At 66.8% G+C, this 55,393-nt stretch carries 55 protein-coding genes and 2 pseudogenes (1 of these 57 cut by a window edge); 32 read left to right on the forward strand and 25 right to left on the reverse strand.

What is annotated here, in order from left to right; translation table 11 throughout:
- Positions 1-42: 42 nt before the first annotated feature.
- Both DDF62_RS24670 and DDF62_RS24675 read left to right on the forward strand, forming a co-directional pair.
- Positions 43-711 carry a hypothetical protein gene (locus DDF62_RS24670; protein ID WP_133244990.1) on the forward strand — a complete coding sequence of 223 codons (669 nt, stop codon included), beginning with the start codon at positions 43-45 and terminating at the stop codon, positions 709-711.
- Between the two features lie 465 nt (positions 712-1,176).
- On the forward strand, positions 1,177-2,103 hold the full coding sequence (locus DDF62_RS24675; RefSeq protein WP_116491580.1) for a HEPN domain-containing protein: 927 nt from the start codon (positions 1,177-1,179) through the stop codon (positions 2,101-2,103).
- Between the two features lie 244 nt (positions 2,104-2,347).
- Here DDF62_RS24675 and DDF62_RS25905 read toward each other — a convergent pair whose 3' ends face one another.
- A complete protein-coding gene (locus DDF62_RS25905; RefSeq protein WP_208866936.1) occupies positions 2,348-2,692 on the reverse strand; it encodes a DUF1016 N-terminal domain-containing protein in 345 nt (114 codons plus the stop codon).
- Between the two features lie 339 nt (positions 2,693-3,031).
- Between DDF62_RS25905 and DDF62_RS24685 the strand changes: the two genes are divergently transcribed.
- Complete coding sequence (locus DDF62_RS24685; RefSeq protein ID WP_116491581.1) at positions 3,032-3,637, forward strand: response regulator; 606 nt, start codon at positions 3,032-3,034, stop codon at positions 3,635-3,637.
- Positions 3,638-4,108: 471 nt separating this feature from the next.
- Here DDF62_RS24685 and DDF62_RS24690 read toward each other — a convergent pair whose 3' ends face one another.
- A complete protein-coding gene (locus tag DDF62_RS24690) occupies positions 4,109-4,414 on the reverse strand; it encodes a hypothetical protein (protein WP_116491582.1) in 306 nt (101 codons plus the stop codon).
- A 356-nt stretch (positions 4,415-4,770) separates the two neighbouring features.
- Here DDF62_RS24690 and DDF62_RS24695 point away from each other — a divergent pair, with 356 nt between their 5' ends.
- Both DDF62_RS24695 and DDF62_RS24700 read left to right on the forward strand, forming a co-directional pair.
- Positions 4,771-5,013 carry a hypothetical protein gene (locus DDF62_RS24695; protein ID WP_116491583.1) on the forward strand — a complete coding sequence of 81 codons (243 nt, stop codon included), beginning with the start codon at positions 4,771-4,773 and terminating at the stop codon, positions 5,011-5,013.
- Between the two features lie 80 nt (positions 5,014-5,093).
- Positions 5,094-5,567, forward strand: a complete 474-nt coding sequence (locus tag DDF62_RS24700) for a nuclear transport factor 2 family protein (RefSeq protein ID WP_116491584.1) — start codon at positions 5,094-5,096, stop codon at positions 5,565-5,567.
- Between the two features lie 402 nt (positions 5,568-5,969).
- On the opposite strand, the gene DDF62_RS24705 is transcribed toward DDF62_RS24700, so the two are convergent.
- A complete protein-coding gene (locus DDF62_RS24705) occupies positions 5,970-6,221 on the reverse strand; it encodes a hypothetical protein (RefSeq protein ID WP_116491585.1) in 252 nt (83 codons plus the stop codon).
- A gap of 116 nt (positions 6,222-6,337) precedes the next feature.
- On the opposite strand from DDF62_RS24705, the gene DDF62_RS24710 reads away from it, so the two are divergent.
- Both DDF62_RS24710 and DDF62_RS24715 read left to right on the forward strand, forming a co-directional pair.
- Positions 6,338-7,258 (forward strand): 3'-5' exonuclease, encoded by a 921-nt coding sequence (locus tag DDF62_RS24710; protein WP_116491586.1) that lies wholly within the window; start codon positions 6,338-6,340, stop codon positions 7,256-7,258.
- A 58-nt stretch (positions 7,259-7,316) separates the two neighbouring features.
- Complete coding sequence (locus DDF62_RS24715) at positions 7,317-7,751, forward strand: GNAT family N-acetyltransferase (protein ID WP_116491587.1); 435 nt, start codon at positions 7,317-7,319, stop codon at positions 7,749-7,751.
- A 196-nt stretch (positions 7,752-7,947) separates the two neighbouring features.
- Here the strand turns inward: DDF62_RS24715 and DDF62_RS24720 are convergent, their stop codons facing one another.
- Positions 7,948-8,562 carry a helix-turn-helix domain-containing protein gene (locus DDF62_RS24720; protein WP_116491588.1) on the reverse strand — a complete coding sequence of 205 codons (615 nt, stop codon included), beginning with the start codon at positions 8,560-8,562 and terminating at the stop codon, positions 7,948-7,950.
- Positions 8,563-8,759: 197 nt separating this feature from the next.
- Here DDF62_RS24720 and DDF62_RS24725 point away from each other — a divergent pair, with 197 nt between their 5' ends.
- Complete coding sequence (locus DDF62_RS24725; RefSeq protein ID WP_116491589.1) at positions 8,760-9,215, forward strand: Rid family hydrolase; 456 nt, start codon at positions 8,760-8,762, stop codon at positions 9,213-9,215.
- Here DDF62_RS24725 and DDF62_RS24730 read toward each other — a convergent pair.
- Together DDF62_RS24730 and DDF62_RS24735 are read right to left on the reverse strand one after the other, a co-directional pair.
- Positions 9,190-10,194 carry a LysR family transcriptional regulator gene (locus tag DDF62_RS24730; RefSeq protein ID WP_243410579.1) on the reverse strand — a complete coding sequence of 335 codons (1,005 nt, stop codon included), beginning with the start codon at positions 10,192-10,194 and terminating at the stop codon, positions 9,190-9,192. The two genes, DDF62_RS24725 and DDF62_RS24730, sit on opposite strands and share 26 nt — an antisense overlap.
- Before the next feature lie 354 nt (positions 10,195-10,548).
- Positions 10,549-11,040, reverse strand: a complete 492-nt coding sequence (locus tag DDF62_RS24735; RefSeq protein ID WP_116491591.1) for a MarR family winged helix-turn-helix transcriptional regulator — start codon at positions 11,038-11,040, stop codon at positions 10,549-10,551.
- Positions 11,041-11,204: 164 nt separating this feature from the next.
- On the opposite strand from DDF62_RS24735, the gene DDF62_RS24740 reads away from it, so the two are divergent.
- The 3 genes from DDF62_RS24740 to DDF62_RS24750 are packed head-to-tail and all read left to right on the forward strand — an operon-like array spanning position 11,205 to position 14,996.
- Positions 11,205-12,611 carry a methyl-accepting chemotaxis protein gene (locus DDF62_RS24740; RefSeq protein WP_425267073.1) on the forward strand — a complete coding sequence of 469 codons (1,407 nt, stop codon included), beginning with the start codon at positions 11,205-11,207 and terminating at the stop codon, positions 12,609-12,611.
- A gap of 31 nt (positions 12,612-12,642) precedes the next feature.
- Entirely contained in the window at positions 12,643-13,443 is an 801-nt protein-coding gene (locus DDF62_RS24745) for an alpha/beta fold hydrolase (RefSeq protein WP_116491593.1), read from the forward strand.
- An 8-nt stretch (positions 13,444-13,451) separates the two neighbouring features.
- A complete protein-coding gene (locus DDF62_RS24750; protein WP_116491594.1) occupies positions 13,452-14,996 on the forward strand; it encodes an ATP-binding protein in 1,545 nt (514 codons plus the stop codon).
- Between the two features lie 151 nt (positions 14,997-15,147).
- On the opposite strand, the gene groL is transcribed toward DDF62_RS24750, so the two are convergent.
- Together groL and groES are read right to left on the reverse strand one after the other, a co-directional pair.
- Complete coding sequence (gene groL / locus DDF62_RS24755) at positions 15,148-16,767, reverse strand: chaperonin GroEL (RefSeq protein WP_116491595.1); 1,620 nt, start codon at positions 16,765-16,767, stop codon at positions 15,148-15,150.
- A 52-nt stretch (positions 16,768-16,819) separates the two neighbouring features.
- A complete protein-coding gene (groES, locus tag DDF62_RS24760; RefSeq protein WP_101718699.1) occupies positions 16,820-17,134 on the reverse strand; it encodes a co-chaperone GroES in 315 nt (104 codons plus the stop codon).
- 326 nt (positions 17,135-17,460) lie between these two features.
- Between groES and DDF62_RS24765 the strand changes: the two genes are divergently transcribed.
- From DDF62_RS24765 to DDF62_RS24780, 4 genes are all read left to right on the forward strand, one after another.
- Positions 17,461-17,727, forward strand: coding sequence for an usg protein (locus DDF62_RS24765; RefSeq protein WP_101718698.1), 267 nt, complete (start codon positions 17,461-17,463; stop codon positions 17,725-17,727).
- Between the two features lie 221 nt (positions 17,728-17,948).
- A complete protein-coding gene (locus DDF62_RS24770; protein ID WP_101718697.1) occupies positions 17,949-18,431 on the forward strand; it encodes an Hsp20 family protein in 483 nt (160 codons plus the stop codon).
- A gap of 10 nt (positions 18,432-18,441) precedes the next feature.
- Positions 18,442-18,705, forward strand: coding sequence for a hypothetical protein (locus DDF62_RS24775; RefSeq protein ID WP_101718696.1), 264 nt, complete (start codon positions 18,442-18,444; stop codon positions 18,703-18,705).
- Positions 18,706-18,776: 71 nt separating this feature from the next.
- Positions 18,777-19,028, forward strand: coding sequence for a hypothetical protein (locus tag DDF62_RS24780; protein WP_116491641.1), 252 nt, complete (start codon positions 18,777-18,779; stop codon positions 19,026-19,028).
- On the opposite strand, the gene DDF62_RS24785 is transcribed toward DDF62_RS24780, so the two are convergent.
- The 7 genes from DDF62_RS24785 to DDF62_RS24825 form a co-directional block, all read right to left on the reverse strand.
- Positions 19,029-19,391 carry a CZB domain-containing protein gene (locus DDF62_RS24785; RefSeq protein ID WP_101718695.1) on the reverse strand — a complete coding sequence of 121 codons (363 nt, stop codon included), beginning with the start codon at positions 19,389-19,391 and terminating at the stop codon, positions 19,029-19,031.
- A 295-nt stretch (positions 19,392-19,686) separates the two neighbouring features.
- Positions 19,687-20,859: a GAF domain-containing sensor histidine kinase gene (locus tag DDF62_RS24790; protein ID WP_207780751.1), complete on the reverse strand. Its 1,173-nt coding sequence runs from the start codon at positions 20,857-20,859 to the stop codon at positions 19,687-19,689.
- A 941-nt stretch (positions 20,860-21,800) separates the two neighbouring features.
- Entirely contained in the window at positions 21,801-22,730 is a 930-nt protein-coding gene (locus DDF62_RS24805; protein ID WP_207780750.1) for an SDR family NAD(P)-dependent oxidoreductase, read from the reverse strand.
- Between the two features lie 106 nt (positions 22,731-22,836).
- The gene (locus DDF62_RS24810; RefSeq protein WP_116491597.1) at positions 22,837-23,283 is read right to left on the reverse strand and encodes a carboxymuconolactone decarboxylase family protein; all 447 of its coding nucleotides are present in this window, start codon (positions 23,281-23,283) and stop codon (positions 22,837-22,839) included.
- Between the two features lie 125 nt (positions 23,284-23,408).
- Positions 23,409-24,491, reverse strand: coding sequence for a bifunctional DNA-binding transcriptional regulator/O6-methylguanine-DNA methyltransferase Ada (gene ada, locus DDF62_RS24815; protein ID WP_116491598.1), 1,083 nt, complete (start codon positions 24,489-24,491; stop codon positions 23,409-23,411).
- Complete coding sequence (locus DDF62_RS24820; protein WP_207780749.1) at positions 24,491-24,895, reverse strand: YybH family protein; 405 nt, start codon at positions 24,893-24,895, stop codon at positions 24,491-24,493. Before DDF62_RS24820 ends, ada begins: the two co-directional genes overlap by 1 nt.
- 350 nt (positions 24,896-25,245) lie before the next feature.
- On the reverse strand, positions 25,246-25,701 hold the full coding sequence (locus DDF62_RS24825) for a carboxymuconolactone decarboxylase family protein (protein ID WP_116491600.1): 456 nt from the start codon (positions 25,699-25,701) through the stop codon (positions 25,246-25,248).
- Positions 25,702-25,855: 154 nt separating this feature from the next.
- On the opposite strand from DDF62_RS24825, the gene DDF62_RS24830 reads away from it, so the two are divergent.
- From DDF62_RS24830 to DDF62_RS25805, 3 genes and pseudogenes are all read left to right on the forward strand, one after another.
- On the forward strand, positions 25,856-26,722 hold the full coding sequence (locus DDF62_RS24830) for a sigma-70 family RNA polymerase sigma factor (RefSeq protein ID WP_116491601.1): 867 nt from the start codon (positions 25,856-25,858) through the stop codon (positions 26,720-26,722).
- A 121-nt stretch (positions 26,723-26,843) separates the two neighbouring features.
- Positions 26,844-28,204 (forward strand): annotated as a pseudogene (locus tag DDF62_RS24835) (transposase).
- A gap of 339 nt (positions 28,205-28,543) precedes the next feature.
- Entirely contained in the window at positions 28,544-28,699 is a 156-nt protein-coding gene (locus DDF62_RS25805; protein ID WP_165832377.1) for a hypothetical protein, read from the forward strand.
- Positions 28,700-28,712: 13 nt separating this feature from the next.
- On the opposite strand, the gene DDF62_RS24840 is transcribed toward DDF62_RS25805, so the two are convergent.
- Positions 28,713-29,561, reverse strand: coding sequence for an RES family NAD+ phosphorylase (locus DDF62_RS24840; RefSeq protein WP_116491602.1), 849 nt, complete (start codon positions 29,559-29,561; stop codon positions 28,713-28,715).
- A gap of 67 nt (positions 29,562-29,628) precedes the next feature.
- The gene (locus tag DDF62_RS24845) at positions 29,629-30,315 is read right to left on the reverse strand and encodes a hypothetical protein (RefSeq protein ID WP_116491603.1); all 687 of its coding nucleotides are present in this window, start codon (positions 30,313-30,315) and stop codon (positions 29,629-29,631) included.
- Between the two features lie 234 nt (positions 30,316-30,549).
- Here DDF62_RS24845 and DDF62_RS24850 point away from each other — a divergent pair, with 234 nt between their 5' ends.
- Positions 30,550-31,812, forward strand: a complete 1,263-nt coding sequence (locus DDF62_RS24850) for a TIR domain-containing protein (RefSeq protein ID WP_116491604.1) — start codon at positions 30,550-30,552, stop codon at positions 31,810-31,812.
- A 404-nt stretch (positions 31,813-32,216) separates the two neighbouring features.
- On the forward strand, positions 32,217-32,714 hold the full coding sequence (locus DDF62_RS24855) for a ParB N-terminal domain-containing protein (protein WP_243410578.1): 498 nt from the start codon (positions 32,217-32,219) through the stop codon (positions 32,712-32,714).
- Between the two features lie 548 nt (positions 32,715-33,262).
- On the opposite strand, the gene DDF62_RS24860 is transcribed toward DDF62_RS24855, so the two are convergent.
- A complete protein-coding gene (locus DDF62_RS24860) occupies positions 33,263-36,037 on the reverse strand; it encodes a TonB-dependent siderophore receptor (RefSeq protein ID WP_165832378.1) in 2,775 nt (924 codons plus the stop codon).
- A 385-nt stretch (positions 36,038-36,422) separates the two neighbouring features.
- Here DDF62_RS24860 and DDF62_RS24865 point away from each other — a divergent pair, with 385 nt between their 5' ends.
- The 11 genes and pseudogenes from DDF62_RS24865 to DDF62_RS24910 all read left to right on the forward strand — a co-directional run bounded on the left by DDF62_RS24865 (position 36,423) and on the right by DDF62_RS24910 (position 49,475).
- Positions 36,423-37,553: an ROK family transcriptional regulator gene (locus tag DDF62_RS24865; RefSeq protein ID WP_116491606.1), complete on the forward strand. Its 1,131-nt coding sequence runs from the start codon at positions 36,423-36,425 to the stop codon at positions 37,551-37,553.
- Positions 37,554-37,866: 313 nt separating this feature from the next.
- Complete coding sequence (locus DDF62_RS24870; RefSeq protein ID WP_116491607.1) at positions 37,867-38,835, forward strand: ROK family protein; 969 nt, start codon at positions 37,867-37,869, stop codon at positions 38,833-38,835.
- 2 nt (positions 38,836-38,837) lie between these two features.
- Positions 38,838-40,205 (forward strand): sugar porter family MFS transporter, encoded by a 1,368-nt coding sequence (locus DDF62_RS24875; protein WP_116491608.1) that lies wholly within the window; start codon positions 38,838-38,840, stop codon positions 40,203-40,205.
- On the forward strand, positions 40,205-41,725 hold the full coding sequence (locus DDF62_RS24880) for a glycoside hydrolase family 32 protein (RefSeq protein ID WP_116491609.1): 1,521 nt from the start codon (positions 40,205-40,207) through the stop codon (positions 41,723-41,725). The genes DDF62_RS24875 and DDF62_RS24880 overlap by 1 nt, the downstream gene beginning before the upstream one ends.
- Positions 41,726-42,076 (forward strand): GntR family transcriptional regulator, encoded by a 351-nt coding sequence (locus DDF62_RS26830; RefSeq protein WP_116491610.1) that lies wholly within the window; start codon positions 41,726-41,728, stop codon positions 42,074-42,076.
- A 144-nt stretch (positions 42,077-42,220) separates the two neighbouring features.
- Positions 42,221-42,559: an MmcQ/YjbR family DNA-binding protein gene (locus DDF62_RS24890; protein WP_116491611.1), complete on the forward strand. Its 339-nt coding sequence runs from the start codon at positions 42,221-42,223 to the stop codon at positions 42,557-42,559.
- A 346-nt stretch (positions 42,560-42,905) separates the two neighbouring features.
- Positions 42,906-43,448 (forward strand): RNA polymerase sigma factor, encoded by a 543-nt coding sequence (locus tag DDF62_RS24895; RefSeq protein WP_116491612.1) that lies wholly within the window; start codon positions 42,906-42,908, stop codon positions 43,446-43,448.
- 9 nt (positions 43,449-43,457) lie between these two features.
- Positions 43,458-44,423, forward strand: coding sequence for a FecR family protein (locus DDF62_RS24900; RefSeq protein WP_116491613.1), 966 nt, complete (start codon positions 43,458-43,460; stop codon positions 44,421-44,423).
- A 138-nt stretch (positions 44,424-44,561) separates the two neighbouring features.
- A pseudogene (locus DDF62_RS26405) lies at positions 44,562-45,254 on the forward strand (STN domain-containing protein); the annotation flags it as partial.
- 1,051 nt (positions 45,255-46,305) lie between these two features.
- On the forward strand, positions 46,306-47,487 hold the full coding sequence (locus tag DDF62_RS26410) for a TonB-dependent receptor domain-containing protein (RefSeq protein ID WP_244286946.1): 1,182 nt from the start codon (positions 46,306-46,308) through the stop codon (positions 47,485-47,487).
- Positions 47,484-49,475 carry an Atxe2 family lasso peptide isopeptidase gene (locus DDF62_RS24910; protein ID WP_165828885.1) on the forward strand — a complete coding sequence of 664 codons (1,992 nt, stop codon included), beginning with the start codon at positions 47,484-47,486 and terminating at the stop codon, positions 49,473-49,475. The genes DDF62_RS26410 and DDF62_RS24910 overlap by 4 nt, the downstream gene beginning before the upstream one ends.
- Positions 49,476-49,498: 23 nt before the next feature.
- Here the strand turns inward: DDF62_RS24910 and DDF62_RS24915 are convergent, their stop codons facing one another.
- From DDF62_RS24915 to DDF62_RS24940, 7 genes are all read right to left on the reverse strand, one after another.
- Positions 49,499-51,226 (reverse strand): asparagine synthase-related protein, encoded by a 1,728-nt coding sequence (locus tag DDF62_RS24915; protein ID WP_116491615.1) that lies wholly within the window; start codon positions 51,224-51,226, stop codon positions 49,499-49,501.
- The gene (locus DDF62_RS24920; RefSeq protein ID WP_116491616.1) at positions 51,226-51,894 is read right to left on the reverse strand and encodes a lasso peptide biosynthesis B2 protein; all 669 of its coding nucleotides are present in this window, start codon (positions 51,892-51,894) and stop codon (positions 51,226-51,228) included. The genes DDF62_RS24915 and DDF62_RS24920 overlap by 1 nt, the downstream gene beginning before the upstream one ends.
- 48 nt (positions 51,895-51,942) lie before the next feature.
- Entirely contained in the window at positions 51,943-52,077 is a 135-nt protein-coding gene (locus DDF62_RS26530; protein WP_279325494.1) for a hypothetical protein, read from the reverse strand.
- Between the two features lie 80 nt (positions 52,078-52,157).
- Positions 52,158-52,292, reverse strand: coding sequence for a benenodin family lasso peptide (locus DDF62_RS24925; RefSeq protein ID WP_116491617.1), 135 nt, complete (start codon positions 52,290-52,292; stop codon positions 52,158-52,160).
- Between the two features lie 94 nt (positions 52,293-52,386).
- Positions 52,387-53,022 (reverse strand): GntR family transcriptional regulator, encoded by a 636-nt coding sequence (locus DDF62_RS24930; protein WP_116491618.1) that lies wholly within the window; start codon positions 53,020-53,022, stop codon positions 52,387-52,389.
- A 187-nt stretch (positions 53,023-53,209) separates the two neighbouring features.
- Entirely contained in the window at positions 53,210-53,980 is a 771-nt protein-coding gene (locus DDF62_RS24935; protein WP_116491619.1) for a JAB domain-containing protein, read from the reverse strand.
- 77 nt (positions 53,981-54,057) lie between these two features.
- Positions 54,058-54,939: a DUF7146 domain-containing protein gene (locus DDF62_RS24940; RefSeq protein ID WP_116491620.1), complete on the reverse strand. Its 882-nt coding sequence runs from the start codon at positions 54,937-54,939 to the stop codon at positions 54,058-54,060.
- 253 nt (positions 54,940-55,192) lie between these two features.
- On the opposite strand from DDF62_RS24940, the gene DDF62_RS24945 reads away from it, so the two are divergent.
- Positions 55,193-55,393: the 5' portion of a helix-turn-helix transcriptional regulator gene (locus DDF62_RS24945; RefSeq protein WP_243410577.1), read on the forward strand. The gene runs 48 nt beyond the window's last position; 201 of the gene's 249 nt are visible here — the first part of the coding sequence; its start codon is at positions 55,193-55,195; its stop codon lies off the right edge, out of view.

The following is a 55,393-nucleotide window of genomic DNA, read 5'->3' on the forward strand; positions in this document are numbered from 1 at the left end:
TGGGCGCCCAGCCGCTGATGGCGGCGATCCGAACCTGAGAAGATGCCGCGACGACTCCGCCGCGCCAGCACCTTCGAGCAGAGCGGCCGAGTTTTCGCACAGCCTCGACCCGTTGCGGACATTGGTCTGGCGCTCGATAGTCCCGCCATGTTCGCAAAATGGTTCAAATGGATGGGGCTCTTCGAGTCGCACGTGCCAAGTCCCCGGAGCAATCGTTGCGCGATGTGCGGACGCCAGTTGAGTCGGGACGATGATCCGCTTTCCGGCGATTGTGGCGGTGACTGCTGGGGATGCATCGGGAAGATCGAAGCTGACCTTGGTTGGGAGCCTTCCCTCGAATTTGTCAGGAAGGAAATCTTGGACGGCCTGCGCGACGGTCGCGGCGAGCCTCGATCATCAACTCGGCGGTCCGGCCATAAGGCCATTGAGGGCGGTTCAGTCGAACTTGAGCCGAAACTCTCCGCACTGCACGCGATCATGCGGCTGCTTCGGGATGAATGGGACCCGATTGGCATGATGCCGCATCTCCCCGCTGACGAGTACGACAGCTATGCAAATCGGGTGTTTTCGATGCTCAGCGCTGGCGCCTCTGTTGAAGAGGTCGCGAACTATCTCAGCGCCTCTGAAATGACTGGAGCACCCGACCTCGACCGTGATTTCAAAGTGGCGCAGAAGGCTGTGCTGATCATGAACAGTCGTAACCTGCCATAGGTGCAGGCGCGTCCGCTCCCCACCCCTAGCAGACCCATCCACCGGCTGTTCGCGGCAATGGCCGAGCTGGACGCCGATCGCGGCGACGGCTGTTCGATCCGCCCGCTACATGCATTCGGACAACGCGATCAATGTCCCCGATCATGAGGACGCTGCTAGGCCCACCGTCCAGGCGCCGCCCGCCCGATCCTCCCCCAAACCCCCTAGAATTGGGGTATTGCGCGCCCGGCGAAACACAACCTAACGTCGATCATCCTCGACGGTCCGCCGGCGAGGCCAGGGTCGGGCGCTCGCAAGGGCGCGCCCCGGCCGGGCGGTCGTCGCTCTGTACAGGCTCTCGGGCTAAAGGCGGCGGCGCACGTGGTTCACGTGTTCTCAACGCCCGGCTTCCCGTCCCTTCCACGCCGCGCGATCCTGCGCAAACCCCTTGTCCGCCAAGGCTCGCTCGGCGAGACTCCAAGTCCGATGAAGTCGAATCTCGATCACCTGCCTGACCGCCAGCAAGAAGAGCTGGCCGCCATCACCGGCCACCTGCTGCGCGGCTTCGAGACGGCCACGGCCGGCGGCACCTCGACCTGGCGCCGCTACGCCAAGATCCACAAGATCATCCTGTTCGGCAGCTATGCGCGCGGCGACTTCGTCGACGAGCCCGAGAACGGTTACCTGTCGGACTTCGACATCCTGGTGGTGGTCAGCGACGAGAAGCTGACCGACATCGCCGAGTACTGGTACGAGACCGAGCAGAAGATCCTACACGACCCGGCCATCGGCCGCATCGTCAACCTGCTGGTCAACGACCTCGACGACATCAACAAGGGGCTCGACGCCGGGCTCTACTTCTTCCGGGAAGTGATCGAGCAGGGCATCGTGCTCTACGAGGTCCCGGGCCATACCTTCCATCGGCCGAAGCCACTTTCGCCGGTCGCGGCGCTCGAACTGGCCAAGCGGTACAACAAGATGCAGTCAGACTCGATGCGGACGTCGCTTGAAACAGCCGTCTACTGCATGTCTCACGGCCAGACCTTGGATTGGCCCCAGAATGCCGCGTTCAATCTGCATAAAGCCGTCGAGGCAGCATATGTCGGTGCACTCCTCGTCACCGGCTTCTACGCGCCACGCTCGCATAACATCAAATTTCTTCGCAGCTTAGCTGAAGCCAAAGCGCCATCACTCGTGTCAGCCTGGCCGCGCGAGACGCGGGAACAGCGCAAGCCGTTCGAGAAGCTCAAGCGCGCCTATGTCGACGCCCGCTACAACCAGGAAACCTACCAGATCACGTCCAGCGAACTCGAGCACCTGAAACGTACCGCCGAGACCCTGATCGGCCTGGTCCGCGCCGTCTGCGACCAGCGCCTGACACAACTGGCCAAGGCGGCGGAAGAGGAAAGCTGAGCTCTCGGCATTCCCGCGTCAGGGATCGCAACCCGAACGGGCCGAGACCCCGAACCGGAGAGGGGAGGGGGCTCGGGGCGGCTCCGCCGCCTGGAGCCCGGCCGCCGAAGGCGGGACGCCCTGACGGTCCACCATGACCGCAACACCACACCGCTGGCTCCACCCCGGCGCCGATGCAGCGTAGGGGGAGATCGACGTTATGGCCTTCAAGAGGGTGAAGATTTCCTGCCCGACGTCGCGGGCTTCAGGAACAGCGTCTCGGTCGTCGTCGAGGCCAAGGCCCGATGGAAGTTGGTGAGCGCCTTGCCCTGCCGTGGAAGGGATCGCTGTCGATCTGGCTGGCCAGAACGTTACGGCTCCAACCAAGCTCGACCGCCTGTTTGATGTATAACCGGCGCTCGGCCGGCTCTGCAACACTGTCCAGCAGCTTGATGTGATGACCCCAGGGCAATTGTGCAGAAACCTGCTGCACAAATTCCAAGTCGGGATAGGCTTCAGCGAAACTCCTCATATATTTGAGGTTTCGCGGCGAGAAGCCCTTCATCTTCGGGAACTCGGCCAGCAGGTCCGTCGCTAAGCGATCGATCACCTTGCCCTCCTGCCTTCACGCGCCTGGCGCGTGAGCACACTCGTCCGACCGACTAGTAGAGCTGCACGAGCTCGCGATTGACCAAGATCACGGCCGCCAGACGCGCGCGAGAGGGGAGGGGGGCTCGAGGCCGCCCCGCCCTTAGGAGCCGGCCGCAGTTAGACGGGACGCCTCGCGGTCCCAACTTCACAGCTGTAACAATTCGTTCCTCTGCTAGAGCTCGCATAACGGCGATATCGCCGCTAGGGTCGCCGCATCGTCGGCCACGATCCATGGGCGCCGGCGGCTGAGAGACTAGGCCTTGCCCCACGCTCCCGCCTGACGACGCGGGAGGTCTCGATGGCCGTTTTCCTGTTCTATCCCAGACTGCATGACGGCGCCTGCCTGACCTTCGTCACGGCCAGCCTCGCCGACGACGCCGAGGCCCTGCGCCACGCCGCCCTGGTCCTGGCGGACCACGACTCGGCAGAGACCGTGTCGGTGTGGCAGGGCGAGCGCCCCGTCGGCGCCGTGGGCCAGGGCGGTTTCACGTCGCCATCCCGGGGCGCGGTCCTTCTGGTCGAGGACTGCTTCTTCCAAGCCGAGGCCTTCAGCCTGTCCCTGCGCGGGGCCGGCTTTGCGGTCACCTGCGCCGGCGACGAGGCCCAGGCCCTGGCGCATCTGCGCCGCCATGACCCGGATGCGGCCCTGGTGGACCTCGATCTGGGCGAGGGACCGTCCTACGCCGTGGCCGAAGCCCTTGAGGCCCAAGGCGCGCCATTCCTGTTCATCACCGGCTATGACCCCGGGGTCCTGCCGCCGCGCTGGCGCCACGTCGACCATGTCTGCAAGCCGGTGATGGGCGGCCAGGTCGTCGAGGCCGCCGAGAGGCTCCTTGGACCGACCCTGACCCGCAACCCCGCCGCCCCACACCTGCATCGCGCGCCGCCTCCCCATACGGCTTAGGCTTGGGCGCTCGCCCAACCGGACCAGGATCAGGCCACGGCCACATCCGCGCCAGCGCACCTCTCAAGCGTGATCTCAACGCCCGGATCGAGGGACCCACGGCAACCCTAGCCCCGCCGTCCAGTCCGACCGAGCCGCAGGGGAGGGGCCCGCCTGGAGCCCGGCCGCTCGCGCCCCCCCCGTCCCCCTGACGGTGTGGTTGGATCATGAAACGGAAGACCGGATGTCGACGTCAGGCGCATCGCCAGGGCTGCGACGTCACTCCGAACCCGGATTCTCGACTGCGGTCCCTGCCTGTCGACCGCGCCCCGGAAGGCGGAGATCTGCCTGTCGCACCTTCGCCTCCTGCACACCGCCTGCCACGACAGGCTGCACAAGGCGGAGAAGCGCGACCCGGACTGGCGCCGGGCGATGGGCATGCCGCCCAGGGCCGACCAGGCCGCCCGCAGGCTCAGGCGACCAGCAGCCCCCTCATCCTCCCGGCCCCTCTAACCGCCTGACCGCCCGCCAGAACGACCAAGGCCTGGCGCTGACCTGCTCGACCTCGAACCAGGCCTCCTCTCCCTCGAAGTCGGGCACGCGCTCCTTGTCGATGAAGCTGTCGCGGCTGCGCTGGGCGCGGCGCGTGCCGCCCTCGAAGGTGAACATCAGCGTGCGGCCAGGGTCGGCGCCGCCATACTGGCGCACGCGCCGCAGCTTCACGATCTCGCGGCTGACGATCCTCTCCGGCGTAGGCGCGTGCGGGCTCGCGCGCCGGCCGGCGCGTTGGGTGGGCATGACAATCTCCGTGTTCCTGAAATGTTCTCATTCCGGAGCGCCGAAGAGTCAACAGCTCACGACCCCAAGTTGGCCGCACATCGGGGCCGCGATCAGCGATCGCCAAGGCCAGAGCTTGAGCCAAGCCTTCAGGAGAGGGGCTGGGGGCGGCCCCGCCGCCTGGAGCCAGGCCGCCGCAGGCGGGACGCCTCGCGCTCCCAACCTCACGGCTGTAACAATTCGTTCCCCTGCTCGCGCTCGCATCCTGGAGCCACGCAGCCTAGGGTCGCCGCATCGTCGGCCACGATCCACGGGCGTCGGCGGCTGAGAGACCTGGCTTTGCCCCACGCTCCCGCCTGACGCCGCGGGAGGTCTCCATGGCTGTTTTCCTGTTCTATCCCCGTCTGCCGGACGGCGCTTGCCTGACCTTCGTCATGGCCAACTTGGCCAATGACGGCGCCGCCCTGGAGCACGCCGTCCAGGTGCTGAACGATCACGCCTCGGCCATGGCGGTTTCGGTGTGGCAGGGCGAGCGCCACGTGGCGACCTACCGACGCCCCGCCGCCAGGCCGTCGTGGAAAGACCCGTCCGAGACACCGTGGGCGATCCCCTGTTCGTAACGGCGAATTCACGCGACAGACCGCGGCGGATGCGGGATCCAGGTCGGGCTGATGACTATGCCGATCCCAAGGAGCCCTGGATGCTCGCCTTCCTCGCCGCGCTGGCCGCCGCGGCCGTCTCTGTCCCTCCTCAACCGGCGCTGACCCAGGCTATCGCCGCACGCGACGCGGCCCTGTTCGACGTCATGTTCGCCCAATGCGATCCGGAGGCGCTGGCGGCCCTGGTGACCGAGGACATGGAGTTCTACCACGACAAGTGCGGGGCGATGGACCGCAAGGCCTTCGTGGACGACTACGCCAGCAGCTGCGCGGCCAAGCGCGCCCCGGACGCCTGGCGTTCCCGGCGCGAGCTGGTCCCCGAAACGCTGAAAGTCCATACCATTCCCGGCTTCGGCGCGGTCGAGGAGGGCGCTCACCGTTTCTATGAGCGCAAGGGCGAGGGACCCGAGCGCCTGGCCGGCACGGCGCGGTTCTCGATCCTGTGGAAGCTGGGCGCCGACGGCCAATGGCGCATGGCCCGGACTTTCAGCATCGACCACGCGGCCGCGCCCTGATGATTTTCCCCGGCGCCGGACCAGGCTCGCGCGACACAGAGGATTGAGCCGCCCCCGGGTCCAGGCGGCTGTCTGGGCGTTCGTTCAAGGCGTCAGCGCACGTTTCAAGCGTGATCTCAACGCCCGGATCGAGGAGCCCAGTCCGGCGACCAGTCCGACACCCGCCCCGCCGAAAGCCTCCACCGGACCGAACGCGAGGAAGCGATCGCCTGGCTGCGCATCCTCTGGACGATCCCGATCTTAAACGAGGTCCTGGAAGGCTTCTTCCGGTGGCGCCGCGAAGAGCCCAAGGCCCGGGCGATCTATGACGACCGTTCCCGCCGCGTGCACGAGGCGTTCTTGGCGCGTGCACGAGGTGTTCATGGCGCGGACGCCGGTCACCGCCCCGACGCCGGCGCGGGCTCAGTGACAGGTCGGGGTCTCGAAGTGCTCGGCCAGGAAGGTCCTGATCAGCTCGGCGCCTTCCCGCCACAGCGCAGTAGCCGCCTCGATATCGGCGGCGGCGTCCATCTGGCGCGTGATCCGATCGACGGTGCGACCCAGGCGGCGATAGGCCTCCACCTGCGCCAGGGTCAGGCGGCCAGCCTTGAGGTCGTCGCGAACCATCATGATCCGGGCCAGCAACGCGTCGGCCTCGTCCTGCTGATCGTCCACCCGCCTAGCGCCTTATGTTCAGAGCCGCCCCCGGACCCCGATCATCCTCATCCGCCCGTCGTCCACAAGCCCCCCGGCGGTGTGGCAGGATGGCGCGACGAATCTTCCGGACGCCAATGCCCAACGCCCCGCCCACAGCCCTGGATCAGCCCGACCTCGCCGCCCTGGAGGCCATGGCCGCCCAGCTGGAGGCCAGCGGGCGCTATCGCCTGCTGCGCCGGTTCGAGGGCTGCACCCTGCACGCCGGCGCTGATCCGGCCACGCTGAAGCGCGGGATCTTCCTCGACACCGAGACCACGGGCACCGATACCCGCAAGGACGAGATCATCGAACTGGCGATGGTCCCGTTCGATTACGACGCCGAGGGCCGCCTCTGCGCCGTCCACGAGCCGTTCATCGCCCTCCACCAGCCCTCCAAGCCGATCCCGGCCGAGGTGACCAAGATCACCGGCATCACCGACGCCATGGTCGATGGCCAGGCGATCGATCCCGCCCAGGTCGCCGCCTTCATCGCACCAGCCCTCATCGTCATCGCGCACAACGCCGCCTTCGACCGTCCGATCGTCGAGCGCCTGACCGAGGCCTTCAAGCTCAAGGGCTGGGCCTGCTCCATGAGCCAGATCGACTGGAGAGGGGAGGGGGCCGAAGGGACCAAGCTCTCCCACCTGGCCAGCCGGTGTGGTTTCTTCTTCGACGGCCACCGCGCCGAGAACGACTGCCTGGCCGGCCTGGAGATCCTGGCCCGCCCGCTCGCCGACGGCCGCACGGCTCTCGCCCACCTTCTCCAGGCCGCCCGCGCCCCGACCTGGCGCATCACCGCCACCAACTCCCCCTTCGAGCAGAAGGACAAGCTCAAGGCCCGCGGCTATCGCTGGAACGGCGACGACGTCGCCGGCCCCAAGGCCTGGTACACCGACGTCGCCGAATCCGACCGCGAGGCCGAACTTCTCTTCCTCACCCAGGAGATCTACGGCTACGATCCTGGCCTCACCCCACGCCGGATCACCGCCTTCGAGCGGTTCTCGGAGCGAGCCTGATGACGAAAGGCCCTCGCCCGCCTGAAGACCTGACGTCCGCGAGGGGCAAGCAGCCGACATCCAGCCGATCGTGGCCCTGTGGCGCACGTCCATGGCCCAGCGCGCGCAAAGACATCCGATCTTCACACCCAAGGCCGACGGCTACATCGCCTTCGAGCGCTTCCTGGCCGAGCACATGGCGGCAAACAACGCCGCGGTCGTCGTGGCCGAAGCCGGCGGCGAGATCGTCGGCTATGGCATTTGCCAGCTTCGCCGGCGCCCCGCCTATTTCGAGCCCATCGAACACGGCCTGATCTCCGACCTCGACGTCGCCGCCAGCCATCGGCGGCGCGGCGTCGGCGAAATGATCCTAGGCGCCCTCTGCAATTGGCTGGCCGGCCGCGGCCTCACGCGAGTTGAGATCGAAGTGGCCACTGCCAACGAGATAGCGGTCAGCTTCTGGCGCAAATGGGGTTTCGAAACCTACTGCCAGACCATGGGCAGAACCCTCTAACCCGGCCAGACCGATGCACATCCACCGTGTTCAAGTGGCGTAGGTTGGCGCTGCCCGGCCGGCAACGCGGGCCTTAGGATCGGCAGGGAAAGGTTATGGGTGGACGTTTGGGTCGCTCGTAGAGAAATCGCGCGGACATCACGACGTCTCAGGTCTCAGGGCTCCCGCGTATTCCGGGCCTATTGTGTGGTCAGGCTCACTGGTCCAGAGGCTCGACCTCCGTCACCTGTCGGCGCCACCGGCCCGGAGCCTCTCCGGTTAGATGGGTGAAGGCGCGGGTGAAGTGCGCTTGATCGGCGAACCCGCAGGTTAACGCGATCTGGCCCAGGCTTTGGTCCCCTGTGATCATCAACCAGCGTGCACGCTCGATACGCTTGCGCGTCACATACTTGGTGAATGGCGAGCCGAAGCTGATCCGAAAGCAGCGGGAGAAATGGCTCGTGCTCAGCCGCACCTGATCCGCCGCCTCGGCCAAGGTAATCCGGCGTTCAATCCGCTCGTCGATGTAGCGGCCGACACGCCTGACCTGCCAAGGCAGGAGGCCGCCGGGGCGGCAGGCATCGTCAGGCGACAGCAGACGCCGCGCGGCCGCCAGGTAACGGCGGGCTGCCGACATGTCGTCTTCGAGACGCTCCAGGCCTTCGCGCACGAGGAGGTCGATCGTCGCCAGATCTGGGGCCTGCCCCTGAACAGCGCCCGGCCGCGCCCCATCCAGCCAGCGTTCGTCTATGACCGGGCGCGAGAAGGGTCGCTGCGTGGCCTCGAATGCGCCCGGCGTCGATGTGCGAAGAGGTAGAGATTCAGCGATCATGGCGACCTACGCTTTCAGTCAAGGCGAGGCCAGCCGCCTCCCGTCGAAAGAGTGGTTAGGGAGCGTCCGCACTTCTGGCCAACGGCATTTCGGCGCGACCAATTCTGCATAAATGCAGTTTGAGAGATGCGCCGAATTCTTGCCATCACTTGCTGACCGGCCCCGTAGCGGGACGCCGGGAATGCAAGGAGATGGGTATGACGAGCACGGCGTTCATCAAGAAGGAAGCCGCCTATCTGGGTGTGCCGTGGGAGGACGCTTACGGTTACGCCCAAGCGATCAAGGTTGGAAACATCATCCGCGTCTCCGGCCAGCTCAGCCACGATAGCAACGGCAAGCTGGTCGCGCCGGCGGCGCTGAATGAACAGGGCAAGCCGGCCGATTTTTCGACGATGGAAGCGCAGATGCGCACCACCTACGCCAATGCGGCCAGGCTCTTGGCGCAGTTCGGGGCCAGCCTGGACAATGTGGTCGAGGAAACGCTCTTCGTTCTCGACGTAGACGCTGCTTTCGCGGTCGCGGCCAAGGTTCGTGGCGAGGCCTACGACGTCGCGCGCCCCCAGGTCGCCAGCAACCTGATCGGCGTGACGCGGCTGGCCTTCCCCGAGCAGCTGATCGAGATCACCTTTACCGCGGTGCTGCCGGAAATCTGAGCGGACGCCAAGGTCCGTCGGGCGCCGCACGCGGATCGCAGGCGTCGCCCAGACGCCCTTCGACGAGATCGCGCTGCCGGCTGATCGTTTCGACGCAATGGCTCATGAAGGCGTAGATCCGGCCAGATCGGCGGATATCCGGGTGGGTCAGGAGCCAGAGGTCGTCGCTGAGCGCCGGTTCTATTGGTCCCACCCTTTCGATATCCGGCGACAGGTCGCCCAGCATGCAAGGTAGATATCCCACGCCCAGGCCAGCGGCGATCGCCGCCGCCGCGCCGGCGACCGAGTCGGTGCGGTAGGCGATGCTGTCGGCTGGAACGCGGGTCCCGACCAGGTCGGCCGCCTTCAGGCCCGAAAGCCTTCCACCGTACGACACCCATTGACGCTCGGCGATGGGACGGTCGCCGCCGATCGAACCAGCACACGCCGAGTACGGGGCCCAGGCGATCGTGGCGACCTTCCGCCCGAACAGGTTCTCAGGCGGAGCCTCGGTGGCCCGGATCGCAATATCCGCCTCACCACGCGCCAGGTTCATCGCACCATTGCCGACGTTCACCTCAACTCGGATCGCTGGGTTCTGGGCCTGGAACGAGGCGATCATGGGCGTGAGGAAGTAGAGCAGGATCGAGTCGCTCGTGGTGATCCTGAGATCGCCCGCATGACCCTGCGCATGGCCGGAAACCCGCCGCGCGACGCTGACCACGTCCAACTCCATCCGCCCAGCCAAGGCGACGATCTGTTCGCCCTGCGCGGTGGCGACATAGCCCGTTCGGCGCCGATCAAAGAGCGCCACGCCAAGCACCTCTTCGACCCTCGACAGGCGGCGCGCGATGGTCGAGCCGTTGATGCCCAGCATGTGGGCAGCGGCCGCGAGCGCGCCTGTCTCGGCGATCGCGCGGACAATGCGCAGGTCGTCCCAAGAAAGCTTGCTGATTGGGTCTCCCATGCGGGGCGTTTGCTCAGGCTCGGTCGTCGTCAACTCTCCGCATCAAGCGACTTCAGCGCCTGCTGTATGGTCGGGCTTTCCCGAAACTAAATGGTCTATTTGGCCAAGACGCCGGTAGCGCGATTTGCAGGTCTGATACGACACCCCATTAGGCGTGATGCGGGTCCGACTTTGCCGCCGGCCCCGAACTTCTCCATCGCGCTAGCCAAGGCCAAAAACAACTTTCGCGGCGGCGACGCCAAGCGTGGAGCACCGGGCGATGAACACCTGTATGTGCGCCAAGGCTCGATCTCACCCGACCGCCGGCGACCTGAACGTCGTGCTCCTGGCGGTGGGCTAATGTCGGCTGTTGGCGCACTTCACCACCCCGGAGCAATAAACTTGGGCTCAGCGTATCGGCGGCGCCGCCGCAAGCATGTCCGCATTTAGCGCCTGCAGGCTCGACCGCATCGCAGCGATCTGTTCCGCAGATAGCGGCAGGCGGTCGACGACACCGCGCCGCACCTGCAGAACCTGGTCTCGCAGCGCCCAGCCGGCGTCCGTCAGGTCGACCCACACCCTGCGCTCGTCGACCTCGTCACGCACGCGGCGCAGCAGGCCGGCGGTCTCCATCCGCTTGACGAGCGGCGTCACCGCGCCGGTATCCATGCAAAGGCTGCGGCGCAGGTCGCCCATGCTGGTACGCTCAGTCCGCTCCCACAGAGCAATGAGGACCAGATACTGCGGATGGGTCAGGCCCAGGGGTTCAAGCAAGCCGCGATAGATCTTGGTGACGAGACTGCTCGCCACCTGGAGAGCTAGGCATAGCTGCTTGTCGAGATGCAGTTCGTCATAGGCCGCCTGAGCACTTGGCGTTGGCGAGGGGGTGGGGGATGGCATTGCGGACGCTCGCCCTAACTTCGGTCCACAGGACTCGATGGGAGGCAGAGATAGGTCGCCAACGTTAACGCGGAGTTGCATCTGCCGAAAGTGAAAATATCAAAGTCGATATAATCATGTCTTAAGCATCGCCGTTTAAACCGGCTCCATTCGTTGTTTTGGAGATCGGAATGTTCGGCATCGACGGCAGGCAGGCGAGAGCTCTTCGCGAACGAGTCACCGAGCTGGAGGCGATCGTCGCGGCGGTTCGTCGCTCCCAGGCGGTGATCGAGTTCGAGCTGGACGGCACGATCATCGACGCTAACGAGAATTTCCTGGCCACGATGGGATATCGGCTCGAGGACATCCGCGGCCGAAATCACAGCCTGTTCGTTGCTGCGGAGGATGCTGCAAGCGCGGAGTATGCCCGCTTCTGGGAGCGCCTTCGGGCCGGTGAGTTCTTCGCCGACGCTTTTCGCCGGGTCGGCGCGGGCGGAGCGGAGGTGTGGATCCAGGGCACGTACAACCCCGTGTTCGACGCGGAAGGCAAGCCCTACAAGATTATCAAGTTCGCGAACGACATCACCGAAGCGCGGCGGCGACAAGCGGCCGATCTCGCCGAACGCGATCGCGCCGAAGCAGTGCAGAGCCGCGTGGTCTCGACCCTGGCGTCGTGCCTCGCACGACTCGCGAGCGGCGATTTGACCACGCGCATCGAGGCGGACTTCTCAGGCGACTTCGACCGTATCAAGCAGGACTTCAACAGCTCGGTGAACAGTCTCGCTGAAGCCATGGGCGCGATCGCCGACACCACGGACAACCTGCAGGCAGGGTCCGGTGAAATCGCCAGCGCGGCCGAGGACCTGTCGCGCCGCACAGAGCAGCAAGCCGCCAGTCTCGAGGAGACAGCCGCGGCCCTCGATCAGATCACCGCAACGGTGCGGACGAGCGCCGACGGCGCTCGCCAAGCCTCCCTCGCCGCGTCGCACGCCAAGAGCGACGCCAGCGCTTCGGGAGAGGTGATGCGGAACGCCATCCTCGCGATGGAAGCGATCGCCCAGGGCTCTGGCCAGGTCGGCCAGATCGTCGGGGTGATCGACGAGATCGCCTTTCAGACCAACCTCCTTGCGCTGAACGCCGGGGTGGAAGCTGCCCGCGCGGGAGAGGCCGGTCGCGGCTTCGCCGTCGTCGCCCAGGAGGTCCGCGCCCTGGCTCAGCGTTCAGCCGAAGCGGCCAAGGAGATCAAGAGCCTGATTTCCACCAGCAGCCAACAGGTGACGCACGGCGTGGAACTGGTCACGAAAACGGGTCAGGCGCTCAGCGAGATCGTCGACAAGGTGACGGACATCGACGGACTGATCGGCGCAATCTCGCGCTCGGCGCAAGAACAGGCCGCGAGCCTCAACCAGGTCAATGCGGCCGTCAATCAGATGGATCAGGTCACGCAACAGAACGCGGCGATGGTCGAGGAAGCCACGGCCGCCGCCGCCAACATCGAGAGCGAAAGCCGGCACCTTGCCCGCCTGATGTCGCGCTTTGAGACCGGCGCGCGCACCCGGACGACCCAGTGGTCGCGGGACCTTGCCGCGTGACCGCTCGGGCAACCCAGGGCTCGCTTCGTCTATGAACGTTCAGCGTCGCAACAACGTCACCATTGAGGGCGAGGGATCGCGGACGCTGATGTTCGCCCACGGCTATGGCTGTGATCAGTCCATGTGGCGGCTGGTTGCCCCGCACTTTCTCGCCGACAAGGTCGTTCTGTTCGATCACGTCGGAGCAGGAGACTCTGACGTCAGCGCTTACCAACGTCAGAAATACGCTGGTCTGGCCGGCTATGCCGAGGACGTGATCGAGATCTGCGAGGCCCAGGGGCTTCGCGAGGTCGTCTTCGTCGGCCATTCGGTAAGCGCCATGATCGGCGCCCTGGCGGCGATCCGTCGGCCTGACCTCTTCAGTCGCCTGATCATGATCTGCGCCTCGCCGCGCTTTGCTAATGACGAAGGCTATGGCGGCGGGTTCGATCAGGCGGACCTTGAGGATCTGATCGAGCTGCTCGCCAAGAACCAGCTGGACTGGTCGTCTGCGCTCGCCCCGGCCGTGGTCGGCGATGCCGGCTTCCAGGCCGAGTGGCGTGACAAGGTGTGCCGGATCGACCCGGTCATCGCCGAGGACTTCGCCCGCGCGACCTTTCTTTCAGATCATCGCTCGGATTGCCGGAGCGTCTCGACCCCGACCCTACTCATCGAGTGCAGCGACGACGCGCTCGCACCCGCAACCGTCGGCGCCTTCGTTCATGAGGCGATCGCTGGCAGCCAGCGCGTCGTTCTGCAGGCGACGGGGCACAGCCCCCACCTTACGGCGCCCGACGCTGTCCTCGACGCCATGCGCGCCTTTCTCGCGGGCGCTCCGGCCGCAACGGCCTGAAAGACTCTATGCCTCTCCCGCCCGCCGAAGAGTTCTATGATCTCGCGCCTTGCGGCCTGCTGAGCCTGGATGCGGAGCTGACGATCAGGTCGGCCAACGCCTACTTCCTGCAGATGGTGGGCTTGGCGGATGGGGCGCTTGCCGACGGGTTGAAGTTCACCGCCCTCCTGAGCGTGGCGAGCCGGATCTTTGTGCAAGGCCGCTTGCAGGCGCAATTGGCCCTGGCTGGCCGAGTCGAGGAGATCGCGCTGGACCTCGCGCGCTCTGACGGGCGGCGCGTGCCCGTGATGATCAACGCCGCGCAGGCGCGGGACGCCCACGGGCGCCCCGGCGCCATCCACATGGCGATCAGCCAGGCCGTGGCCACCCGCGCCTACGAGGCTGAAGTGCCCAAGGCGCGGCAGGAGGCCTTGAGCGCCCTGCGGGTGAAAGCAGACTTCCTGGCCAATATCAGCCACGAAATCCGCACGCCGCTGAACGGCGTCATTGGCGTCGTCGGCGCGCTCGGTCGCACCGTTCTCTCGCCCCAGCAGAGGGAGATGGTCGCGCTGATCGAGGCCTCCGCCGTAACCCTCGAGCGGCTGGTCGGGGACATACTGGAAATCTCACGGGTCGAGGCGTCAGGGCTCGCGTTGAGCATCGGCGCCTTCAGACCCGACGAGGAGCTTCGCGGTGTCCTGGATCTCGCCGCGCTCAACGCGCGCGCCAAAGGGCTGGCTTTCGAGGTCGTCAGCGGGCCTGGCCTGGACCGGACGTTCCTGGGGGACGGGGTGCGGCTGAGACAAATACTGACCAACCTCACGTCCAACGCGATCAAGTTTACCGAGCAAGGCGTGGTGCGTGTTGAGCTGACGGTGGAAATCGCCGAGGACGCGCCAACCTTGGTGTTATCAGTGCGGGATACCGGGATCGGTTTCGATCCGCATCAGGCCGACGCTCTCTTCGAGCCCTTTCACCAGGTCGATGCCGGCATCAGCCGGCGCGTCGGCGGCGTCGGGCTGGGCTTGTCGATCAGCAAGGCCCTCGTCGAGGCCATGGGCGGATCGATCAGCGCCCGTTCGGCGATCGGGGAGGGAAGCGCCTTCACCGCACGGATCCCTGTCCAAGCGGTCGATGATCCGGCTGCATCAGATCGCCCCGAAACGCCGGCCGACCTGGAGCGCGCCTTGCGCGTGCTGCTCGTGGAAGACAACGAGATCAATCAGCGGGTCGTCCAGATGATCTTGGAGCAGGCGGAGATCGACCTCACCATCGCGGCGAACGGAGCGCTGGGGCTTGACGCTTGGCGCGGTCAGGACTTCGACTTGGTGTTGATGGACATGCAGATGCCGGTCATGGACGGTCTAACAGCTATCCGCGCCATGCGGGCGGAGGAGGCGAGTGGACTTCAAGGCCGCAGAACACCCATCGCCGTCCTGAGCGCCAACGCGATGGAGCACCACCGCGCCGAGGCCCTTGAGGCTGGCGCAGATTCGCATATCGCCAAGCCCATTTCCGCCGCCGCCCTGCTCAATGGCATCCAGAAGACGCTGTCTTCCCAGTTTAGGGACTGAAGGTCCAGTTTATGGAAGTGCGCCAACGGCTGCTATTGGCGCTGGCAGGACCGTCAAGCGGTTGGCCCCTGAGGCTTTGGAGTAGCGGACTTCAACCAAAGAAAGAGGGGCCCGAAGGCCCCTCGAAGTTAGCGTCCGCTAGGCGCGATGATCAGTATTCCATCGCCGGAACCGGAGCCGGCGCGACGTCCTTGGGCGCCTCGGCAATCAAGGCCTCGGTGGTGATCAGCAGCGAGGCGACCGAGGCGGCGTCCTGCAGGGCCGTGCGCACCACCTTGGCCGGGTCGATGACCCCGGCCTTCACCAGGTCCTGGTACTCGCCGGTCGCGGCGTTGAAGCCCCAGCTGTAGTCGGTCTTCTCCAGGAGTTTGCCGACGACGTACGAGGCGTCCTCGCCGGCATTGGCGACGATCTGGCGGGCTGGGGCCTGCAGGGCGCGGCGCACGATATCGAGACCAGCCTTCTGATCGTCATTGGCCGGCTTGACGCCGTCCAGGGCCTTTAGGGCGCGCAGCAGGGCCACGCCCCCGCCGGGCAGGATGCCTTCCTCGACGGCCGCGCGGGTGGCGTGCAGGGCGTCGTCGACGCGGTCCTTCTTTTCCTTGACCTCGACCTCGGTCGCCCCGCCGACGCGCACCACGGCCACGCCGCCGGCGAGCTTGGCCAGGCGTTCCTGCAGCTTCTCGCGGTCGTAGTCGGAGGTGGTGTCCTCGATCTGCCTGCGAATCTGGGCGACGCGAGCATCGATCTCGCCGCGCTGGCCCGCCCCGTCGACGATGGTGGTGTTGTCCTTGTCGATCGTGACCTTCTTGGCCCGGCCGAGCATCTCGACGGTGATGTTCTCCAGCTTGGTTCCCAGCTCCTCGGAGACCACATTGCCGGCGGTCAGCACCGCGATGTCCTCGAGCATGGCCTTGCGGCGATCGCCAAAGCCCGGAGCCTTGACGGCCGCGACTTTCAGGCCGCCGCGCAGCTTGTTGACCACCAGGGTGGCCAGGGCCTCGCCCTCGACGTCCTCGGCGATGATCAGCAGCGGGCGGCCGGACTGCACGACCTTCTCCAGTAGCGGCACAAGCGCGGCCAGGTTCGAGAGCTTCTTCTCGTGGATCAGAATGTACGGGTCGTCGAGCTCGACGCGGAGCTTGTCGTTGTTGGTCACGAAATACGGGCTGATATAGCCGCGGTCGAACTGCATGCCTTCCACCACCTCCAGCTCGGTGGCCAGGCTCTTGGCTTCCTCGACCGTGATCACGCCCTCGTTGCCGACCTTTTCCATAGCCTCGGCCAAGATGCGGCCGATCTCCTCATCGCCATTGGCCGAGATGGTCCCGACCTGGGCGATCTCGGTGTTGGCGCTGATCTTGCGCGCGTGGCTCTTGAGATCGGCCACCACGGCGCCGACCCCCAGGTCGATGCCGCGCTTGAGATCCATCGGGTTCATGCCGGCCGCCACGGCCTTGGAGCCTTCACGGACGATGGCTTGGGCCAGCACAGTGGCGGTCGTGGTGCCGTCGCCGGCCAGATCGTTGGTTTTGGAGGCCACCTCGCGCAGCATTTGCGCGCCCATGTTCTCGAACTTGTCCTTCAGTTCGATTTCCTTGGCGACGCTGACGCCGTCCTTGGTGATGCGCGGGGCGCCGAAACTCTTGTCGATGACGACGTTGCGGCCCTTGGGGCCCAGGGTGACCTTGACCGCATCGGCCAGGATGTCGACGCCACGCAGCATGCGGTCGCGCGCGTCGGATGAGAACTTTACTTCCTTGGCAGCCATGGTTCCTACTCCTCTCGGTTGGGCTGTCAGTGGACGGAAATGGGATGGCGAATTAGGCGGCCTTCTTGAGCGTCGCCTCCGTCTCCAGAACGCCGAGGATATCGCTCTCCTTCATGATCAGCAGGTCCTCGCCATCGATCTTGATCTCCGTGCCGGACCACTTGCCGAACAGGACGCGATCGCCGGCCTTGAGGTCCAGCGCGACCAGCTTGCCGGCGTCATCGCGGGCGCCGGGGCCGACGGCGACCACCTGGCCCTGCTGGGGCTTTTCCTTGGCGGTGTCGGGGATGATGATGCCGCCCGAGGTCTTCTCCTCGGCCTCGATGCGGCGGACGACCACACGGTCGTGCAAGGGGCGGAAATGCATGCATAACCTCCAGATGCAAAACAGAATGTGATGGGTCCACCGGGCTCGCACCTAGCGGACGGACGTCAAGCTAGGCGGCGCCGAAGAGGCTTCAAGAGCCCGCGGTGAAAATTTTTCGACGGGGTTGGATCCGCCCCTGGCGGCCGTTTGCGATGGTCCCTGACGGCTTGACGCTTCCAGCGCCTGGGCCAAAAAATCAGCGCACGCGAATGCGCGTGATCGGCGTTCGCTGACGGGAAAGGATCAAAGAACAGGAGGTTCGATTTGCCCCGCGCCCGTGTCTCTAACGCCAAGCGCCTGGTCGCTATCGCCTGAGGACGCCGCCCATGGACAGGGATTTTCTCAAGCAGCTCGACGGCTACGGCCTGGCGACCGCCCAAATCCACTACTATCGGCTCGACTATCCGGCCGTGCTTCAGCTCTACGTCTGGCAGGAATACGACCTTGCTCCGCGCTTTCCCATGCTGCAGGCCTTTCTCGACCATTGGCGGCGCGAGATCGAAGCCGCGCTGCACTCGGTCCAGGTCGCCCACCATCGATTGATCGGTCCGTCGGAGTGGCGAGCCGTCAATGGCGTGATCTCGCTGCATTAGCCCCCGGCAAGCCATGCGCGGTGGCTCGGCTCCGCCTTGGCTTTGGGCCCGGTGACACCTTGGTTCACGGATCGAAAAATTTCTGATGCGAGCGTCTTGACGCGTTTCGGCCGTGTCCTAATTCATCGCCTGCTTGCCGGGCGCCGACAGGGCCTGGCCCTGGGGCGCATAGCGCGTGGCTCGGCGCCCCTCATGTCCAACTTGCTTTCGAGGAGATGGAAATGAGCACTGTTTTTGATTTCAGCCCTCTCTACAGCTCCATGATCGGTGTGGATCGCATGGTCGATCTCGTCGAGACCGCGCTCCGCACCGAGGCGAGCGCCAGCTATCCTCCGTTCGACATCGAGAAAACCGGCGAGACCGCCTACCGCATTTCGCTGGCGGTCGCGGGCTTCGCGCCGAAGGATCTCGAGGTCGTGGCCCAGCCGAACCTCCTGGTGATCAAGGGCCGAAGGGCGGCGAACGAAGACCAGGGCGCGCGAACCTTCCTTCACCAGGGCCTGGCCCACCGCGCGTTCGAGCGCCGGTTCGAGCTGGCCGACTATGTCGTGGTCAAGGACGCCGTCCATGCCCATGGCGTCTTGTCGATCGATCTGGTCCGCGAGGTGCCCGAGGCCTTGAAGCCCAAGCAGATTGCGATCGGGGTCGGCGCGCGCCAGCAGGCGCTGGAGCTCAAGCCGGCCAAGACGCGCAAGGCCGCGTAAGGAGCTGGCCATGCGCACGCATACCCATGCGAAAGATCGGGCTCGGCCATGGCCCGTTCGGCCGGCGGTCGGCTTCCTCCACCCCTTGGAGGTGCTGAAGGATCAGGATCTCGATCTCGCCGAAAAGCGCGAAATCCTGGCGGCCTGGGCTTCCGATGCGAGCGCGGTCGAGCATCGGCCCAGTCAGAGATGGCTCTTGGGAACGCCCGCGCCTGTGCCGCTCAGCGAGGTCCTGTCCGCGCTGCGCCGCCTGGACCGCGACCTGTTCTCTTGAGTTGGGGCGGGCGGCCGGCCAGCCGATGGTCGGCCGCCACTTCGCTCCGCTCGCTGCTTTGCGTTATGACCATGCCTTGTTTCATCTTTGTCGAGCCGTCGAGCGACGGCTGGATCGTTCGCGGCGACTTCCGCGACAGTCCCCTGCAGTTCACCACCGGCGCCCGGGCCGAGCAGGCCGCGCGTGACTGGGCGCATCGCCTGGCGGACGCCGGCGAGCCTGTGGTCTTGGAGATTCGCCTGCGCGATGGCGCGCGCGCCGGCCGGTTCCTGTTTCCACCTCACGCGGCGGACACGGAAGCGGGCTTGGCACTGCGCGCTTAGCTAGGCCGCAAGCGACTCAGCCGTCGCCCGCATTCGCCTTAGGGCGGCGGCAAGGTCTGAAAGCGCCAAGGCGAAGGGCGACCCATTGCGGAGCGATTTCTGAGCCTCGGACCATTGCCCGCGATTGATTTGGTCGGCAACCAAACCCGCCTGCTGGTGGAAGGCCCGATGGTTTTCCAGCAAGCCTAGGAAGGCATGGTTGCCGGCCCAACGCCGGGCGCCCTCGCCGTGGATCCAGCAGCCGGTGGGGCAGTGACGATCCGATCGCAAGGCGGCCAAATCGATCGGTTGTCGCTCGCTCAGAGCCGCGACGAGCGCTTCGCGGATGTGGTGATGGTTGTGTGCGTGTTCCTGAAAATCCATGACCAAACCTCTCGGCTCAATCCAATGCGGGGGTTTTCGCGCAGGATGGTTGCCGGTTGGTTTTCGCTGGATCGCTGTCCACAGTTTTTGATGGTCTGATGCACGGCCCTTCTCTCGATCGCGCAGTGATTTCCCCCTGGCGAAACGTCGCGCTGTCAGATGGCGGCGGAAGGTCCAGTTCCTGGAGGTGCATCAAGGGCAGCAACTGGCGCGGGGCGGCCACGAGCGCGCAAATATCCTCTAACAAGCAGGCGCACAATTCCTGGGCGAAACGCCTTCCGACAATAGAAGAGGGCTAATCCTCGACCGGCATACGGAGAGTAAATCGGGTCTCGCTCGCATCCGAACTGGCCGTCAAGCTCCCATTATGGGCGCGCGCGATTTCTGAAGCGATGTAAAGGCCAAGCCCGAGACCTTGCTGTGTCGGCTTGGCCGCGGCCCGCTCGAAAGGTTGGAAAAGACGGGTAAGCGTCTTTCTAGGGATCTGCGGACCTTGATTGGCCACGGACAGTTCGAACACGCCGTGCACAGTCTTCGCCTCGACCGAAACGGGCGCGTCCCTGGCACCGTGGGTCAACGCGTTGGCTAGAAGGTTCGAAAGGAGTTGAGCTAGCCGGGCGGGGTCGGCCGGCAGCGGCGTGGGAATATCGATGTCAGCCTCGATGACGCGCTCGGGATGGGCTGTCCGAAGTTCAGACACGACATCGAGAAGTGCGGACCCGATTTCGCTTTCGAGAGAAAGATCGACATTGAAGCCGCCGCCGAGACGTGCGCGTGCAAAATCCATCACGTCGGAAATTAGGCCGGCCATTCGCGCGGTGCTTGTCTCCATCTGTCCGAGGATCCAATCGCTCTTCGGTCCGGTCGGGTCTTTGCGAAGCAGGCGCACGCCACCTTCGATGGCGGCCAACGGGTTGCGCAGGTCGTGGCCGAGCACGGCGATGAACTGTTCCCGGAGTTCAGAGCCGGCTCGTTCATCTGACAGCGCCGCCTGGCTCACCGCGAGCTGGTGCTGATCCGCTAGCTTCTCACCAATCAATTCCGCGAAGATCTCAAAGGTCTCCTGCGCATCGCGATCCGTCAGCGGGGCCGGCTCCGGATCGATTGCGCACAGGGTCCCAAAGAACTCGCCGCGGCAGAAAATGGGGACGGCAATGTAGCTTTGCAGTCCGTACATCGCAGGTGTGGGATGATTGCTATAGATCGGGTCGGCCGCGACGTGGTCGATCACGACTGATTGGTGATGGTCGCGAACTTCGCTGCAAAGCGTCGTTTCGACCTTCAACTCGCCGCCAACCGGCAAGCCAAAGTTGATGTCGTCAGCCACCGCGCAGGCGACCCAACGATCGGCCGTGACCCGAGCGACGACCGCGTACCCCATCCCGGTTAGGCGACATATGTTCTGCAGGATTCTGGGAACGAGACCGATCGAGGCGATCGCCGCAATATCGTCAGCGATTTCCGTCACGCCCAGGTCCACCTCAAAGAATGGCGCGACGATGCTTGGCCTTTACGTGGAAGGCAAGACGCAACGCAGTCTCCTTGAAGATCGGTTCTGCCGCGACGACGGCGACTTCAAGGTCCACTTGCCGGAGCTGGGCCTAAGTCAGCTCCTGGCGCAGAGCGCTATGAATGAACATCGGTCCGCCACTTGAAGCGTGGCCTTAGCTGCTCCATGTTCATGCTTTGATCCGGAGGTGCGCTGTGGCCAACCGAGAGCAGTCTAGCAAGGCAGCCGCGAGCAAGGCGGCCAAGGTATTGCGGGATCCGCACGCGACCGCGGCCGCGAAAAGTGCTGCAGGCTCCACGCTCACCCAACGCGCGACCCAACTTGAGCAAACGAGCCGTTCAGCCGCGAGCGCAGCTTCTAGTGTCCTGCGTGATCCCAAATCGACAGCGGCGGAAAAGAGCGCGGCGGCTTCGGCGCTCACCCAACGAGCGAACCGGAAGTCCTAAGGATGTGGATGGAAACCGCTTCGCAGGCCCTCCGGTCCGGCAAGGTTCTGGAGCTAAGGTATGACGGTTGGAGCCGCTGTGTGGAGGTTCATGCGGTGGGCTACTCGCGCGACGGAAACCCCTTGATGCGAGTCTGGCAGGTCAGCGGCGGCAGCAACAGCAATGAACCGCGCGGTTGGAAGCTCATGCGGTGTGATGAGGCTTTCACCGCGCATGTGAGCGAGAGCGCATCGCAAGCTCCGAGACCTGGTTATCGACGCGGAGACCGAGCGATGAGTCGGATTGTTTCCGAGCTCTAGAGATTTGGTCAGCCGAGTTCCGCTGCGCTGAACGTCCCGTTTCTGGAGCGACGCCAAGTTCCGCTTCTGGCGCATTGGGGATCTGGCTGTGCAACTCTGCTTGGTCACCGCAATGCTTCAGGGACCTAGTTCGGTCCGCGGCATGTCCTGGCGGCTAATCTCGATGTCGTTCGACTAGCTCGACGGCCATACTCCAGAGCCTCTCGGCGTTGCCTTCGTCTATCGAATAGCACGCCACGCCTTGAGGTGCGTCGGCGGGACGCTGTTGTTGCACGATACCCTCATTGCAATCATCGAAGTAGCGACCGCTAATCTGCGCGACGAGTGGCGACGCCGCGAGAAGGACTGACGTTGCTGCGCCTTGCTGTGGGCTCTTCCGAAGGAGCTCCGGCGTTTTGAGGCCGCCGGTGTGTCGCTGCAGATTGGTCGCGATGGCGCCCGGGTTCAGCGCGTTAGCGCAGATGCCGTCGCTGGCCCATCGCGACGCCATGGCGACGGCGGCCAGGACGCAGGCCGTCTTCGACTGACCGTAAGCCAGTAGAGGGTCGTAAGGGATGAAGAGGAAGTGCGGATCATCCCAGAAGACCGGCGCGAAGAGATTGCCGGTAGAACTCACCCAAACCACACGCGCGCCATCAGCGGCGGCGAGGTGCGCTCGCAAGCCCAATGTCAGGGCGAAATGACCGAGGAAATTGGTCGCGAACTGCATCTCGCAGCCTTCAGGCGTTCGCTCCAGGCTCGGCAGCGCCATGATCCCGGCGTTGTTGACCAGAGCGTGGATCGGGCCGCTCCACGCCTCGACGAAGGCGCCAACGGACCGCAGGTCGGCGAGGTCGAGAGCGCTGACCAGAATGCGGTCATTCCCCGTCTCGCTTCTCAGGCGCACCGCGACAGCCTCCGCCGCGTCGGGATTGCGGGCTGCAATGGTGACCGTCGCGCCCGCCCTGGCAAGGCTGCGGACCGTTTCGGCTCCGATGCCGCCCGCCCCGCCAGTGACGATCATGTTCCTGCCAGACAGATCGATGCCGTCGACAACGTCGTCCGCCGTCGAGGCGAAGCTGAAGGGGGTCTTGAAAGTCGACAAGAGGTTATCCCGCGCGGTGATTGAGGATCGTGGAGGGACAGTTCTGGCTGCCATCGCAGCTTGGCTGCGCGCGCTCTCCACCATCAGAGAGCGCCTCCAGGCCAGTCTAGGCCTGGGCCGCGACCGGAAGGCGGAACGGCGCGCCAAGCCGGTTGAAGGCGTTCATTGCGGCGATGGTAATCGTCAGCTCTACCAGTTCCTTGGGCTCGAACATGGCCGAGACGGCCGCATAGGCCTCGTCCGAGGCGTGGGTCTCGCTCACCCGAGTGACCTCTTCGGCCCACGCCAGCGCCGCGCGCTCGCGCTCCGAGAACAGGTGCGGGACTTCCTCCCACACCGGAAGCAGCATGATCTTGTCCACCGACATCGTCTTTCGCAGGTCCCGGCTGTGAAGGTCGATACAGTGGGCGCAGCCGTTGATCTGCGAGACCCTGAGGAAGACCAGGTGGATCAGCTCTTCGGGCAGGCTGGTGTTCTTGGTGACATAATGATGGACCCCGAAGAGGGCCTTCGCACCCTCGGGGGCGACCTCGTACCAAGTCAGACGCGTCATGGGATTTCCTTGTGGCTGGACGTTCGATGGAAATGACGACGAAGCCGCGCCGGATGTGACATGCCGCGCGCGATTTTCTGCGGCCACGTAGGTTGCGCGCCGGGAGCAGAGAGGTCGGACTGCGATCAGTCGGCGACGGACGCGGACTGGGTTTCGGCGCCCTCGCGAAGCAGCAGCGCCCGTTTCCGATCAAGGCCCCAGGTGTAGCCCCAGTACCCGCCGTCGCTCTTGACCACCCGATGGCAAGGGATGGCCACCGCCAGCGGGTTGCTGGCGCAGGCGCTGGCCACGGCGCCGATGGCGCGGGGCCGACCAACGCGTCGGGCGATCTCGTCATAGGAGATCACCGACCCTGGCGGCACGGCCTGAAGCACTCGCCAGACGCGGCGCTGGAAAGCCGTGCCGCGCACGTCTAGCGGCAAGACCTGCGCGGTCGCGGGCTCCTCCACCAGCCCGACGACCTGGGCGACCAAGGCTTCATAGGCCTCATCACCGCCGATCAGGGTGGCGTGGACAAAGCGCTCCTGTAGATCCTGGAGCAAGGACTCTGCGTCGTCGCCCAGCAGGATGGCCGCGACACCAGCGTCGCTGGACGCCACGACGATCGCGCCGAGTGAGGTTTGCCCCACCGCGAACCTCAACGTCTCCCCCGCGCCGCCGGCCTGGTACTGTGTCGGCGTCATGCCCAGGGACTTGCGGGTCACGGCATAGAAGCGGCCGCTTGACCCGTATCCAGTCTCATAGATCGTCTCGGTGATCCGCCGCCCCAGCGCGAGGCTGCTCCGCATTCGCTGCGCGCGTTTTTCCTGGCCGTACGCCCTGGGGGTAAGGCCGGTCCGGGCGCGGAAGAGACGATGCAGATGACCCTCGCTGACGCCCAGCGCGTGCGCCAGGGCCGAGACGGACGGCACGCCTTCGTCGGCTTCAATCAACCGGCACGCTTCAGCGACCAGCTCGACGTTGCGGGTCGCTGGCGTGCCATCATCGGGCCGGCAACGCCGGCAAGGGCGAAAGCCGGCGGCCTCGGCCTCTTCCTGTTGGTCGAAGAACCGTACGTTCTCCCGCTTGGGTCTTCGCGTGCCGCAGGTCGGACGACAATAGATTCCGGTCGTTGTCACGCCGCGCCAGAAGGCGCCGTCCGCCGTCGGATCACGCGCCGCCATGCGCGCCCATCGGGCGTCATCCGCGTTGTCGGCGGCGGCCGTCATCAAGCGACATCCCGGCGGGCGGCGCCGAACGGATTGTCGATCAGATAGCGCCAGCAGCCGTCGTCGCCCCGGCGGGCGATGTCGGTGGCGGTCGCGACCATGTTCACCTCCGTCCCGTCCCGAGCAACCCCGACATACGACCAATCTAGGATAAGCGAGGCGATGTCGTCGGCCACGAAAAGGTGGCGCTGGGTGATCGACATCTGGAGTCCGAGGCTGAAATATTTCGCCAGTTCGGCGCCGATCGCCTCTCGCCCGATATGAGGCTTGCCCGTCGCATCGACGATCATGCCAGCCGGATCGTAGAAGCCGAGCATGGTGTCGACGTCGAGCGAGTTTAGGTGCTTGAGCAGCGCGGGAACAATGCCTTCTGGCGTGGTCGGCAGGGCGAACTTGGCAGTCATGGGCATTCCGTCTCGAAAGCGCCCGCCATCCGCGAGCGCCCCCTCAGTGCCAAGTTTCAGAACGCCGCGAACTCCGCTTTCTGATCTCAGATTCTGTTAGTGAGTGCTCTGCCTGAGATCGGTCGAACGTCGCCTTCCTGGAAACATGCCAATGTCTGGTGATGGCGCAGCGCCGCCGGCGAGGCGGACCTTTGGATCGGCCGTGGAGGGTGGGACGCGGACGTTCATCGACCTTCACCTTGCAGACGTTCGCGAACTCCGATTTCTGATCTCAGATTTCAAAGAATGGCGAGCCGATAGACGGCACAGCACCCGCACGCCCGCTATGGATGGAGCGGGTGAGTTCTAGCCTAGGGCTTTGCCTTCACCGGCAGCCGGAACGGCGCTCCCAACCGGTTGAATGCGTTCATCGCGGCGATTGTGATCGAAAGGTCGACGAAGTCTTTCGGGTTAAAGGCCGCCGCTGCCGCCGCATAGGCTTCATCGGACGCATGGGTTTCGCTGACGTTGGTGACCTCTTCGGCCCAGGCCAGGGCGGCTCGGTACTGGTCAGAAAAGAGATGAGGCACCTCATGCCAGACCGGGACCAGCACAACCTTGTCGATCGGCATGGTTTTCAGCAGGTCGCGGGTATGCAGGTCGATGCAGTGTGCACATCCATTGATCTGTGACACGCGAAGGAAGACGAGGTGAATCAGCTCTTCAGGCAGGTTGGTGCTGTGCGTCACGTAGTGATGAACGCCAAACAGCGCCTTCGCGCCGTCGGGCGCGACCTCGTGCCAGGTCAGTCGAGTGAGGTTGCTCATTATGTGGCTCCGTCGTTGTGATGCCGATCATCGGCAATCACGGGTCTGACGAGGCGCGCGTCCCGGCTGTGACATGCTGCGAGCAGAAATTTCGCCATGTCACACTGACGGGCGCAATGTCGTCATGACAGCGAACTTGCCAAAGGAGGCCGGCATGTCGCCCGATCAACGGATCGCTGATTTTGAGCCCGAACGGCTACGTCTGAAGCGACTCGCCTACCGTATGCTCGGATCGCTGAGCGAGGCCGATGATGTCGTACAGGACGCATGGATCCGCTGGGCGGGGGTGCAAGAGGGCGTCGACGTCCCCGGCGCCTATCTCACTCGTATCGTGACGCGCCTTTGCCTCGACCGCTTAAAGTCGGCTCGGGCCAGACGTGAAACCTATATCGGCCCGTGGCTCCCCGAGCCGTTGCTGAACTCGGCTGATCCGTATGATGACATCGCCGACGACGTCACGGTCACGCTGATGCTGGCCATGGAGCGGCTTTCGCCGCTCGAGCGGGCTGCATTCCTTCTGCACGATGTCTTCGACGTGCCGCTCACGGAAGTCGCTATGACGCTTGATCGCGACCCTGCCGCCGTTCGCCAGCTTGCTTCGCGAGCGCGTAAGAACGTCAGGAAGGAGCGCGTCCGCTACAGGCTCGATGCCTCCGAGGCCGACAGCATCGCCCGAGCCTTTTTCACCGCCGCCCGCGATGGCGACACCACGGCGCTCGCCAACATGCTGGCGGATGACGTTGAAATCCATGCTGACGGCGGCGGCAAGGTTATGGCGTTCCGCAACATCGTGCGCGGGATCACCAATGTGCTGAAGCTGTTCGCCAACGTCCGGCGCAAGAACCTGCCGCCACAGACGCTAGTGCAAACAGCGGTGATCGACGGGATGCCCGGATATATCAGCCGCTATCCGGACGACTCCCTCGGCACGACCGCGCTTGATGTTGCTGCGGGTCGCATTCGTGCGATCTATGTCGTACGAAATCCCGAGAAACTGCGCCGCCTCGCCGAAGGACACTGACATTAAACGGCGTCATGAGCAGACCTTCCCAACGTCCGCTCAGGGTCGATTGTGTTGAAAAAGGCCGTTGAGGCGGCGCCTGCGGCCTGATTCACTGCTGTTGAAGCAGGAGGTCGCGGTCATGATGGGCGAGCGTCGGATCGAGCAGCCGGCCCTGTTCTACGAGTTCTCGCTCGATGGGCACGTGCCCCAGGATCATCTGCTGCGGGCCATCGATCGGTTCGTCGATCTGGACGGCGTGCGGGGCCATCTCGCGCCCTTTTACAGCGCGATCGGCCGGCCCTCGATCGATCCGGAACTGATGATCCGGATGCTGCTGATCGGCTACTGCATGGGCGTGCGCTCCGAGCGCCGGCTATGCGAGGAGGTCCACCTCAACCTTGCTTATCGCTGGTTCTGCCGTCTGGGCCTGGATGGCGAGGTCCCCGATCACTCCACCTTCTCCAAGAACCGCCACGGTCGTTTCCGCGACAGCGACCTGCTGCGCGAGCTGTTCGAGAGCGTGGTGCGCCGCTGCATGGCCGAGGGCCTGGTCGGCGGCGAGGGCTTCGCCGTCGACGCCAGCATCATCCGCGCCGACGCCAGCCGGCACAGGACCGCCGTCGATGGCGCCGCGGGCTTGCCGGCCGAGGCCGCCGGGCGTGCCGTCGAGGAGTATCTGGCGGTGCTGGACGATGCGGCTTTTGGCGCGGCCACGCCCGTCACCCCCAAGTACATCTCGCTGTCGGATCCGGCCTCACGCTGGACAGCCGCCCAGGCCGGGCCGGCCAGCTTCGCCTATTGCACCAATTACCTCATCGACCTGGATCATGCGGTGATCGTCGATGTCGAGCCCTCGACCGCGGTGCGCCAGGGCGAGCTGGCCGCCTGTCGCACCATGATCGAGCGCGCCAACGATAGGCTAGGCCTCTATCCAGAGCGCCTGGCCGCCGACACCGCCTACGGCACGGCCGAGATGCTCGATTGGCTGGTCCATGATCAGGGCATCGAACCCCACATCCCCGTCTTCGACAAATCCCAGCGCGATGACGGGACCTTCTCGCGCGCCGACTTCAGCTTCGACCACCAAGCCGACGCCTATACCTGTCCGGGCGGCAAACTGCTCCGGTCCAGCCGGCGCGCCTTCAAGGTTCCGCGCAACAACGCTCCGGCCGATGACACCATCCGATATCGCGCCAGCACCCACGACTGCCAGCCGTGCCCGCTCAAAGCGGCCTGCTGCCCCAGCCAGCCCTGTCGAAAAGTGACCCGCTCGATCCACGAGGGCGCGCGCGACATGGCCCGCGATATCGCCAAGACCGACGCCCCTACATCACCTCCCGGCGCGAGCGGAAAAAGGTCGAGATGCTCTTCGCCCACCTCAAGCGCATCGTCGGGCTGGATCGCCTCAGGTTACGAGGCCCCAACGGCGCCAGAGACGAGTTCCTCCTCGCCGCCACCGCCCAAAACCTCCGCAAACTCGCCAAGCTCGCCCAACAGTAGCCTCAGGCCTCACCCGCCTGAGCGACAACGACTTCTCATCACTACCTAACGCCCGCCAGATAAGACGCCTTTTTCAACGGCATCGGTCGTGAGCTGCCTCAGCGGCGAGGCGACGAACGTCGTGTTCCTGGAGGCCTTCCAACGTCAGCTACTGGCGCGATCGCGGCGTGGCGAGGAGCTGCCGCCGATGTCGCAGGGCGCGCTCGGCTAGGGGCGGTCCAGCCGCCTCGGAGCCGGGACTGGGGATCTGCCGCCGCAGGTCCTGCTCACCCACTTGGGCGGCTTCGCGGTCGTGCTGCCGCTGACGCTGGAAAACTGCGGCAGGCTGGGGCGCAGTTCGTGACTCTGGAGGCGGTGATGGCCGATCCCGCCTACGCCGAGTCCGGCGGCGACTTCGCGCTGGAGCGGGAGGCCAAGCGCAAGGGCGTGGATATGACCGCCATGCCGGGCGCGCCGCAGTCGACGGCCGACATCAAGCAGATGTGCCGGCCATGAACTAACCTGTTGATCAGGCGGGCAGGCCCGCCGATGCGTCGTGCGCCCCTTGGAGTTGATCGTCAGACGTCAGCCCATCCCCGACGTAATAGAAGTCGTCGGACGCCTTGAAGTCGGGCTCGATCGCCTTCAGTTCGAAGAGGCCGCACTTGATCAGATCCGCCGCGTTCGGATCGAACAGGGCTATGTTGTAGCCGTCCTTGCCGAAGTTGCTCTTGTAGACGACGCCATCGAAGCCCGCCGACTTGAAGAGTTCGGCCAGGATCTGCGTCGCGGCGTAGTCTGCCTGATCGTCAGAGCGCGTCATCGGCTCAGCGAAAGCCTTGTCGATATGCGTCCACACCGCTTCGGTACGCTCTTCCGACGACGGCTCGCCGTTGCCGATCTCCAGATCGAGGAAGAACGGCGAGGCATCATGGCGGCGCGAACAATCGACTACGCTGAGCGGACGATTGGTCCGGAATTGCCCAACCGAGACTTTCGAGCCGATCCAGGGGCGAACCTCGGCCATGGCCGTGGTCTTGCTCGTCGCCATATAGAGGCAGGGGATGCCGCGCGCATTAGCTCGGCCGTCCGATGCCTTGTCGGGAAGCGGCTTCATCCGCGCGGGAGGATGAGCGCATGGGACTTCGTCATCAATGCAGCTATTGTAGGCACGCCAGTCGTGACCGAGTGCGGCCCGCCAAAAGAGACTGCCCCTCGGAATATCGATTTTGCGAGACTGGCTGGTGACTAGCACCGCCTGCAGGAAGGCCTCGACTTCGGGCGGCCGCACATAGCGAAACTCCCGGGTCACCGAGCGTTCGAAGAGCCAGTAGCTTCTCCACGACGGGAAGGCGTCGTTGGGGATGTCGTTTGTCATCGTGGATCCTGTCAGCGCGGTTCGCCAGCGCCTTCGCTTTTGATGGGCTGAAAAGCACAGCGCCGCGCTAGGCCCGGGCGTCGGAAGCGTTGGATCGCGGGATGGATCTGCGCGCTAACGGCGACCACCAACGGCGCGGTCTGGGCGCTTCCAGCCGGAGCACTGGGAGCAGAGCCGTCTCGATGATGCCGATCTGCTCGGCGATGGTTTTGTCCATCTCGTTTTCGGCCGCGGAGGGATATTCCGACCAGATCGTCTGATCGATCTTGTCGCTGAGGGCTCGATCGCGGCCCTCGGTGTAGCGCACGCTAGCGTCGGCGTAGACCTGAACGGTGTGGAACTGGCGGCTCAGGGTCTCCAGCGCCTTTTCGAGCGCCTCGCTGAATAGCGCGCGCGCCGTAGGCAGGCACTCGTCGAGCGTGACCCTGACCTCGCGCTCGCGATTGAGCCGCTCATGATAGGCCTGGGCGGTGCACAGCCGCCGCGTCTTGGCGGCGTCGAGGGGCGGCTCAAACCGACCGGCTTCGCGCAGCCGTTCTTCGGCGATCTCGAGCTCATAGCCCATCATTGCCGGACTGCGCACGCGGGCCAGGGCGCGTCGCGCGTTGTAGGCGGCGGTGAGGAAGCGCTCGGCCTGCTCGATACGGCGTTCGGAGATCTTCTGGCGACGCCACTTCTCGAAGGTGTTGGCGCCGATGACCGCGGCGAGCATCACCGTCAGCGCTCCGGTGATCGCCCCGATACCCTGCAGCATGGTCCCGGTCGCCTGCCAGTCTATGGTGCTCGCGTAATTTGGATCTGACACGAGATATTGCCCCCCCCCGAAGCGTCGCTATCAAACCTGCCACGAGTTGTGGGCGCTTGGTCAAGTCGAGCCTTGACGCCGTGAAGGCAAAGGGAGGCTCTTAAGTCGTCTGACTGTCTGAGTGACCGCCCTGGTTGTTTTATTCAGGTTTTGTTCTCGCTCGGTACGGGTTAAGCTCGACCTATGGCCAAGATTCAGCACTACAGCGGAGGCCGAAAGGTGTCGGCTTCGTCGTTCTGGAAGAACATCGAAAAGAAGGGTCTCGACTTGGCGATGAGCCATATCGAGGCGCGCGCTCATGGCGCGGCCGGCTCGATCGTCGATCCGGAAACCGGAAAGCACGCCGCGGTTTTTGTCCGCCGTGTCGGCGAAAAGGTAGTCGCCCGCACTGAAGGTTCCCCCGCCTTCGCGCGCGAACTCGAACGCAGGCTCGGGGTGGGCAAAGGAGTGATTACCTCGATGCAAGCGACCCCTTCGCCCGAAACGCCGGTCGTCTATCTGGCTCACGCGTCCGAAGACCATGAACGGCTGGCCAAGCCGTTGGCCGAGCGCCTGATGGCGGCAGGGATCGAGGTCTGGCTCGATGCCTGGGAGATCAAGACCGGCGACAGCCTCAAGCGAAGGATGGAGGAGGGGCTGGAGGCCTGCACCCACTTCCTTGTGCTGCTGACGCCATACTCGGTGGGCAAGCCTTGGGTGGAAACCGAGATCGACGCGGGCTTCATGAAGGCCGTGCAGTCCAAGGCCCGCTTCCTGGGCCTTAGGATCGGCGCCCGGATTTCCGACCTGTCGATCTTCCTGCAGACGACGCGGTGCCCCGAGGTGGACCTGGAGAAGGACGCCGAGATCGAAGCCCTCATTGCAGACCTCTATGGGGTGACCAAGAAGCCGCCGCGAGGGACCGCGCCGTCCTATGTCCGCAAGGCGCCGTCGACACCGAGCACCTGGTCCAAAAGCGCCGCAGCGGTCGCCGAGTTCCTGGTGCGCAACAGCCAGACGGGCAGGCCGTCCGATCCACAGGTCAAGGCTGCAGCGATCGCCGAGGCCACGGGCTTGTCGATCGAGGACATCCGTATCGGGGCCCTCGATCTCGAAGAGGCCGGGCTCATCGAGCGTTCCAAACAGTTGAACGGTGAGCGGTCGTTCTGGCCGCGCCAAGGCCTGTTCGTCGAGTTCGACAACGCCTTCATGGACTTCGACAATCGGGCTGATGCGCTGAGCTTCGCCCGCCGGCTGATCAGCGAAGGCGTTGACGGCGTGCGCCTCGCCGAGGCGATCCCGGAATGGTTTCCCGACTGGACGGTCCGGCAGGCCAACAGCGCGCTGAACTATCTCGAAGAGGCCAAGCTGGTTGACGCTTACCACACGCTGGGTCAGCCGCCCTACACGGCGCGCGAGGTCCACGTCACCGATCGTACCCGGCGCTTTGTTCGGGATCACGACTAGACTGGGATGCTCCGGCCCGCCTTTCGGCGGGCCTCCCGCGCCTTCGGCTTAAGGAGAACGGCCGGCGGTCACGCTCGGTCCCGAGCCTTTCAGCTCTCCTACGGGCGCGTCGCCTTCGGGCAGGCTTTGGCCTGCCGCCGGCCGCTCGACGCGGACGTTCCGACACGCGCTTTGCGCGGTCTCCTTGCCGGCTTCATTCGTCATGGGCGCTCGCCTGCGAGCGCGCAGGCTTAGGGTTGCCGCCCTCGGGGCGCTTCGGATCGGCTTCCGCCCAGCTTCGGCCGGTGTCCTGCAGACGGGTCCCTGCGAAGCCGGCGCCTCCGCTTGCACCCCCGCTCTCGCGGGGGGCGCCCGGGTCGAGCGCGCTTTTTGCGCTCGAACCCCGACAGCCCAAGGAGGCTTCAATGTCCACCTCTGAGACCCCCGCGACCGCCGCCGCTTGCGGCAAGGCCGCAGGCCCAGCCCACATCGTCGTTCAGTACGGCGAGGTCCGCGACACTCCCCTCAACCGCCTCAAGGCCTCGCCCAAGAACGTCCGGCGCGTCGGCCACAGCGCCGAAGTGATCGAGTCCCGCGCCGCCAGGATCACCCACAAGGGCGTTCTGCAGCCCCTGGTCGTCGAGCCCGAGGTCAAGAACGGCCAGGAAACTGGCTACTACCTCGTCAGCGCCGGTAAAGGCCGCCGCCAGGCCTTACGCCTGCCGGCCAAGCGCAAGGCCCTGGCCAAGGGCGCGGCCGTGCGCTGCGTGGTCAGTTTAGCCGCGAGTACGCGCGTCAATTCGGACTGCGGCCTCGAAGGACGCCGCGAGGTGGAGAGCCGGTTAGGCCGAAGATACGTCCAGTTTCTGGAGGCTCCGGAAGGACCGCTATTGGCGCCAACCGGTCTGGTAGACTCCCCGTAGGTGTCGACAGAGAGGTCAAGGCCGCGCTTGCCGTCGGCCTGGTTCAAGAAGGATTTGGGCGTGGCCTCGCGCGCCGGGCGCTCGCGGTCGGAAGGGTAGCTCTCCAGGGGCACCCACGTCGCGGCATCGACGAACCGCGATCCTTCCAACTGCAGCGGCTGTTCCCGCCAGGTCGTATTATAGTTTCGGTCCGAAGAGCGCGACCCTGCGCGTCCGGCGCGATTTCCGCAGGCCAACGGCTGTGGAGACCGGGCAAGCCCGCGTCGTCGAAGGACAGGGTCACCGCGTCTTAGGCATGGACTGACAGGCTCGGCGCGCAAAGCAGCAGGGAGGCCAGCAGGATCGCGCAGCGGCGCATGGTGTTTTCCTCGGGACGTGACGCAAAAGGGCCCGGTCGCCGAGGCGACCGGGCCCAAGTTGTGGGCGACAAGAACGGAGCGACGGGGCGTGCGTCGAGCTCGACGTCCGGCCGGTCCGCAGGAGGGCGGCGAGCGCCCAGTCCCAGGGGATATCGGCCCGGGCGCCGAAGCGACCCGGGCCAACGCCCCCTAGAAACGGTAGGTCAGGCTGGCGCGATAGGTGCGGCCAAACAGCGGGCGGGCAACGCCGCGGTTGCGCGCGCCGTCCGGCGACAGCAGGTCCGAGAAGATCGGATCGCCCTCGGTGAACGACAGCTGGTTGGTCAGGTTGGCCACGTTGACCTGCGCCATCAGGTTGGGCGTCACCGCCCAGGCCGCCCCGGCGTTGATGATGTAGTAGGCCGGGTACTGCGTGACGTTGAAGTCCGTCGATTCCGAGAAGCGCGAGGAGTAGTAGTAGAACTGGCCAAACACCGAGACCGGAACGCCGGTCAGGGGCCTGAAGTCGAAGGATGGGGTGAAGTTGACCATCACCGTCGGCAGGCGACGAGGTCGGCGACCGTCTTCGCCGATCTCGACATATTCGTAGCCCGTCAGGACGTTGGCGGCGTTGCGCACTTCGCGGGTGATCTTGTAGTTGGCGTCGGTGATCTTCGGATCCTGGACGGTGACCGTGCCCTTCAGCTCGAGCCCGTCCACCGGGCGCCAGGCCAGTTCGACTTCAGCGCCTATGTTCTGGACGCCGCGCTGGTAGACCTCGCCCACCTCGGGGCAGGTGTTGATCTGCGGCACCGCGCCGGTGACCGCGCACTGCGGCGACTGGAAGTCGCGGTAGACGTTGACGAAGTCGCGCGGGGTGAAGTCGTTGTAGTAGACCGCCGCTGAGGCGTCGAACTTGGGCTTGTAGTACCGCACGCCCGTTTCCAGCTGCCAGATCCGTTCGATCTGGTTGCGCTTGATGGTCTCGCCGCCGACTTGCTGGGTGGTGTCGACGCGGAACTCGTTCAGGTCCTCAAGGCTCGGCAGGCGGAACGAGCGCGACACCAGGCCATAGACGGCGATGGGGTCGGAGATCGAATAGTTGGCCCCGACCGACCAGCCCACGGCGCTGAAGCGCTTGTTGAGGTAGCGCGGCGCGCCGGGCACCGACAGCTCGTTGTCGGCGGTGGTGTCCTGGTTTGAGCCGACGACCACGCTGGCCGGCGTCGCGTCGAAGATCAGGTTGCGATCGCGGCGGACCAGGTCGGTCTTCTGGGTCTGCCAGCGGACCCCTAGGTCCAGCTTCAGGCGGCTGTCCAGCGTCTCCCAGTGGTCCTGCAGGTAGCCCGCATAGCCGCGCGAGCTGGAGTCGGTCACGAAGCCGAAGAAGCCGGGCAGGATCGCCCCACCGCTCGTCAGGCTCGGACCGACGATCGCGCCGTTGGCGTCCAGACCGCGCAGATCGACCAGACGCGAAGGCTCGCCCATCGTCGAGACCAGGAGGCTGGCCTGGAAGTTGGCGTCATAGCTGTAATCGCTGGCGTAGACGCCGGCGGTGAGCTTGTGCTCGCCCCAGAGGTTGAAGGTCTTCTGCGCCTGCAGGTCCATCGAGGCGCTGTCGGCCTTGATGTTGGCGATGAAGGGCAGCAGGAAGTTCAGATAGGCGTCCGGCGCCACGGCCTGGCCGTTGTCCAGGTAGTAGCCCTGGACGCGCGCCACCTTGGCGTAGTTGGCGATGAAGTCCTCGCGGCTAATGCCGGCGAAGGCGCCGCAAGGATTGCTCGTCGGGACGTTGAAGAAGCCCCGGAGCTTGGCGTTGTTGAGGTTGCAGCTGAGCGCCGCGCCATGGGCCGGCGAGATGACGTCGTTCTGCAGGCGCACGTTCAGGAAGTCCCGGGCGAAGGCGGTGTCATTGCCCGTGAACATGGTGTTGAAGTCGTTGGTCCCGCTCGTGTAGCGAAGCCCGGCCTTGAAGGTCCAGCCATCGCCCATCTCGCGCGAGAACTTCAGGGTGAAGACGTTGAACTTGGGGTGGATGCCGTCGGCCAGGTCGATGTCGCGCGAGCCGTATTCGCCCATCTGGGTGAAGTGGCGGTTGAACGGCGAGGCCACCGTGCCATGGGCGAAATTGATGCCCAGCGGTTCGATGGTGTCCTGGTCGATCTTGGTGGGATTGTCGGCCGTGCCCGGGCCCGACAGGCGCGGCACAGAGATCGGCAGGTTCTGGTAGAAGGCGGTGTGGTCGTTGAGAAACAGGGCGTGCGCCTGGATCTGGGTGGCCCCGTCGTCGCTGGTGTAGACGATGTTGCCGCGGATCTGGCCGCCGTGGTCGCCGGTGTAGCCGTTGTCGCGGATGCCGTCGGCGACGCGATAGAAGCCGCCCAGCGCGAAGGTCAGGTTCTTGTTGATCGGGCCCGAGACGAAGGCTTCGTTGCGCACGAAGCCGTAGTCGGCCACTTCGAGCCGATAGCCGCCCTCGAACGCCTGGCCGCCGGTCTTGGTGACATAGTTCACCGTCGCGCCCAGGCCGTTGGAATAGAGGATGCCGCCCGGACCGCCCTTCACGACCTCGACCCGATCGGTCATCAGGTCGGTGCGGATGAAGACGTCGTTGTTCATGAACTGGACTTCGGGCTCTTCGTAGACCGGAAGTCCGTCGATCAGCTGCGGAGCATAGCGAAAGCCGCCGGTGACCGGCAGGCCGCGGACGGTGACGTTGTTGCTGGCCTCGCCGGCGCTGCTGCCCTCGGTGTAGAGCCCGGGGATGTTGGCCAGCAGGTCGGCCGTGCTGATCGGCGCCAGGCGCTGGATTTCCTCGGTGGTCAGGGTGTTGATCGAGAAGGTGGCGTCCTTCTTGCGCGTGCCGGCCGTCACCCCCGTGACGACGACTTCCTCGACCTGAACCGTGTCCTGGTCAGCGGGCTTGGGCGGTGCGGCCGCCTGGGCCAGCGCGCCCGTCGCGGTGAACAGGACGGCCGCCGACACGGACGTGCAGAATGCTTTTTTCAGAGACACTGGTTTCCTCCCGAGGACGCCTTTTCGGCGCGTTTTTCCAGCCGGCATGACGACGGTATGCGACTAAAGCTACTGAAGTGATTTAGTCTGTCAACTGTCCTTGCGAAAAGCTTCGCAATGTTGCGGCGCGGCGACGATCCGGCCCGGGTGACATCCGGCGCACCCCGCGCGCGGGGTGATCAAGACGCTCGGCGGCCATGTTCTCCCCAAGATCCAGGGGCGCCCGAGCGCGGCATGGGCGTCGAAGAAGCCCGTCAATGGGGGCGAGGCCGGGTCGGCGGAATGACAAGCGCGCTGGCGACTCGGAGGCGGGTGCGTATCATGGCCGTCCAAAAAACCGGGGGCGTCACCTTCCATGGGCCGCGGCAGCAACTCCAACGGCGTTCGTCGCTACAACGAACGACTGGTGCTCTCGACCATCCGCCGGCTCGATGGAGCGTCCAAGGCCGACCTTGCCAAGATCACCGGCCTCTCGCCGCAAGCGGCCCTGCGGATCGTCGAGGACCTGGAGGCCGACGGGCTCTTGATGGTCGCGGGCCGGCGCACCGGCGGCATGGGCCAACCCTCGACGATCTACAAGATCAACGGCGAGAACGGCTACACCATCGGCGTGGAAGTCGGTCGCAACCGCCTCACCTGCGTCCTGCTCAACTTCAACGGCGTGGTGCTGGCCACCCAGACCCGGCCCATGGCCTTTCCCGAGCGTGCGGCGGTCATCGCGGAAATCGCGGAGTTCGCGCGCGTCCAGCTGGCGGCGCTCGGCCCAGAGCAACGCGAGGCCTTTCTCGGCGTCGGCATCGCCATGCCGTGGTTCATCGGCGCCTGGCGCGAGGAGATCGGGGTCACGCCCGACCAGGCCCGCGAATGGGGCGCCGACGTCGAGGAGGCCTTCCGCTCGGGTCTGGATTGCCCGGTGTTCTTCGAGAACGACGGCAACTCCGCGGCCCTGGCCGAACTGCTCTGCGGCGTCGGCCTGGGGGTCGAGAACTATCTCTATTTCCATGTCGGCACTTTCGTCGGCGGGGGGCTGGTGCTGGGCGGCCAGATCCATCAAGGCCGGCACGGCAACGCCGCGGCCCTGGCCTCCATGCCGATCCCCGACGAGGGCGGGCAGGACTTCCTGCTCCACCGCGCCTCGCTCTACAGCCTGGAAGCAGCGCTCGGCCAAGGAAACGACGAGGCGGTTCGCGCCGCCTGGCTGGATGCCTGCGCCCAAGGGATCGCCTTCGTGATCCTGGGCGCCAACAGCCTGCTCGACCTCGATGCGGTCGTGCTGAGCGGCGCGATGGACGAGACCACGCTCCAGGCGCTGGCCCGGCGGGTCGAGGCGCGAATGGCCGCCACCGCGCCGAAGGACTTCTTCAAGCCCAACATGCTGGTGGGGCAGATCCGCGACACCGCGCCGGCGGTGGGGGCGGGCCTCTTGCCGCTCTACGCCAGCTACACGCCAAACCTCGGCTCGCTGCTGAAGGGCGACGCCGCCTAGCCAAGCTTTTCGCTTTCTCCCGTTGACAGACTAAATCACATCAATAGATTTAGTCGCGTACCGCCGTCCTGCGGCCAGCAACGAGCGCGTCGTCAAGGCGCCCGAGAGGAAACGAATGTCTTTGCGATCGCGCCTTGGCGCGTCTCCAACCTGTGCGCTCCCCGCCCTAGCCGCGCCGCTCCCTGGCGTCCTCCCCGACCAGGCATTCCGCGCGCGCCCGATCTCGCGGCGGCCTTAAGCGCCGCCGCCCCGGCCGATCCTGCCGGTCCGGGGCGGCGTCCTTTTCACAGATCCCATCCAAGAGTTTAAACCCATGGCGGAACCCAAATTGCTCGGCGGCGTCGAGGCGGGCGGCACGAAGTTTCTGTGCGGCGTGGCCAACGAGGACGGCGTCGTTCTCGACCAGGTCCGCATCCCGACCACCACGCCTGCCGCCACTCTGAGCGCGGCGAGCGCCTTCTTCGCCAAGGCTCAGGCCCGGCACGGCGCGCTCGCTGCGCTGTCGATCGGAAGCTTCGGACCTCTGTCCCTCAGGGCGACGGCTCCCGATTACGGTTCGATCACCTCGACACCGAAGGTCGGATGGAGCCAGATCGATCTGCTGGGCCATTTCGCCCAGACCCTGGACGTTCCCATGGCGCTGGACACCGACGTCAATTGCGCGGCCGTGGGCGAGCTGCTGTTCGGCAGCGGCCGGGGCCTGGACACGTTCTGCTACGTGACGGTCGGGACGGGCATCGGGGTCGGGCTGCTGGTCGGCGGCGTGCCGCACGGCGGCGCCAATCACCCTGAGGCGGGCCACATCCGGTTGCCGCGCGCACTGGGCGATCAGGCCTTCGATGGCATCTGTCCGTTCCACGGCGACTGCCTGGAGGGCCTGGCCAGCGGTCCGGCGATCCGCGCCCGTTGGGGGATGCCGGCGGAGGAGCTGCCGCCTGAACACCCGGCCTGGGGGGTCATCGCCGAGTACATCGCCGGTCTTTGCGCCAGCCTGACCTACATCGTACGTCCCGACCGGATCATCATCGGCGGAGGCGTCATGCAGCCGATCGACATGCACGCGCGCGTCCGCACCGCTTTGCACAAGCAGCTGGGCGGCTACGACTCCAGCATCGCGGAACTGGACATGGACGCCTACGTCGCTGCGCCCACAGCCGGCGACTCCGCAGGCCTCACCGGCGCTCTGGCCATCGCTCACCGCCTCGTCACCCGCCAATGGCCCATGCATTGGGCGATCGGCGCGCAACAGAATTCTGTCTCCACCCTTTCGAAGGTCTCCTGATCATGACGACCACCGATACGGCGCTAGCGCCGCCCGCCAAGTCCGGGGTCACGCTGGCGATGATCCTATCGGCCCTGGGCGCGGCCCTCGGCGGCCTGCTCTTCGGGTTCGACACCGCCGTGATCTCCGGGACCACCTCGGCCTTGCAGGAACGCTTCTCCCTGAGCGAAGGCTATCTGGGCTTCACGGTCGCCTCGGCGCTGATCGGAACCGTGATCGGCTCGCTGATCGCTGGCTGGCCATCCGACCGCTTCGGGCGTCGCCCCATGCTCCTGGCCGTGGCCGTCTGCTACGTCGTCTCCTCGCTCGGAACAGGCCTGGCGCTGGACTGGCACAGCCTGGTGGCGTTCCGCTTCCTGGGCGGTCTGGCCATCGGCGCGGCCTCTGTCGTCACCCCGATCTACATCGCCGAGGTCGCGCCGACCCATGTTCGGGGGCGACTGGTGGCGCTCAACCAGCTCAACATCGTGCTGGGCATCCTGCTGGCCTTCCTGTCCAACTACGTGATCGCCAGCCTCGCGCCGCCCGACGTCGCCTGGCGCTGGATGTTCGGCATCGTGGCGGTCCCGTCGGTGCTTTTCCTGGTGGTCACCTTCCTGCTGCCCGACAGCCCGCGCTGGCTGGTGGTCAACGGCCGCGACGGTGAGGCCCGGGGCGTCATGACCCGGCTTGGCTTCATCGATCCCGAGGCCGAGGTCGCCCACATGCGCGTCGCCGCGGAGCGCGACGTTGCGGCGGCGAAGCCCAGCCTCTTCCAATCGGCCTATTCAGTGCCGGTGACCTGCGCCATCGCCATCGCCATGTTCAACCAGCTCTCGGGCATCAACGCGCTGCTCTATTACGCGCCGCGGATCTTCGAACTGGGCGGCGCTGGCGCCGACAGCGCCCTGCTGCAGTCGGTAGCCGTGGGCGGCACCAACCTGGTGTTCACCCTGCTGGCCTTCTTCCTGATCGATCGCTATGGGCGCAAGCCGCTGCTGTACTTTGGCTCGATCGCCACCGCCGCGGCGCTGATCCTGGTCGGCCTGCAGCTGGAAAGCGCCCACCCGAATGGCGCTCTTGTCCTGGCGGGCCTGCTGGGCTTTATCGCCGCCTTCGCTATCTCGCAGGGCGCGGTGATCTGGGTGTTCATCTCCGAGGTCTTCCCCAGCGCCGTGCGCGGCAAAGGCCAGGCGCTGGGCAGCACCACCCACTGGGTGATGGCCGCGGCGATCACCTGGGCCTTCCCGGTCTTCGCCGCCCACGTCGGTGGATGGGTGTTCGCCTTCTTCGGCGCGATGATGCTGCTGCAGTTCCTGTGGGTCTGGAAGGTGATGCCCGAGACCAACGGCATCGCGCTCGAGGACATGGATTTCCGGAGGGTCCACTGATGCGTCGCCTGCTAGCCCTGGGCGCGGCCGCCCTGATCGGCGCTGGAGCGTCGCTCCCCATCGCGCCCGCTGCTTTGGCCGAGGAGGCCCGTCCGGCCTACCACTTCGCGCCGGCTCGCAACTGGATGAACGACCCCAACGGGCTCGTCTATTTCGAAGGCGAGTACCACCTGTTCTACCAGTACAATCCCTACGGGGATCGCTGGGGCCACATGAGCTGGGGCCACGCCGTCAGCCGCGACCTGGTGACTTGGGAAGAGCTGCCGGTGGCCTTGCCAGAAACCGATGTCATGGCCTTTTCGGGCAGCGCGGTGATCGACTGGAACAACACCAGCGGCTTTGGCAAGAACGGTCGCCCGCCGATGGTGGCGGCCTACACCGGCTATGACCCCAAGACCAAGAACCAGTCGCAGTTCGTCGCCTACAGCAACGACAAGGGGCGCACCTGGACCGTCCACGGCAAGGTGCTCGACATCGGTTCGACGGAGTTTCGTGATCCCAAGGTCTTCTGGCACGCGGCTTCCAAGCAATGGGTGATGCTGGTCGTCATGGCGGTCGAAAACCGCTTGGCCATCTACACCTCGGGCGACTTGAAGACCTGGGCCCACGCCAGCGACTTTGGCCCGGCCGGCGGCCGGGGCAAGAACTGGGAGTGCCCCGATCTCTTCGAGCTGCCGGTCGAAGGCGGCAAGCCCGGCGAAAAGCGCTGGGTGCTCGGCATCAATCTGGGCGACAGCGGCGTCGGCGGCGGCTCGGGCGGCCAATATTTCGTCGGCGACTTCGACGGCGCCCGTTTCACGCCCGATCCAAGCTGGGGGCGCGAGCCCCAATGGATGGACTATGGCGCGGATTTCTATGCCGCCGTCTCCTGGAACGACCTTCCCAAGGACGATCCGCGCCGCATCTGGATCGGGTGGGCCAACGATTGGCGCTACGCCAACGCCATCCCGACCTATCCGTCGCGGGGCCTGATGTCCCTGCCGCGCGTCGTCAGCCTCAAGAAGACGCCGCAAGGCTATCGCATCGCCCAGGCGCCGGTCAGGGAAGTCGAGGCGCTTCGCTCGGGCCATCGATCGGCCAGTGCGCTTGCCCTCGGCGAGAGTGCGACCTTGCTGCCGATCGAAGGCGGCGCCGTCGAGCTGGACCTGGAGCTGGAGACGGGGAGCGCCGAACAGGTCCAGATCGCCTTCACCGACGACAAGGGTTTCCAGACCTTGATCGGCGTGACGCCCAAGACCAACGAGGTGTTCATCGACCGCACGCGGTCGGGTCCCCATTTCCACGACGCCTTCGCCGATCGCCACACCGCGCCGGTCGACCTTACGTCCGGACGCGTGCGCCTACGGGCGTTCGTCGACCAGTCGATCATCGAGCTCTATGTCAACGATGGACAGACCACCATCACCGACCGGTTCTTCCCGGGTGGCGGCGGGCTCAAATGGTCGGCCAGCGCGCGAGGAGGAACCGCGACGATCCGAAAGCTGGACGGCTGGATGCTAACCAAATCGAAGGCGCCTTAAGTGGAAGGCTCACTCTTAGAAAGCCCGGCTGGTTCGGGCTGGACGCAGACCATTGTTAGGCGAGCGCCGGATGTCGGCCAGCTTCGAGTTGCATCGCTCGAATCGGCTAGCGACTTTTGGGCTCTGCCAAGTGAGCCTGGTCCGCTCTATCGGCAACTATACGCTTTGATCCGCTATCGTCTCGCCACGGGCGAGCTGCGGGTTGGCGACAGGCTACCCGATGAACGCCGTCTGGCGCGCCTCTGTGGGGTCTCCCGGTTGACGGTCCGAAGCGCCTTTGCGTTGCTCTGCGCCGATGGATGCATACAGCGACGGACGCGCCTTGGAACGATCATCCGCGCCGTTGTCTGAAGGTCCGGAGTCTGGAGCGGCGCCAATGTCTGCAGATGGCGCAATCCCGTCCTCATGGCCCACGCCCAACAGCGTAAAACCCTTGGGCAGTCGGAAGGCCCGTGGCATCAGCGGGCCTACCACCCCAGCCATGAACGCCGACCCATGACCCCCGACGACTTCCGCCAACTGGCGCTCAGCCAGCTCAACGCCCGCGTCGCCTCCCGCCTGGGGACGATCGAGTTCCTGGTCGGCGACAAGGTGTTCGCCACCCTGGGCGCGCCCGACCCGGCCTTCGCCGTCCTGCGCCTTTCGCCCGAAGACCAGGCGGCGGCCCTGGCCGCGGCGCCCGGCGTGTTCTCGCCTCAGGCAGGCGGGGCCGGCGCTCGCGGCGTGACCTGCGTGCGCCTGGCCCTGGCCGAGGCCGGACACCTCAAGCCGGTCCTGGCCAAAGCCGCCGGCAAGGCGCGCAACAGCCGCAGCGCGTTCAGCCGCATCGGCTAGCCCGCTTGATGCAGGCGGCGCCCTGCGAGGCGACAATCCGGCAGGCGTCCAGGACCTTGCCTTGCCATCTTGCCGAACCCTGTTCTAGACTCGTGCCACGTCGCTGAAAGCGCGGCGTCGAGGCGTGAGAACCTCGCTTGAACCAACCGCTTCGCGTTCGGCTCCGCCCCGGCGCGACCGGTGTGTTGCGCCGGCGGCGCCGTCCATGACGGCCGCTCCACACTCAAGCTTGAGTCTCGGGAATGCGGCTTCGCCGGTTCCGCCGCCTCTCCTTGGAGGCGGACGTGACCGGGCCAGCAGAGACCAGACTTCAAGCCAGAACCCCTCGGCGCGGGAGCCCGCGCCGATGACCCTCAAGACCGTCGATCCGGTCCTGGGCGAGACCCAGACCGACGCCCGCCGCAAGCTCGACGCGCTGTTCCGGCGCCAAGCTCCGGCCCTGCTGCGGTTCCTGTCGCGGCGGACCAATCCCGAGGAGGCCCAGGACCTTGCCCAGGAGGCCTTCCTGCGCCTGACCCATGCGGCAGGCAAGCAGGCCCTGCAGAAGCCGGAGGCCTATCTTGGCCGCATCGCCCGCAACCTGCTGCGCGACCGGGCCAAGAGCGTCTCGGGTCGCCGCGAGCGCAGCCACGCCGTTCTTGAGCCCGAGGCGCATGCGACGAGCGACGGCGATCCCCACCTGGCCCTCGAAGCGCGCCAGCTGCTCGAGCGCCACGAGGCCGCCGTCCTCAAGCTCAAGCCCAAGACCCGCGAGGTCTATCTGCGCCATCGCGTCGACGGCCAGACCTATCCGCAGATCGCCGCCGCCCTGGGCATCGGCGTCAGCGCTGTGGAAAAGCACATGATGAAGGCCATCGCCGCCGTCGACCGCAGCCTCGGCCGGCCCTAGGATCACGCCATGACCTCGGGGGAAGAAGAGCATCTGCGCCGCGAGGCGGCCGCGTGGTTTGCGCGCATGCGCGGACCTGGCGCGGAGACCGCGCGCCCTGACTTCGACGCCTGGCGCGCCGCGCCCGGCCGCCAGGACGCCTATGACCGTTTGGTCCGGCGCTACGAAGAGTCGGCGATCCTGGGTCATTCCAAGCTCTCGGACCTGCGCCTGCGCACTAGCGCCTCGCGTCGGGGCCCGCCGCCCGCGGCGTGGTGGGCGGCCAGCGCCGCCGGCCTCGTTGTGGCCATCGCCCTGGCCACCGTCTCGCCCTGGCCGATCTTTCCCGACGATCAGCCGCCACAGCAGCGGCTCGCCGCTGGAACCGGCCAGATCCGCAGCCTGTCTCCAGCGCCAGGTCTCACCGTGGTGCTCGACGCTGACACCGTGCTGCTGGCGTCCAGCGAGCGCGGCCGCTCGCGCCTGGTCCTCGAACGCGGACGCGCCCGCATCCACGCCCGGGGTCCGGTGGATGTCCAGGCCGGGGCCATGCGCGTCATGGGCCAGGACGCGGCCTTTGATCTCAGCCTCAGCGAGCGGTCGGTCGAGGTCTCCGCCCTCTCCGGGAGCCTGGAGGCGCGGCGCGACCGGCATCCCCTGATCTCGGGCCGCACCCGCCTTCAGCCGGGACAGGCGCTGATCCTCGCCGACGACCGCCTGGGCCCGCCGACCCGCGCCGCCGGGCGCGAGCGCCAGTGGCCCCAGGGCCTGCGCCTCTACCAGGACACCCCGCTCGCCGAAGTTCTCACCGACGCCAATCGCTACGGCGCCCGCAAGATCCGGCTGGCCGATCCCGCGCTGGGGTCCCTGCAGGTCAGCGGCGCCTTGAAGGTCACCGATCCGGACGGCCTGGCCCGGGCCCTGGCCGCGGCCCTGTCGCTGACGGTGACCCAGCTCCCGGGCGGCGACCTGGCGCTGTCGCGCCGCGGGGCGTGATTTCAGCCGGACCGAGAAGTTTTTTGTGAGGGGTCGCCGCGCGGCCTCGTCAGAGCCACCCGGAACGACCGCGACCGTCGCGGTCCGCCGCCCGGGGGCTTCATGCAACACCACACCACCCTTCTACGCCGCGGCCTGATGGCCACGGTCGCCGGTCTCGTCCTGACCGCCGCCGCGCCGGCCCTGGCCGCGCCGCCCCTCCTGCAGGCCGAGCACCAGACCTATGACCTGCCCGCCCAGCCGCTGGGCGAGGCGCTCGGCGCGGCGGCCCGGATCAGCGGCCGCCAAGTGGTGGTCGCCTCGCCGCTGGTGCGGGGCAAGACCGCCCCGGCGCTGTCGGGCCGCTACACCGCCGACCAGGCCTATGCGGCGCTGCTCTCCGGGTCGGGTCTCAAGCTCGTCCGGGTGGGCGCGACGCTGGTGCTCAAGCCCGCCGACGAGACCGCGCCGGGGGAGGTCCGCGCCGGTGACGAACCCGAAAGCCTCGCCGAGGTCGTGGTCACCGGCACCCGCATCCGCGGCGCGGGGCCCGTGGGGGCCAACGTCATCGCCATCAGCCGGCAGGACATCGAGGCCAGCGGCTACGCCACCACCCAGCAGATCGTCCAATCGATACCGCAGAACTACGGCGGCGGCCCCAACGAGGGCACCCTGTACGGAACCGGCCGCAACGGCGCCAGCGCCAATCTGGGCGCGGGCTCGGGCGTCAATCTGCGTGGCCTGGGCGCCAGCTCGACCCTCGTGCTGCTGAACGGCTCGCGCCCGCCGATGGGCGGCCGCACCGGGGTGTTCGCCGACCTTTCGCTCGTGCCCGCCTCGGCGATCTCGCGGATCGAGGTCCTGGCCGACGGCGCCTCGGCCCTCTACGGCTCCGACGCCGTGGCCGGCGTGGTCAACGTGCTGTTCCGCGACGCCTACCAAGGCCTGGAGACGCAAATGCGCCTGGGCGGGGCGCAGGGCGGAGCCGCCGAACGCCAGTTCGGCGCCCTGGCCGGGCGGGCCTGGCCGGGCGGTCGCCTGGTCGCCGCCTACGAGGTCATGCGCCGCGACGCGCTGGCCGCGGCCGAGCGCCCCTACGCGACCTCGGACCTGCGCCCCTTCGGCGGGCCGGACTATCGCTCGGTCTATGCCGCGCCGGGGACCATCGTCGCCGGCGGCCAGACCTTCGCCATCCCCGCCGGCCAGAACGGGGTCGGACTGCGCGCCGGCCAGCTGTTGCGGGGCTTCGTCAACCGCGAGGACGGCCGGCTGGACACCGACATCCTGCCGCGCCAGACCCGCCAAGCCCTCTACGCCAGCGGCGAGCAGGACCTCGGCGCGGTGACCCTGTTTGGGCAACTGCTCGTCGCCGACCGGCGCTTCGCCTTCCGCAGTCCGACGGTGTCCCAGACCGCCACGACCGTGCCGGTCGCAAATCCGTTCTATGTCGATCCGATCGGCACGGGCCAACCGGTGCGGGTCCAGTACAGCTTCGTTGGCGACCTTGGCCCGCAGATCTATTCGGGCCACGTGCGCGCCTACAACGCCACGATCGGGGCCCGCGGCGAGATCGGCGCCTGGTCGCTCTCGGCGCGAGCCGGGTACGGTCTCCAGGAGGAGGCCAGCCTGACCAAGAACTTCCTCAACACCTATCGGCTGGGCCTGGCCCTGGCCGACCCCAATCCGGCGACGGCCTACAATCTGTTCGGCGATCCGGGCTCGACGCCGCAGGCGACCATCGACAAGGTGCGCGGCTTCGCCTTCAACCACGGTGTCTTCGAAGCCTGGTCGGCCGACCTGAGGGCCGACGGACCGCTGCTGACCCTGCCGGCGGGGGGGGGTCCGGCTGGCGCTCGGCCTGGAGCACCGGGACGAGCGCTATCGGCTGGACAGCCTCAACGACATTGGCGGCGCCGTTGCGTCGGCCAGCACCCTGGCCCTGCCAGGCCCCCGCAAGATCGATGCGGCCTATGCCGAACTGCGCGCGCCCCTGGTCGGGCCAGAGGCGGAGGTCCCGCTGGTGCGGCGGCTGACCCTGTCCCTGGCCGGCCGTATCGAGCGCTACAGCGACTTTGGGACCACTCGTAACCCGAAGGTCGGGCTGGACTGGTCGCCGGTCGGCGACCTGACGCTGAAAGCGGCCTACGGGACCGCGTTCCGCGCGCCAAGCTTCAATGACCAGCGCCAGGGCATCGGCAGCACGCTTTACCAGCCGGCCGCTCTGGTGGACCCGGCCTCGCCCACGGGCAGCACCGTGGTGCTAGCCCTGATCGGGAACCGGCCGGGGATCGGCCCCGAACGCGCTCGCACCCTGACCACGACCGCCGAATGGACGCCGCAGGCCGTCGCCGGCCTGAAGGTCACCGCCAGCTACTTCCGGGTGCGCTATCGCGACCGCATTTCCAGCATCAACGCCGACATCTTCAACGCTCTGATCAACCGGGCGCGCTACGCCGACCTGCTCACCGAGGCTCCTAGCCCCGAGGTGGTCGCGGCCTACTATGCGAGCCCGTACTTTTCCAATCCGGGCGCGATCCCGGCCGCCAACGTCAAGGTGATCGTCGACGCCCGTGTCCAGAACCTGGCCGTCGTCGACGAGGACGGCGTTGATCTCGACATCGCCTACGGCCGTGCGGTCGGCGCGGGACGTCTGAGCCTTGGGCTGTCGGCGGCCTACATCTTCAGCGTCGAGCAAGCGGTGTCGCGCAACGCCGACCCGGCCGAAACCCGCGGAACGGTCGGCAATCCGCTGCGGCTTCGCGCCAGGATGCGGGCCGGCTGGAGCCAGGGGGGCTGGGACGCCAGCGCCTTCGTCAACTTCGCCGACGGCTACCGCAACCAGACGGTCACGCCCTACGAGAAGGTCGACGCCTGGACGACGCTCGATCTCAACATCGGCTACCGCTTCGCGGCCGACCGGGTCGGCCTCTCGGGCCTGCGCGCGGCGCTGTCGATCGCCAATCTGCTCGACCGCGATCCGCCCTATGTCAATCTACGCACCTCGACCTCCGGCATCGGCTTCGACAGCGACAACGCCAGTCCGATCGGTCGTTCGATCGCGCTGCAGGTCACCAAGTCGTGGTGAGCCTGATCGCCTGGGCGGCCGCCGCGACGATCGCGTCGGCGCCTCCCGCGCCGCCGACGCTGAGCGACCTCGTCGAGGTCGTGGACATCTCGAGCCTGGCCGTTTCCCCCGACGGCCGGTGGGCGGCCTATCGCCAGGAGCAGAGCTCGCTGGCGCGCAACGCCAAGCTCCTCAGCTGGTGGGTGGCCGACCTGCAGGGGTCCGGACCGCCCCGGCGCCTGGCCGAAGGCGGGGAGGCGCTGTGGACGGACGCTGGAACCCTGCCGGCCGAACCGCCCCTGTGGTCGCCAGACAGCCGACGCTTCTATGTGCGGGCCCTGGTCGATGGGGCCGTGCAGGCCTGGTCGGTCGATCTGGCCGACGGCGGGCGCAGGCTCACGAGCGAGGACGGAGACATCGCCGATCTGGCCCTGGTCGAAGGCGGCGCGCGCCTCAGCTTCACCGTCGGCGCCAGCCGCGCCGCCGTCCGCCTTGCCGAGCAGCGGCAGAAAGACGAGGGCGTCCTCATCGACGCCAGCATCGACCCTGCCCAGAACCTCTTCGATGCGGCGCCGGTCAATGGCCGTCCGGCCGCCCAGCGCCTCACCGGCCGCTGGTTTCGACGCCAGGGTCTGCTGGCCGCGGCGCCCCGCATCCGCAAGTCGGTCCCGGCGGCGGGCGGGCCGGTTCGGACGGAGGACGACCCCGTTGCGCTTGCCGGCGACGGCGCGACACGCGGCAAGGCCGCCGCCTCTCCCGACGGGTTCGGCATGGCGCGGCTCGCCGACGGCCGCCTGGATGTTACGCGGCCCTCAGGCGAGGTCGTCGCCTGCCGGGTCGCCGACTGCGCGTCGGTCAAGGCTCTGGCCTGGCGGCCCGGCGCTGACGAACTGGTGCTGACGCTGGGCGACTCCGCCCGCCGCCAGCGGCTGGCCGTCTGGCGGCCCGGCCGCGCCCAGCGGCCCGGGCCGTTGCGCGCTTTGGCGTCGAGCCAGGGGCTGATCGGCGGCGGGGCGGCCGACACGCCCTGCGCCTTGACCGCGACGACGGCGGTTTGCGTGGCGGCCGAGCCGACGACGCCGCCTCGGTTGGTCTCGATCAACCTTGCTGGAAAGCCGCGGACCCGGGTCCTCGCCGCCCCGAACCAGACCCTCGACGGCGCCGCCAAACCCGGGGCGCGCCTCTTCGAATGGCGCGCCGCCGACGGGCGGGCGTTCGCCGGCTGGCTGATGCTGCCGGCTGGGCCGCCCCGGCGCAGTCCCTTGTTCGTGACCTACTACCTCTGCGAGGGCTATCTGCGCGGCGGCTTCGGCGACGAGTTCCCCCTCGGAGCCATGGCGCAGGCCGGGGTGGCCACGCTCTGCATCAACAAGGCCTATCAGTCCGAAGCCAGTCACGATCCCGTCGCCGACTATCGCACCGGCCTGTCGGCGGTCCAGGCCGCCGTGGATCGCCTGGCGACCGAGGGGCTTGTCGACCGCGCAAGGATCGGCATGGGCGGTTTCAGCTTCGGGAGCGAGGTGACGACCTGGACGGCGATGAACAGCAATCTGCTGGCGGCCGCCTCGATCGCCTCCACGCAGATGGAGCCGGCCTATTACTGGCTGAACGGCGCGGCCGGGCGGGACAACCACGCCGTGCTCAAACGGAGCTGGGGGCTGGGCCCGCCCGAAGAGACGCCTGAACGCTGGAAGCTGATCTCGCCGGCCCTCAACGCCGCCAGGATCCGCGCGCCCTTGCTGATGCAACTGCCCGAGCAGGAGTATCGGCTGAGCTTCGAACTTTTCGCGCGGCTCTCCAACTCCGCCACGCCGGTCGACCTCTACGTCTTCCCCGAAGAACCGCACATGAAGACCCAACCCCGCCATCGCCTGGCGGTCTATCAGCGCAACCTCGACTGGTTCCGGTTCTGGCTGCAGGGCCATGTCGATCCCGATCCAACAAGGGCGGGGCAGTATGCGCGCTGGTCGCGGATGGCCCAGCGAAGGGCCGCGGCCGGCGCGCCGTGAAGAGGCGGCCAGATGGCGAAGGCTCAGCGACTCCAGCTTCGCGCCCACAGTTCGGCGTCGACCAGCCGCAGAATGCTCATGAAGCGGGCCTGGGTCATTTCCACCGGCTTGCGCAGGGTGGCGGCGACACCGTCGAGGTCGAGCAGGCTCTCGCGGGCGAGGAGACCCTCGGCGAGCATCGGCCCGATGCGATCGCGGTTGGCCTCATAGGCGGCGGCGACGAAGCTGTTGATGCGTCCCTTGGAGCGGCGGTTGAGGACGTCGGCGGGAAGCAACGCGGCAAAGGCGCGCCGGGCGATCGCCCGGTCGCGTCCACCGGCCACCGATAGCCAGGTGGGGATGGCGAGCGCCAGTTCGAGCACCGGCTGGGCCATGTGCGGCGACACCACGGTGGCGGCCACGCTGCGATCATGGCCATCCATGTGCGCATGAACGCCCAGAACCGCCTGAACGTGACGGCGCTTGCCGGGCGGGAGGCCGGCGAGGCCGTCCTGCCAAGGATGGTGGGGGCTGGCGACCTGCCGCCAAGCCGGGGCCAGGTGCTCGAGATCCGGCGACCTGGGCGGATCCTGGCGACGCAGGCCGATCTTCAGGGCCAAGCGCGCCACGGTCCAGGCGTTCGCGCCCGTCAGGCTGGCGACGTCCATGATCGTCGTCATCACACCTGGGCTAAGCCCTTGCGCCCTGAACCGGTCGACGACGGGCGCGGCGGAAATGAAGTAGCCGAACACGCTGTCGCCGCCCGCGCCATTGAAGAAGGCGGAGGCGCGATGCTGTCGGCCCTGCTGCTGGAAGGCCGCATCCACCGACTGCAGGACGGTCGGGCGCCCCGGTCGGGCCAGGCGGGCCAGAGGCGGCGCAGAAAAGTCGATGTCCCCCGCGTCCAGGACGAGTTCGGTCAACGGCAGACCGGCGGCTCGCGCGACCTGCCGCGCATAGCGCCGCTCGTCGCCCTCTGGCCCGATGGTGGTGACATTGACCGCGAACGCCGCGACGCGTTCCCTCAGCGCCAGGGCCACGATCGAGGAGTCAAGGCCTCCGGACAGCTCGACGATGATCGGACCTTCGGCCGCCGCCAGCGCGGCGACGCTGCCTTCAATTTCCGCGAGCAGCCGTTCGGCCCAGTCGCCGGCCTCCAGGCGCGGCGCCGCCTCGATCACCTGGCTTGGACGCCAGAATGGGCGCGTCGACATCGCACCCTTGGGAGGGGCCGCCAGCGCGTCGCCGGGAAGGATCTCCTCGACGCCGACCAGGCCCGTCGCTGCCGACCGGGCGCCGCCGAAGGCGATATGACGGGCCAGATAGCTCCAGTCGATGCGAGGTGAAACCAAGCCCAAGGCGGCCGCCTGGCCCACATCGGAGAACAGCAGGTCCATCGGCTCGCGACGGATCCGAAAGGCCGGCAGATTGCCTGACGGATCTCGCGCGGCGACCATCCCGCCGGCCGGATCGACCAGAACGGCAAGGTATCGGCCCCAGTACGATCGGCTCAGTGTCTCCAGCACATCAGAGGTATCGCCGAGCCCCGCAGCCGTCCGCACGCGCTCGGGCCGCGCAGCGCGGGTGAAAAGCCGCCCGAACACCACCCCGCGCCCACCGGGCAGAACTAGGATTTCCTCGACCGGCGAGAACGCCGCCCAGGTCGGGCCCTGCGCCGCCAGCGGCAGCGTCGGGCCAAAGCCGCCGGCCTGGATCGCCTGGGTGATGATCGGCGGCGTCTCAGCGCGCCACAAGGCGAAGACGTAGCTCATCACACCACCAGGATCGGCGTCAGCATGGCGGTTCGATGCAGGGACTCATTGAGCGCGCAGTCGCCCGATTGCGCCCAGGCGTGGGCCTCGAAGGGCGGCGTGGCGACGGCCAACACCACGTCGACGTCTATGCCCCTACGAGAGAGAAAATGCGCCATGGCCAGGGAGTCCAGAAGACATATCGGCGTCACTGGAACGAGACTGCGCACAGCCAGGAAGCGACGCGCCAGCGCCTCGGCCTGCGCGCTGCGCCCAGACATGCCGCCAGCGCGACGTCGCCGCCAGCGCCGCCACCCGACGACTCGAGCAAAAGGGCGAAGGCGCAGCAACCAAAAGACGACAAGCACCGCCCAGAAGACCTCGACGACATCCATAGCCGTCGCCCCCGAACGCTCGTGGGCGATTTCAAAGGCGCTGCGCGCGGGCAGCGTCCGCGCGCAGGGCGCCACCGGTTGTCCCCGGCCGTCCCGCACCAGGAGGCCCGCGGCGATCAGCGGCCCGAGGCCGGCCTCGTCGATGGGGCCGACGCCAGCGCCTCGCGCAAGCGCCGACAGGGCGACAGCCTGGGCCTGGCCCAGGCCAAGATAGCGATCGCGATTGAGGTCCAGGACCACGCCCAGGTCCGCGACCAGGCAGTAGGACACGCCCGGCGCCAGTTCGTAAGTCATTGTCAGCCTCGAAAGCGGAGCGGGCCTGTCGCGCCCGCTCCGCGGGGCTCATTCGGGGTCCAGGCCCGTCTTGGGCTGTTCCTGCGAGAACTCGGGCATGGTGTCCGGACCGCCCCGGGTCCGAACGCTCACCGCACCCAGATCCAGCAGCGGATCGGGAACGAGGGTCACGATGGTTTCCATGGCGACCTCCTTTTCACGAAAAGCCCGCCCCAAAGGGCGGACAGCTTGGCGGAACGGCGAGCCGCTCCGCCGGCGTCTGCCTAGTCGGCGTCGATCCCCGCGCGCGGCTGCTCCTCGGAAATCTCCGGGAGGACGTAGGGGCCGCCCTGCGTTTCCCGGCTGACGGCGCCCAGGTCGATCAGGGCGTCTTCGATATGGTCTTCGATCCGTTCCATGACGGTCTCCTTCTCCAGGTCACGCCCACCGTGACAGTTGAACGTTGCGACCACAGGTAGAGAACCCGAAGGAAATAACGCCGGAATTTTCCGATTATTCCGCAGGGCGCCGCGGGTCGCGGTCACTGAGGCCATGGAGGCTGCGGACGATCGCGGGCACCAGCCGCAGGCGGCGGCGGTGATAAGCGACGAGCGCCTGACGCAGCGCCGTGGATGACCCGGCGGCGGCCAGGCCTCGCAGCTCCCGGGTTTCGTCCTGAAACTCGGGGACCAGCTCCAGCTCGGCGCAGCGCGAGCGATGCAGGCGATCGCTGGCGCCGGCCACGGCCCACTCGACCTCGACATTGCCGCTGCGGGCGGCCAGGCGCGCGAACAGGTCCTCAAGGGCTGTGATCGGACCATCGCCCTCGGGAGCGTCAGGCGAGATAGCCGTCTCGCCGCCGGCCGACCTTGCGGCGTTGACCAGAAGAGCGACGTTCCATTGGTAGAGGTCCGACAGGTCCGGCTCCGTCAGACGGGGAACAAGGAAGCCCTCGCCAGGCAGGGCGGTGAGCAGCCGCTCGCCCACTAGGCGATGCAGGGCCGCGCGCACCGGCGTGGCGCTGGCCCCGAACCGCCGCGAAAGCGCGGGGACGTCGATGCGTTCGCCAGGCCGCAGGGCGCTCTCAGACAGCAGGAAGGTCTTGATCGAGAGGTAGACGCGTTCACCGGTGCCGGGCCGATCAATCATCAGGCTTAACTCCCTGGACGCCACGCAACGCAGCGCGCCGAAAGGCGGGCCGCTGTCGCCAGGTCCTGTCGCGCCAGGTCCTTTCGTCCGTGGTCCGCCAAAGGCGGCGTGAGGATGGAAGCATCGATCGCCGATGGCTCCTCCCCGAAATTCCTCCGCGAATTTTGGGGGGTGGATTTTCCAGGACCTAAAGCAGGCCCAGGGTCCGGAAGCTGGCGACCGTTTCGGCGCCGACGATCAGGTGATCATGGACGAGCACGCCCAGGGCCTTGCCGCCGCTGGCGACCGCGCGCGTCATCTCGATGTCGGGCTTCGAAGGCGTGGGGTCGCCCGAAGGATGGTTGTGGGCCAGGACGAGGGCGCTGGCCCCCGTCTCCAGGGCCCGCCGCAGGACCTCACGGACATAGACCGGCGCATGGTCCACGGTGCCCTTGCCCAAGGCTTCGGCCAGGATCAGCTGGTTCTTCCTGTCCAGAAAAGCGGCCCAGATCTCCTCTCGCGGCAGGCCTCGGAGCTTGGCCCGGAAGAAGGCGGCGACCGCCCCGAACGAAGACATTACCGGCCGCGCGCTCAGCGCCGCCAGGCTGACCCGGCCGGCCGCCTCGCGCAGGATCTTGAAGTTGAGGATGGTCGCCTCGCCGACGTGGCGGCGCAGTTCGGCGCGGTCGGCGGCGAGCACGCCGGCCAGGCCGCCGAACCGCTCGACCAGACGCACGGCCAACTCGCAACCTTCGGTCCGTTCGTCCGGGGCCAGATGCAAGTGAAGAATCTCGGCGTCCTGCATGACGTCGACTCCGAAGCGCGCGGCGAAGTCGAGGACCTTCTGGCGCGACGGCGCCCACGCCACCGGGGTTTGGGGCGTGAAGGGGCAGGGCTTGGCCATCGTCTCCAGCACAGTGGCGGTCTCGGCGGTCTCGGGGGCGACGGCGACGGCGGTGAGGGCAGGGGAGGCGGACATGGCGTCCTCCGATCGGACGGCGCCGGACCCTATTGTCCGGATCGCTCACCCGCTTGGCCCTGCCTTTGTCCTTTTGGTCAGAGCTCGGCCTTGGCCGCCTCGTCCCAGTCGCCGAAGCCAGGCGGGGGCAGGGCGATCCGGGTCCTCACGCCGCCATCGCCCAGCGCCTCGGCCAACTGCCGGGCCGAGGCCTCGCCGCCAGGACCCCGATCGGCGGCGATCAGCACCAGGCGCACGTCCGCGGGCGGCCGCCAGCGCCGCAGGTTCGAGGTCGACAGCAGCGCCCAGGCCGGAAGGGCGAACCGATGTCGGGCGGCCAGGGCGGTGAACACCCCTTCGGCCACCAGCAGATCCGGCCCCGCCGCATCAAGGCGCACGGCGCTGCCGGCCGGGATCAGGCCGACGGTCTTGCGCGGCAGGGTCAGGTCGATGGCGCGCCGTCCGCCGGGGGTCAGATAGGTGAGCTCGACGGCGGTGACCGTCCCGTCGGGACCCTTCACGCCGGCCATCAGGGCCGGGCGCGCGGCCCCTGTCGGCCGATAGACCGCGAGCGGCGCGGCCGGATGATGGCGCAGCGCGTCAGGTCCGGGGATGTCGCCCGCGACGCCGCGACCTCGGCAGTGGCGTTCGGACAGCGTGCCTGCGACAGGCCGGCCCTGGTCCCAAAGCCGCAGGGCCGCGTCGCGGCGCGCTGTGCGCCCCCGATCCGAAGCGGTCTCGACCGGCGGCGCCGCCGCGGTCCAGTCTCCGGACGGTCCCAGCAAACCAAGGTTGCGCAGATGATCGCGCACCGCGCGCCAGTCGCCGCCCGCGAAACTATGGACGATGACCCGGCCGTCGCGCTCCAGCAGCGACACCGAGCGATCGCGCCGACTGTGGCCGGGGGCGGGGATGTTGGCGCGGCGACCTCCGTCATAGAGGTCGCCGCCCAAGCGGCGGACGATGGCGCGCAACGACATGGCAGGACTCCTCGGCCGCATCCGGCGGCCCGCCCGTCCAAGCCCTGGCTTGGCCTTTGTCACGGCGGCCCCTCAAGCGCTCCGGCCGGGCGTCCGCGCCCCGGGCCGGTCCGGCGCAGCGACAGGCGCCCGCCGCTTATACGGATAACCGCATAATCGGTCGTTATACGGTTATCCGTATACCCTTGATTTATACGCGATGCCGTATAATCTTGCACTATACGCAATGGCGTATAAAGGTTGGAGACACGCCGTGGACATCATCGTCCGGAACGAAAGTCAGCTCGCCGCCAGCCTCAAGCGCTATCGCAAGAAGGCCGATCTGACCCAGACCGAACTGGGCCGCGCCGCCCAGCTGCGCCAGGCCACCATCTCCGAGCTCGAAGCCGGCAAGGGCGCCACTCTGGAGACCCTTTTCACGGTTCTGGCCGTGCTCAACCTCGAACTGGTCGTG

It is taken from the genome of Caulobacter radicis (assembly GCF_003094615.1).
GTDB lineage: Bacteria > Pseudomonadota > Alphaproteobacteria > Caulobacterales > Caulobacteraceae > Caulobacter > Caulobacter radicis.

Excerpts from the sequence above, each read along its gene's own strand:
- DDF62_RS24720 (WP_116491588.1), bottom strand. The coding sequence starts at position 8,562 with ATGATCGCTGAATCTCTACCTCTTCGCACATCGACGCCGGGCGCATTC.
- DDF62_RS24940 (WP_116491620.1), bottom strand. The coding sequence starts at position 54,939 with ATGTCGTTGCGCGCCATCGTCCGCCGCTTGGGCGGCGACCTCTATGAC.
- DDF62_RS24855 (WP_243410578.1), top strand. The coding sequence starts at position 32,217 with ATGTCCACCTCTGAGACCCCCGCGACCGCCGCCGCTTGCGGCAAGGCC.
- DDF62_RS24895 (WP_116491612.1), top strand. The coding sequence starts at position 42,906 with ATGACCCTCAAGACCGTCGATCCGGTCCTGGGCGAGACCCAGACCGAC.
- DDF62_RS24935 (WP_116491619.1), bottom strand. The coding sequence starts at position 53,980 with ATGTCCGCCTCCCCTGCCCTCACCGCCGTCGCCGTCGCCCCCGAGACC.
- groES (WP_101718699.1), bottom strand. The coding sequence starts at position 17,134 with ATGCATTTCCGCCCCTTGCACGACCGTGTGGTCGTCCGCCGCATCGAG.
- DDF62_RS24880 (WP_116491609.1), top strand. The coding sequence starts at position 40,205 with ATGCGTCGCCTGCTAGCCCTGGGCGCGGCCGCCCTGATCGGCGCTGGA.
- DDF62_RS24825 (WP_116491600.1), bottom strand. The coding sequence starts at position 25,701 with ATGAGCAACCTCACTCGACTGACCTGGCACGAGGTCGCGCCCGACGGC.
- DDF62_RS24930 (WP_116491618.1), bottom strand. The coding sequence starts at position 53,022 with ATGATTGATCGGCCCGGCACCGGTGAACGCGTCTACCTCTCGATCAAG.
- DDF62_RS24700 (WP_116491584.1), top strand. The coding sequence starts at position 5,094 with ATGCTCGCCTTCCTCGCCGCGCTGGCCGCCGCGGCCGTCTCTGTCCCT.
- DDF62_RS24920 (WP_116491616.1), bottom strand. The coding sequence starts at position 51,894 with ATGACTTACGAACTGGCGCCGGGCGTGTCCTACTGCCTGGTCGCGGAC.
- DDF62_RS24900 (WP_116491613.1), top strand. The coding sequence starts at position 43,458 with ATGACCTCGGGGGAAGAAGAGCATCTGCGCCGCGAGGCGGCCGCGTGG.
- DDF62_RS24710 (WP_116491586.1), top strand. The coding sequence starts at position 6,338 with ATGCCCAACGCCCCGCCCACAGCCCTGGATCAGCCCGACCTCGCCGCC.
- DDF62_RS26530 (WP_279325494.1), bottom strand. The coding sequence starts at position 52,077 with ATGGAAACCATCGTGACCCTCGTTCCCGATCCGCTGCTGGATCTGGGT.
- DDF62_RS24810 (WP_116491597.1), bottom strand. The coding sequence starts at position 23,283 with ATGACGCGTCTGACTTGGTACGAGGTCGCCCCCGAGGGTGCGAAGGCC.
- groL (WP_116491595.1), bottom strand. The coding sequence starts at position 16,767 with ATGGCTGCCAAGGAAGTAAAGTTCTCATCCGACGCGCGCGACCGCATG.
- DDF62_RS24770 (WP_101718697.1), top strand. The coding sequence starts at position 17,949 with ATGAGCACTGTTTTTGATTTCAGCCCTCTCTACAGCTCCATGATCGGT.
- DDF62_RS24875 (WP_116491608.1), top strand. The coding sequence starts at position 38,838 with ATGACGACCACCGATACGGCGCTAGCGCCGCCCGCCAAGTCCGGGGTC.
- DDF62_RS24840 (WP_116491602.1), bottom strand. The coding sequence starts at position 29,561 with ATGACAAACGACATCCCCAACGACGCCTTCCCGTCGTGGAGAAGCTAC.
- DDF62_RS24870 (WP_116491607.1), top strand. The coding sequence starts at position 37,867 with ATGGCGGAACCCAAATTGCTCGGCGGCGTCGAGGCGGGCGGCACGAAG.
- DDF62_RS24750 (WP_116491594.1), top strand. The coding sequence starts at position 13,452 with ATGCCTCTCCCGCCCGCCGAAGAGTTCTATGATCTCGCGCCTTGCGGC.
- DDF62_RS24780 (WP_116491641.1), top strand. The coding sequence starts at position 18,777 with ATGCCTTGTTTCATCTTTGTCGAGCCGTCGAGCGACGGCTGGATCGTT.
- DDF62_RS24820 (WP_207780749.1), bottom strand. The coding sequence starts at position 24,895 with ATGACTGCCAAGTTCGCCCTGCCGACCACGCCAGAAGGCATTGTTCCC.
- DDF62_RS24925 (WP_116491617.1), bottom strand. The coding sequence starts at position 52,292 with ATGGAACGGATCGAAGACCATATCGAAGACGCCCTGATCGACCTGGGC.
- DDF62_RS24890 (WP_116491611.1), top strand. The coding sequence starts at position 42,221 with ATGACCCCCGACGACTTCCGCCAACTGGCGCTCAGCCAGCTCAACGCC.
- DDF62_RS24775 (WP_101718696.1), top strand. The coding sequence starts at position 18,442 with ATGCGCACGCATACCCATGCGAAAGATCGGGCTCGGCCATGGCCCGTT.
- DDF62_RS24745 (WP_116491593.1), top strand. The coding sequence starts at position 12,643 with ATGAACGTTCAGCGTCGCAACAACGTCACCATTGAGGGCGAGGGATCG.
- DDF62_RS24845 (WP_116491603.1), bottom strand. The coding sequence starts at position 30,315 with ATGCTGCAGGGTATCGGGGCGATCACCGGAGCGCTGACGGTGATGCTC.
- DDF62_RS24765 (WP_101718698.1), top strand. The coding sequence starts at position 17,461 with ATGGACAGGGATTTTCTCAAGCAGCTCGACGGCTACGGCCTGGCGACC.
- DDF62_RS24675 (WP_116491580.1), top strand. The coding sequence starts at position 1,177 with ATGAAGTCGAATCTCGATCACCTGCCTGACCGCCAGCAAGAAGAGCTG.
- DDF62_RS24670 (WP_133244990.1), top strand. The coding sequence starts at position 43 with ATGCCGCGACGACTCCGCCGCGCCAGCACCTTCGAGCAGAGCGGCCGA.
- DDF62_RS24830 (WP_116491601.1), top strand. The coding sequence starts at position 25,856 with ATGTCGCCCGATCAACGGATCGCTGATTTTGAGCCCGAACGGCTACGT.
- DDF62_RS24725 (WP_116491589.1), top strand. The coding sequence starts at position 8,760 with ATGACGAGCACGGCGTTCATCAAGAAGGAAGCCGCCTATCTGGGTGTG.
- DDF62_RS24685 (WP_116491581.1), top strand. The coding sequence starts at position 3,032 with ATGGCCGTTTTCCTGTTCTATCCCAGACTGCATGACGGCGCCTGCCTG.
- DDF62_RS24865 (WP_116491606.1), top strand. The coding sequence starts at position 36,423 with ATGGGCCGCGGCAGCAACTCCAACGGCGTTCGTCGCTACAACGAACGA.
- DDF62_RS24915 (WP_116491615.1), bottom strand. The coding sequence starts at position 51,226 with ATGAGCTACGTCTTCGCCTTGTGGCGCGCTGAGACGCCGCCGATCATC.
- DDF62_RS24850 (WP_116491604.1), top strand. The coding sequence starts at position 30,550 with ATGGCCAAGATTCAGCACTACAGCGGAGGCCGAAAGGTGTCGGCTTCG.
- ada (WP_116491598.1), bottom strand. The coding sequence starts at position 24,491 with ATGACGGCCGCCGCCGACAACGCGGATGACGCCCGATGGGCGCGCATG.
- DDF62_RS24695 (WP_116491583.1), top strand. The coding sequence starts at position 4,771 with ATGGCTGTTTTCCTGTTCTATCCCCGTCTGCCGGACGGCGCTTGCCTG.
- DDF62_RS24785 (WP_101718695.1), bottom strand. The coding sequence starts at position 19,391 with ATGGATTTTCAGGAACACGCACACAACCATCACCACATCCGCGAAGCG.
- DDF62_RS24735 (WP_116491591.1), bottom strand. The coding sequence starts at position 11,040 with ATGCCATCCCCCACCCCCTCGCCAACGCCAAGTGCTCAGGCGGCCTAT.
- DDF62_RS24690 (WP_116491582.1), bottom strand. The coding sequence starts at position 4,414 with ATGCCCACCCAACGCGCCGGCCGGCGCGCGAGCCCGCACGCGCCTACG.